Source organism: Bacillus thermozeamaize (assembly GCA_002159075.1).
GTDB lineage: Bacteria > Bacillota > Bacilli > ZCTH02-B2 > ZCTH02-B2 > Bacillus_BB > Bacillus_BB thermozeamaize.
Window position 1 is genome coordinate 57,071 of the sequence record LZRT01000062.1, and the last position, 45,715, is coordinate 102,785.

Annotated in this window: 45 protein-coding genes (1 of these 45 only partly in view); 44 read left to right on the forward strand and 1 reads right to left on the reverse strand. The window is 53.5% G+C overall.

Translation table 11 applies throughout. From position 1 onward, the window contains the following. The 38 genes from BAA01_08275 to BAA01_08460 form a co-directional block, all read left to right on the forward strand. Nucleotides 1–1,588, forward strand: the 3' portion of a protein-coding gene (locus tag BAA01_08275; GenBank protein OUM88358.1) for a flagellar biosynthesis protein FlhA. It extends 446 nt beyond the left edge of the window; only the last 1,588 of its 2,034 coding nucleotides appear in the window; its start codon lies beyond the left edge, outside the window; its stop codon occupies nt 1,586–1,588. Next, complete coding sequence (locus BAA01_08280; protein OUM88359.1) at nt 1,585–2,697, forward strand: flagellar biosynthesis protein FlhF; 1,113 nt, start codon at nt 1,585–1,587, stop codon at nt 2,695–2,697. The genes BAA01_08275 and BAA01_08280 overlap by 4 nt, the downstream gene beginning before the upstream one ends. Continuing rightward, on the forward strand, nt 2,690–3,724 hold the full coding sequence (locus BAA01_08285; GenBank protein OUM88360.1) for a hypothetical protein: 1,035 nt from the start codon (nt 2,690–2,692) through the stop codon (nt 3,722–3,724). The genes BAA01_08280 and BAA01_08285 overlap by 8 nt, the downstream gene beginning before the upstream one ends. Before the next feature lie 17 nt (nt 3,725–3,741). Next, nucleotides 3,742–5,736 (forward strand): hypothetical protein, encoded by a 1,995-nt coding sequence (locus BAA01_08290; GenBank protein ID OUM88406.1) that lies wholly within the window; start codon nt 3,742–3,744, stop codon nt 5,734–5,736. Nucleotides 5,737–5,836: 100 nt separating this feature from the next. Further along, nucleotides 5,837–6,334: a chemotaxis protein CheW gene (locus BAA01_08295; GenBank protein OUM88361.1), complete on the forward strand. Its 498-nt coding sequence runs from the start codon at nt 5,837–5,839 to the stop codon at nt 6,332–6,334. Next, nucleotides 6,331–6,936: a hypothetical protein gene (locus tag BAA01_08300; protein OUM88362.1), complete on the forward strand. Its 606-nt coding sequence runs from the start codon at nt 6,331–6,333 to the stop codon at nt 6,934–6,936. Before BAA01_08295 ends, BAA01_08300 begins: the two co-directional genes overlap by 4 nt. A 2-nt stretch (nt 6,937–6,938) precedes the next feature. Further along, nucleotides 6,939–7,427, forward strand: a complete 489-nt coding sequence (locus BAA01_08305; GenBank protein ID OUM88363.1) for a hypothetical protein — start codon at nt 6,939–6,941, stop codon at nt 7,425–7,427. Beyond that, the gene (locus BAA01_08310) at nt 7,424–7,732 is read left to right on the forward strand and encodes a hypothetical protein (GenBank protein ID OUM88364.1); all 309 of its coding nucleotides are present in this window, start codon (nt 7,424–7,426) and stop codon (nt 7,730–7,732) included. Before BAA01_08305 ends, BAA01_08310 begins: the two co-directional genes overlap by 4 nt. Before the next feature lie 93 nt (nt 7,733–7,825). After that, nucleotides 7,826–8,509, forward strand: coding sequence for a hypothetical protein (locus BAA01_08315; protein ID OUM88365.1), 684 nt, complete (start codon nt 7,826–7,828; stop codon nt 8,507–8,509). A gap of 52 nt (nt 8,510–8,561) precedes the next feature. Then, nucleotides 8,562–9,005: a hypothetical protein gene (locus BAA01_08320; GenBank protein ID OUM88366.1), complete on the forward strand. Its 444-nt coding sequence runs from the start codon at nt 8,562–8,564 to the stop codon at nt 9,003–9,005. Nucleotides 9,006–9,185: 180 nt separating this feature from the next. After that, complete coding sequence (locus BAA01_08325) at nt 9,186–9,890, forward strand: 30S ribosomal protein S2 (protein OUM88367.1); 705 nt, start codon at nt 9,186–9,188, stop codon at nt 9,888–9,890. Between the two features lie 137 nt (nt 9,891–10,027). Continuing rightward, nucleotides 10,028–10,681 carry an elongation factor Ts gene (gene tsf / locus BAA01_08330; protein OUM88368.1) on the forward strand — a complete coding sequence of 218 codons (654 nt, stop codon included), beginning with the start codon at nt 10,028–10,030 and terminating at the stop codon, nt 10,679–10,681. Between the two features lie 142 nt (nt 10,682–10,823). After that, nucleotides 10,824–11,549 (forward strand): UMP kinase, encoded by a 726-nt coding sequence (locus tag BAA01_08335; protein OUM88369.1) that lies wholly within the window; start codon nt 10,824–10,826, stop codon nt 11,547–11,549. Next, complete coding sequence (locus BAA01_08340; protein ID OUM88370.1) at nt 11,549–12,094, forward strand: ribosome recycling factor; 546 nt, start codon at nt 11,549–11,551, stop codon at nt 12,092–12,094. Before BAA01_08335 ends, BAA01_08340 begins: the two co-directional genes overlap by 1 nt. Nucleotides 12,095–12,177: 83 nt before the next feature. Beyond that, on the forward strand, nt 12,178–12,900 hold the full coding sequence (locus BAA01_08345) for an isoprenyl transferase (protein OUM88407.1): 723 nt from the start codon (nt 12,178–12,180) through the stop codon (nt 12,898–12,900). Nucleotides 12,901–12,903: 3 nt separating this feature from the next. Further along, on the forward strand, nt 12,904–13,677 hold the full coding sequence (locus BAA01_08350; GenBank protein ID OUM88371.1) for a hypothetical protein: 774 nt from the start codon (nt 12,904–12,906) through the stop codon (nt 13,675–13,677). Nucleotides 13,678–13,711: 34 nt separating this feature from the next. Further along, nucleotides 13,712–14,872: a 1-deoxy-D-xylulose-5-phosphate reductoisomerase gene (locus BAA01_08355; GenBank protein ID OUM88372.1), complete on the forward strand. Its 1,161-nt coding sequence runs from the start codon at nt 13,712–13,714 to the stop codon at nt 14,870–14,872. Between the two features lie 32 nt (nt 14,873–14,904). After that, complete coding sequence (locus tag BAA01_08360) at nt 14,905–16,143, forward strand: RIP metalloprotease RseP (GenBank protein ID OUM88373.1); 1,239 nt, start codon at nt 14,905–14,907, stop codon at nt 16,141–16,143. A 28-nt stretch (nt 16,144–16,171) separates the two neighbouring features. Then, a complete protein-coding gene (locus tag BAA01_08365; protein ID OUM88374.1) occupies nt 16,172–17,245 on the forward strand; it encodes a 4-hydroxy-3-methylbut-2-en-1-yl diphosphate synthase in 1,074 nt (357 codons plus the stop codon). Between the two features lie 29 nt (nt 17,246–17,274). Then, complete coding sequence (locus BAA01_08370) at nt 17,275–18,990, forward strand: proline--tRNA ligase (GenBank protein OUM88375.1); 1,716 nt, start codon at nt 17,275–17,277, stop codon at nt 18,988–18,990. Between the two features lie 43 nt (nt 18,991–19,033). Next, complete coding sequence (gene polC, locus BAA01_08375; GenBank protein OUM88376.1) at nt 19,034–23,302, forward strand: PolC-type DNA polymerase III; 4,269 nt, start codon at nt 19,034–19,036, stop codon at nt 23,300–23,302. A gap of 173 nt (nt 23,303–23,475) precedes the next feature. After that, nucleotides 23,476–23,946 (forward strand): ribosome maturation factor RimP, encoded by a 471-nt coding sequence (locus tag BAA01_08380; GenBank protein ID OUM88377.1) that lies wholly within the window; start codon nt 23,476–23,478, stop codon nt 23,944–23,946. Nucleotides 23,947–24,004: 58 nt separating this feature from the next. After that, entirely contained in the window at nt 24,005–25,111 is a 1,107-nt protein-coding gene (gene nusA / locus BAA01_08385; GenBank protein ID OUM88378.1) for a transcription termination/antitermination protein NusA, read from the forward strand. 10 nt (nt 25,112–25,121) lie between these two features. Then, complete coding sequence (locus BAA01_08390; protein ID OUM88379.1) at nt 25,122–25,403, forward strand: hypothetical protein; 282 nt, start codon at nt 25,122–25,124, stop codon at nt 25,401–25,403. Continuing rightward, the gene (locus tag BAA01_08395; protein ID OUM88380.1) at nt 25,393–25,716 is read left to right on the forward strand and encodes a hypothetical protein; all 324 of its coding nucleotides are present in this window, start codon (nt 25,393–25,395) and stop codon (nt 25,714–25,716) included. Before BAA01_08390 ends, BAA01_08395 begins: the two co-directional genes overlap by 11 nt. Then, nucleotides 25,709–28,066, forward strand: a complete 2,358-nt coding sequence (locus BAA01_08400) for a translation initiation factor IF-2 (protein ID OUM88381.1) — start codon at nt 25,709–25,711, stop codon at nt 28,064–28,066. Before BAA01_08395 ends, BAA01_08400 begins: the two co-directional genes overlap by 8 nt. A 48-nt stretch (nt 28,067–28,114) precedes the next feature. Further along, nucleotides 28,115–28,468, forward strand: a complete 354-nt coding sequence (locus BAA01_08405; protein OUM88382.1) for a ribosome-binding factor A — start codon at nt 28,115–28,117, stop codon at nt 28,466–28,468. Continuing rightward, complete coding sequence (locus BAA01_08410) at nt 28,452–29,450, forward strand: hypothetical protein (protein OUM88383.1); 999 nt, start codon at nt 28,452–28,454, stop codon at nt 29,448–29,450. The genes BAA01_08405 and BAA01_08410 overlap by 17 nt, the downstream gene beginning before the upstream one ends. Before the next feature lie 68 nt (nt 29,451–29,518). Beyond that, entirely contained in the window at nt 29,519–30,451 is a 933-nt protein-coding gene (locus BAA01_08415; GenBank protein ID OUM88408.1) for a tRNA pseudouridine(55) synthase TruB, read from the forward strand. A 22-nt stretch (nt 30,452–30,473) separates the two neighbouring features. After that, a complete protein-coding gene (locus tag BAA01_08420) occupies nt 30,474–31,442 on the forward strand; it encodes a riboflavin biosynthesis protein RibF (protein OUM88409.1) in 969 nt (322 codons plus the stop codon). Between the two features lie 175 nt (nt 31,443–31,617). Next, the gene (locus BAA01_08425; protein OUM88384.1) at nt 31,618–31,887 is read left to right on the forward strand and encodes a 30S ribosomal protein S15; all 270 of its coding nucleotides are present in this window, start codon (nt 31,618–31,620) and stop codon (nt 31,885–31,887) included. A gap of 118 nt (nt 31,888–32,005) precedes the next feature. Next, nucleotides 32,006–34,105, forward strand: a complete 2,100-nt coding sequence (locus BAA01_08430; GenBank protein OUM88385.1) for a polyribonucleotide nucleotidyltransferase — start codon at nt 32,006–32,008, stop codon at nt 34,103–34,105. 121 nt (nt 34,106–34,226) lie between these two features. Beyond that, nucleotides 34,227–35,213, forward strand: coding sequence for a hypothetical protein (locus BAA01_08435; GenBank protein ID OUM88386.1), 987 nt, complete (start codon nt 34,227–34,229; stop codon nt 35,211–35,213). Nucleotides 35,214–35,265: 52 nt separating this feature from the next. Further along, the gene (locus BAA01_08440) at nt 35,266–36,516 is read left to right on the forward strand and encodes a zinc protease (GenBank protein ID OUM88387.1); all 1,251 of its coding nucleotides are present in this window, start codon (nt 35,266–35,268) and stop codon (nt 36,514–36,516) included. Between the two features lie 73 nt (nt 36,517–36,589). After that, entirely contained in the window at nt 36,590–37,033 is a 444-nt protein-coding gene (locus tag BAA01_08445) for a deoxyuridine 5'-triphosphate nucleotidohydrolase (protein OUM88388.1), read from the forward strand. Between the two features lie 2 nt (nt 37,034–37,035). After that, nucleotides 37,036–37,248 carry a hypothetical protein gene (locus tag BAA01_08450; protein OUM88389.1) on the forward strand — a complete coding sequence of 71 codons (213 nt, stop codon included), beginning with the start codon at nt 37,036–37,038 and terminating at the stop codon, nt 37,246–37,248. 160 nt (nt 37,249–37,408) lie between these two features. Next, on the forward strand, nt 37,409–38,653 hold the full coding sequence (locus BAA01_08455) for an MFS transporter (GenBank protein ID OUM88390.1): 1,245 nt from the start codon (nt 37,409–37,411) through the stop codon (nt 38,651–38,653). 19 nt (nt 38,654–38,672) lie between these two features. Beyond that, nucleotides 38,673–39,176, forward strand: a complete 504-nt coding sequence (locus BAA01_08460) for a hypothetical protein (GenBank protein ID OUM88391.1) — start codon at nt 38,673–38,675, stop codon at nt 39,174–39,176. A gap of 179 nt (nt 39,177–39,355) precedes the next feature. On the opposite strand, the gene BAA01_08465 is transcribed toward BAA01_08460, so the two are convergent. Continuing rightward, nucleotides 39,356–40,258 (reverse strand): hypothetical protein, encoded by a 903-nt coding sequence (locus BAA01_08465; GenBank protein ID OUM88392.1) that lies wholly within the window; start codon nt 40,256–40,258, stop codon nt 39,356–39,358. Nucleotides 40,259–40,417: 159 nt separating this feature from the next. Between BAA01_08465 and BAA01_08470 the strand changes: the two genes are divergently transcribed. The 6 genes from BAA01_08470 (at nt 40,418) to BAA01_08495 (ending at nt 45,577) form a co-directional block, all read left to right on the forward strand. Further along, the gene (locus BAA01_08470; GenBank protein ID OUM88393.1) at nt 40,418–40,726 is read left to right on the forward strand and encodes a hypothetical protein; all 309 of its coding nucleotides are present in this window, start codon (nt 40,418–40,420) and stop codon (nt 40,724–40,726) included. A gap of 90 nt (nt 40,727–40,816) precedes the next feature. Further along, nucleotides 40,817–41,710 (forward strand): dipicolinic acid synthetase subunit A, encoded by an 894-nt coding sequence (locus BAA01_08475; GenBank protein OUM88394.1) that lies wholly within the window; start codon nt 40,817–40,819, stop codon nt 41,708–41,710. A 4-nt stretch (nt 41,711–41,714) separates the two neighbouring features. Next, entirely contained in the window at nt 41,715–42,311 is a 597-nt protein-coding gene (locus BAA01_08480) for a dipicolinate synthase subunit B (protein OUM88395.1), read from the forward strand. Nucleotides 42,312–42,325: 14 nt separating this feature from the next. Continuing rightward, nucleotides 42,326–43,363, forward strand: coding sequence for an aspartate-semialdehyde dehydrogenase (locus BAA01_08485; GenBank protein ID OUM88396.1), 1,038 nt, complete (start codon nt 42,326–42,328; stop codon nt 43,361–43,363). Between the two features lie 85 nt (nt 43,364–43,448). Further along, nucleotides 43,449–44,696, forward strand: a complete 1,248-nt coding sequence (locus BAA01_08490; GenBank protein OUM88397.1) for an aspartate kinase — start codon at nt 43,449–43,451, stop codon at nt 44,694–44,696. Further along, a complete protein-coding gene (locus tag BAA01_08495; GenBank protein ID OUM88398.1) occupies nt 44,693–45,577 on the forward strand; it encodes a 4-hydroxy-tetrahydrodipicolinate synthase in 885 nt (294 codons plus the stop codon). The genes BAA01_08490 and BAA01_08495 overlap by 4 nt, the downstream gene beginning before the upstream one ends. The last annotated feature ends 138 nt before the right edge of the window (nt 45,578–45,715 follow it).

Consider the following 45,715-nt stretch of genomic DNA (forward strand, 5'->3'; position numbering starts at 1 on the left):
TCTGAATGCCGGCTTGATCACGGAAGCCGAGGCCAGGCAGCGGCGGAAGCAGATTGAAGCTGAGGCTGATTTTTACGGCGCGATGGACGGCGCCAGCAAGTTTGTCAAAGGGGACGCCATTGCCGGGATGATCATCGTGGCGGTGAACATTGTCGGCGGTTTTGTGATCGGGATGCTGATGATGGGTTTGAGCTTTGGCGAATCGCTGCACCGGTTTACCTTGTTATCGGTTGGTGACGGTCTGGTTGCGCAGATTCCGGCCCTCCTCATCTCGACGGCAACGGGCATTGTGGTGACGCGGGCCAGTTCAGAATCCAACCTGGGGGAGGAGATCACATCCCAGCTCACTGCCTATCCGCGGTCCCTGTACATTGTGGCAGGCGTGATTGCCCTGCTGGGTCTCTTGACGCCGATCGGCATCCATAGTACCTGGCCGGTGGCGGCCCTGGTGGCGTTTGCCGCCTGGAGGATGCAGCAGAGCAAAGCGCCCGATGCGCCTTCCACAGAAGAGTCAGCCGTGGAAGAGGGGGCACAGGAGCTCCGGCGTACCGAAAACGTGTATCAGTTGCTTTACACCGATCCAGTTGAATTTGAATTTGGTTACGGCTTGATACCGCTGGCCGACAGCAAACAGGGGGGCGACTTGTTGGACCGGGTGGTCATGATCCGCAGGCAATTGGCGGCGGAGATGGGTTTTGTCCTGCCGGTGGTGCGGATCCGGGACAATATCCAGCTCCACCCGAATGAATATCAGGTGAAAATCAGGGGCACGCGGGTGGCTTCCGGCGAGGTGATGCTGGATCATTATCTGGTGATGGGTCCGGAAGAACAGCTTCAGCAAATTCCTGGCACGGAAACGAAGGATCCGGCTTTTGGCATCCCGGCGCGCTGGGTGCCGCAAGCCCAGCGGGAAGAGGCAGAGCTGGCAGGACTGACGGTGGTGGATCCGCCTTCTGTGATTGCGACCCATCTGACAGAGGTATTCAAGAAACATGCGCACGAACTGCTGAGCCGCCAGGAGACGCAGGCGTTGATCGATCACCTGAAGGAACAACAACCGGCTTTGGTCGAGGAATTGGTTCCCAAGCACCTGAGTGTGGGTGGTGTGCAAAAAGTTCTGGCCAACCTGCTGCGGGAGAAGGTGTCCATTCGCAACCTGGCCTTGATCTTTGAGGCCTTGGCCGACCACGCCAGCTACACGCAGGATCCGGATTTGCTGACGGAATTTGTCCGTCAGGCCCTCTCCCGCCAGATCACGCAACAGTACTGCCCGGATGATGGCATTCTCCGCGTCCTCACTTTTTCGCCTACTCTGGAAAAGAGGCTGGCTGACAGTATCCACCGCAAAGAATCCGGCACGCAATTGGTGCTGGATCCAGCCACCTCGCAGCAATTGTTGCAGCGCCTTTCGGAGCAGATTGCGCGGTTGGCGCAAGGGGGATGGCAGCCGCTGCTTCTGACTTCGCCTGCCTTGCGTCCATATGTGCGGCGTTACCTGGAGAAGTGGTTGCCGGATGTGCCTGTCCTGTCCTATAACGAACTGGAGCCGGATGTGCAAGTCCAAAGTGTGGGAGTGGTTCAACTGTGATCGTCAAAAAATATGTGGCCGATTCGGTCGCGGAAGCGATGAAACAGATTCGCAGCGAGCTGGGGCGCGATGCGGTGATTCTGGATTCCAAGCCGGTCAAGGTGGGCGGCTGGATGGGCCTGTTTGCCAAAAAGAAGGTGGAAGTCATGGCGGCCGTGGATTCACCGGCACCCTCCCAATCATCCCAGGAGCGGATGATGCCGTCTGCTTCCGCCGGCCAACAGCCGTCTGCCGAGCCTGCCCTTCACCGGCAGGTGCTGGCAGAGCTGCGGGAGATGAAGCAGGCTTTTGCGCAGTACGCGCTGCACCATCAGCCGCATTGGCCCGCCGCCCACCGGAAATTGGCCGATTTCCTGATGAGCCAGGACATTCATCCCACACTGGTCTACGATTGGCTGGAACAGGTTCAGTCCCACGTCGCCGGAGACGCCCCATGGGCAGCCGTCCGTCAGTGCGGGGCGGAGACGATCACAAAGTGGCTGAGCGGACACATCGGGCCACCCATCCAGGACGAGACACGAATTGTCCACTTTGTCGGGCCGACAGGCGTCGGGAAAACCACCACCATTGCCAAAATTGCCGCCGATTACGTTTTAAACCGCAGGGTTGCCGTCGGCTTGATCACCATCGACACGTACCGGATAGCGGCCGTCGAGCAATTGCGGACGTATGCCAATATCCTGGACATTCCCATTGAGGTGGTTTTTTCCCCGCAGGAATTCAGGCAGGCGATCCGGCGCCTGGAAAGATGTTCCCTCATCCTCATGGATACGGCGGGCCGCAATTACCTCAATCCCATGCACCTGTCGGAGCTGAAACCTTACCTGCAACACGGCATGCCCAGTGAAACGTATGTCGTCCTGAGCGCTGTCGCCAAAAGCGACGATTTGCTGGCGCTGGCAAAACAGTTTGCCTCGCTGCCGAACCGGAAACTCATTCTCACCAAACTGGATGAGACGTGCAAGTTCGGAAATCTGTTCAACCTGCTGCACCAATGTTCGATGCCGCTGGCCTATTTGACCAATGGGCAGTCGGTCCCCGACGACCTGGCGGTGGCAGAGGCGGAGGCGCTGACCAAGTGGTTGTTGGGGGGATTAGAGGATGACTGATCAGGCGGAGCGGCTGCGGGAGTTGGTTCGGCAGCTGAAGCAGGGCGAGCAGCAGGCATCCTCAGATGCGCGTTTTCAAGGCAGACGGGAAGGCAGTCCGGAAGACGGCCATGCTGCGGTTGCCCGCAGTGGCCCCGAAGCGGCGGCCAAACCAGAGGCTGGCGCCCGGCAAGAGACGAGGGTGGTTGCCATCACAAGCGGCAAGGGGGGAGTCGGAAAAACCAATTTTATCCTGAACTTTGCGCTGGCGTTGCAGCATTTCGGCCGTCGAGTGGTGATCTGGGATGCGGATTTTGGCTTTGCCAATCTGCACGTTCTGATGGGAAAAACGCCCCAAGTCACCCTGCTTTCGCTTCTCCAGGGCGAGGGGGACATCTGGCAAGCCATCTCTCCGGGCATAGGGGGACTGCAATATATTTCGGGCGGTCATGGGATGAAAGAGATGTTTCGCCTGACCGGAGCAAAGCTGGAGCGTTTCATGGCCCAGTTCATGCAATTGCGGGGTTTTGCCGACTACCTGTTGATCGACCTTGGGGCCGGTCTGAGTACGCATAGCCTGAACCTATTGCTTGCGGCCGACGAGATCATCCTGATCGCCACCCCGGAACCGACCTCTTTGACGGATGCCTATGCGGTGTTGAAAATGCTGAACCTGGAGGAAAAAGCATTGCGCGTCCATTTGCTGATCAACCGCGCCAAAAGCGAGAGAGAGGGGGCGTTGGCGCACAAAAAGATGGAAGCCGTCGCCGAACGATTTCTGTCTCTTTCCCTGCATCGCTTCGGTATCTTGCCGGATGATCCGCATGTGGTCAAGGCGGTCTATCAGCAGACCCCTTACCTGATCGCGTACCCGAACAGTCCCATCTCCCGCAGGACCGTGGCTTTGGCGGAGCGCTTCATCCAGTTCAATCCATTTGCCGCTGATTCGGGACAGCCTGCCGATGCTGCCAGATCAAGGCCCAGCTTTTGGAGCCGTTTTCGCCAATTGTTCCATTCCGCACCGTCGATACCACAGGGAAAGAGGTGAGTGTTGTGGATCAGTATATGGAAATGTTTCTCAACGAATCGTATGAGCACTTGGATACCCTGAACCAACTGTTGCTCCAGCTGGAACAGCATCCGGAAGAGGTGGAAGTGGTTCACGAAATGTTCCGTGCCGCTCACACCTTGAAAGGGATGGCGGCAACCATGGGATTTGATCGCTTGGCGGAGTTGACCCACCAAATGGAAAACGTCATGGATCAGCTCCGCAATCATCAATTGGCCGTCACGACGCCGATTTTGGACACCCTGTTTGCGTGCGCCACGGCGCTTGAGACGATGTTGCAGTCGATTGAATCAGGGGCGGGGGATCAGCTGGACACGGCTGATTTGGTGGCCCAGCTGAAAGCCATTGTCTCAGGCGAGACGCCGCCTTCCGGGCAAGCAGAAAAGACCGGGAATGCCCTTGTCGTGCCGGAACCGGAAGCGGCTGCAATCGCCGTCATCAGGGAGGCCCTGGAGCAGGGATTGTTCGCTTACGAGGTTTTGGTCCGCCTGAACGAGCAAACCGCGTTGAAATCGGTGCGCGCCTACATGGTATTCCGGAATCTGGAGGAAATGGGGACCATTGTGGGCAGTTACCCTTCAGCTGATGAGATTGAAAAGGAAAAGTTTGACGATTGGTTCGCCATCTGGCTCATCACCAAGCAGAGCGAAGAGGAGATCAGGGAAGAGATCCTGGAAATCCTGGATGTGACCGACGTCCAGGTGAAGCCTTATCACCCCATGGATGAACAAACGGAATCCCGCACACAAGTGGCCGCGGCGAACGCCGCGGAAACGGCAGCCAGTGCCGCGCGTCAAGAGACTGGCCCTGCTGCGCCTGCGGCTGCGAGAGGAAAATCACAAACCAGGAATCAGACGCTGCGGGTGGATCTGGGCCGGATTGACCGGTTGATGAACCTGATCAGCGAAGTGGTCATCGACCGGAGCCGACTTTCACTGATCTCTTCCCGGCTGAATGATCCGGAACTCGGCGAAACGGTGGATCATTTGCACCGTCTGGTCGGCGAATTGCAGGATGTGGTCTTGAAGCTGCGGATGGTGCCGATTGAAAACATGTTCAACCGTTTCCCGCGGATGATCCGGGATTTGACCCGGGAGTTGAACAAGCAGGTGGAGCTGGAGATGCGTGGCTGGGAGACGGAGCTGGACCGGACGATTATGGATGAAATTTCCGATCTGATGGTCCATTTGATTCGAAATTCTTTAGACCACGGGATTGAGCCGCCGGAGGTTCGCAGGCAACTGGGCAAACCGGAGACAGGAAAGCTGCTGATCGCCGCCTACCAGCGGGGCAACTCGGTGGTAATTGAAGTGGCCGATGATGGCAGGGGAATACAACGCGAAGCAGTGTTGAACAAGGCGATCGAAAAGGGCTTGATCACACCGGAGGAAGGGAAGAGCCTCACCGATTTTCAGGTCTACCAATTTCTCTTCATGGCGGGATTCAGCACGGCCAAGCAAGTGTCGGACATCTCCGGGCGGGGTGTCGGGCTGGACGCGGTGAAGACAAAAATTGAATCATTGGGCGGCAGCGTGTACGTCCACTCCACGCCGGGACAAGGAACCACGTTCAGCCTTGAACTGCCCCTGACGATGTCGATCATTCAAGCGCTGCTGGTCAAGGTTCGGGATGAGACCTACGCGTTGCCCTTGTCCAACGTGATCGAGATTGCCAAGATACCGGCGGCCAAGGTCAAGCAGGTCCATCATGTGGAAATGGTCCCATTTCGCGGGGACTGGATCCCGTTGTTCCGGCTTCATCATTTCCTGGAATTGGAAGTTCCTCCCCATGAGGAGGTCATCTATATCGTCATTCAACAGAGCAAGTCGTATCTTGCTTTGCAAGTGGATGAAACCCTGGGCGAGGAGGAGATTGTGGTCAAGTCGCTGGGAAATTATCTGGGCGCCAGGTTTGGGTTTGCAGGCGCCACCATCATGGGAGACGGCAATGTGGCCCTGATTCTGGACGGGGCGCAGTTTGTGCAGGCGTAGGGCAGTTTGAGCACACGCAAGGACAAAGATCAGCGCGATTTGATGGTTTTCAGGAGAAAGCTCGATTCCGGAAAGTGTTTGATGTGAGGAGGGTATGACGATGCCAGCGGAGGATAAGGTCACTCAGGAACAACAATATGTACTCTTTGAACTGGCTGGCCAGGAATACGGCGTCAATGTGCATCAGGTCTTGTCGATTGAGCGGATCCCAGAAATCACCCGGGTTCCCCGCACGCCTAAATTTGTCATGGGGGTCATGAACCTGCGGGGCGAGGTGCTGCCGGTGATCGATTTGCGCAAGCGGTTCGCGCTCGAGTCGTTTGAAGGAAAAGAGGCACAGCGGGAGCAGCAGCGGATTATCGTGGTCAAGTTGGAGGAGATCACGGTCGGCATGGTGGTGGATATGGTCCGGGATGTGCTCAGCATCTCTGCCGAGCAAATTGAACCGCCTCCTTCTCTTGTCGGGGGCATCCAGGCAGATTATCTGGATGGCATGGCCAAGGTCGGGGAACGCGTGATGGTGCTGTTGAACCTGGAGAAAACCCTGAATCAGAAGGAGTTGACGGAACTGGAAGATTTCAGGGGGTCTATTGGATGAATCCCCCCGAGAGACAAGATTTCCGCTTGGATGTGCTGAGAGAGCTGGGAAATATCGGTTCCGGCCGGGCAGCCACTGCGCTTTCCCAGTTGCTCAACCGCCGGATCCAGATGAAGGTTCCGCAAGTGCAGGTGATGACGTTTTCGGAACTGCTGGATGCGCGCGGTGGAGCTGACATGCCGGTGGCCACTGTCGTCATTGATATACAAGGAGATGTGGAAGGCAGAATGTTTTTCATGCAGGACATCCGTTCCGTGGAGCGGGTGATTGAAGTGGTGCTCGGGGAGCGTGACGGAATCGAGAAGCTGTCAGAAATGGCTTACTCCCTGCTCTTTGAGATGGGGAACATTCTGGTCTCATCTTATTTTTCCGCCCTGTCAGATTTGACAGGTTTGCGCATGTCGGTTACGGTTCCTCGCGTGTCGATTGACATGCTCGGAGCCATTTTGGGTGAAGGGCTGGCGGAGATGGAACAACTGGAAAACAAAGCGATTGTGATTGACGCAGAAATCATTGAAGGGCAGGGTCGGTTCGAAGGGGCATTCTGTTTCATACCGATACCGTCATCAATGGATGTGCTGTTTGGTGCACTGGGAGTGTAGGCATGGAGGAAGTACGATTAATACGGATGGCGGATATGGCTGTCGGGGATAACAGCTGTATCCTTCGCACGATCGGTCTGGGTTCTTGTGTCGGGGTGGTTCTCTTCAACGAGCAATTGAAGGCCGCCGGGATGGCCCATATCATGCTGCCAAGCACGGAGCTGCCGGTATCGCCGGAGATGAAGGCCAAGTACGCGACCACGGCCATTCCAGAGCTCATCAACATGCTGGAGCAAAAAGGAGTCCCCCTCTTGCGCCTCCGCGCCAAGTTAATCGGCGGCGCCCAAATGTTCCGGACACTTGGCGAGCGTCCGGATGCGCTCAATATTGGCCAGCGGAACGTGGAAACCTGCCGGGAATTGCTGAAACAATACCGGATTCCAATCGTCGCTGAGGACGTGGGAGGCAACTATGGACGGACGGTCGAGCATTATTGCGAGACAGGCAGGACGTTTGTCAAAACGGTATTTAAGGGTGAAAGCTGGATATGAGCCAGGGGCGCACTACAAAATCGATCTTGGTGACAGCAGTCTTCGTCAGTGTGATGGTTTTTGTCTTGAATCTCCTGGTCAATCCATGGTGGATCGCGCTATGGCGATGTGTTCAGGCGGCCATTCTTTTTACCCTGATCTTTTTTGCCGTGGATAAATGGCTTCTTCCCTGGATGAAATCAAAAGGTCTGTTGCCGGCAGGCGGAAAAGTGCAGGAGGAAGAAGGGCGGGAGACGCGCGCCGGGCAATTTGTGGATGTGCTTGCCGGCGAAGACCGACAGGAGGAACAGGACTCAAAGCCATAGGCTGACGGGGTGAGGGCTGTGGAGCAAGAACAGTGGCTACAACTATGGGGGCGCTGGAAAGAGACGAATGACCCTAAGGTACGGGAAGAACTCGTGAAAGCATGTGCTCCATTGGTGCAACGTCAAGTCAGAGCCTTTTTTACCACGCCGGTGCTGGATGAGGAAGACTTGTTCAGCATCGGCATGATCGGGGTATGGGACGCGTTGGAAAAATATGATCCTGCGCGCGGGGTGCGTTTTGAGACCTTTGCAACCTGGCGGATTCGCGGCGCCATTTTGGATGAGTTACGGAAGCTGGACTGGCTGCCGCGGGGAAAACGCGAGCGAACCCGGCAGTTGACACAGGCATATGAAGAGCTGGAGCAGGCGAAGATGCGCCACGTGAGGGACGAAGAGGTGGCCGAATACCTCGGGATTCAGCTGGAGGAATTGCACCGGCAACTGCTCCGGAGCCAACAGTCCCAGTGGCAGTCACTGGAAGCTGCAGAAGAGGAATTTTCGATGCTGGAAAGGCTGAAGGACGAAAACCTGCCTGAGCTGTCGCAGCTCGTCCACCAACAGGAGGTGCAAGAACTTCTGGCCCAATGCATCCAGCGGCTTCCGGAAAAGGAGCGCCTCGTGCTGACCTTGTATTATTATGAGGAGTTAACCCCTCAGGAGATTGCCCGCGTGATGAATCTGTCGGCCGCCAGAATTTCGCAGCTTCATAAGAAGGCGATCTTCCGCCTGCGGGGGATGTTGGGGAAGAAAAAGTCGTATATTTACGGGCATGGGTAAACGGATTGCAGGAAGAGTGTAGGAAGAGAGCCGATGGAAGAGGTGGGACATGATGGAACAATTGACGCTGATTTTCTCTTTACTGGCCCTCCTCATCAGTGTGGCAGCCTATTTTAGGGTCCAAAAGGAATTCAAGGTCCATGAGCAGAAAGTGGCGGCTTCGTTGGAAACGGTGCTGGATGAGCTGGAAGCTGAAAACAGGCGGTTCATCCAGGCGCTTCAAAACCTTCATCAGGAGACCCTTCGGCAGCAGGAAGAAACGCAAGATGCCCCCCCTCCCTCCCATCTGAGCCAATACCAGGAAACGGCTGGACAACAAGAAACGATAACAGAACAGGGCACGGCCTCCACATTTCAGCATTTGCTGAAAGAGGTACTGGCGATGAAACAGCAAGGCAAAAGTGACGCGGAAATTGCCCGGCAAATGAACCGCGGTGTCGGCGAAATCCAATTCATCTTGCAGTCGGCAGCCTATCAGCAGAGAAAGCGAACGTGACATTTTTTTGATACCTTTGCACGCGGCGGCATGATGATTGCTTACAGCTTTCCTTTGTGCTATGATGAAGCGTGTGAAAAACACACGTAGCGGATTCTTCCAGTGGTGCTTTCTATTTATTAAAGTTCTGGAAGAAGAGGAAGCTGCGGAGGAGACAACCATGTTTGAGGGAGGAACAAGATGTCGATCATTTCAATGAAACAATTGTTGGAGGCAGGTGTCCATTTCGGTCACCAAACGCGCCGTTGGAACCCAAAAATGGCAAAGTACATTTTTGCGGAACGGAACGGCATTTACATCATTGACCTGCAGAAAACGGTCAAGATGCTGGAAGAAGCTTACCAGTTTGTCCGCAGCCTGGTTGCCGACGGTGGGAAGATCCTTTTTGTCGGAACGAAAAAGCAGGCGCAGGATTCGATTCGGGATGAGGCCGAGCGTTGCGGGATGTATTACATCAATCACCGCTGGCTTGGCGGGACCCTGACCAACTTTGCCACCATTAAAAAGCGGATTGAGAGGCTGCACCAGTTGGAGGAAATGGAGACGGACGGCACGTTTGACGTATTGCCGAAAAAGGAAGTCATCCTGCTTCGCAAGGAAAAGGAACGCCTGACCAAGTTTTTGGGTGGCATCAAGGAGATGAAGCAACTTCCGGATGCCGTTTACATTGTCGACCCGAGAAAAGAACGGATTGCCATTGCAGAGGCGAGGAAACTGGAAATCCCAATCATTGCCATTGTGGATACCAACTGCGATCCGGATGAAGTGGATTACGTCATTCCGGGGAACGATGACGCCATTCGGGCTGTCAAGCTGATCACATCCAAGATGGCGGATGCTGTGCTCGAAGGAAAGCACGGAGAGGAAACCACCACTGCATCTTGAACACACCAAAAGCGTGAGCGTGTGAGAAAGCGATGCAGCAAGCCATGTAAAAAAAGGGTGGCACAGGATGGGGACGGCCATTCTTTGCCACCTTTTTGATGTTGCATATACTATGTGAGAAGGGGCGTGTCAATCCGATGCAGATCACGGCAGGAATGGTGAAAGAGCTGCGCGAGAAGACGGGTGCCGGGATGATGGATTGCAAAAAGGCACTGACCGAAGCAGGCGGAGACATGGAGCGGGCAGTTGAAATCCTGCGTGAAAAAGGTTTGGCGGCAGCGGCCAAAAAAGCCGGCCGCATTGCGACAGAGGGCCTTGTCGAATCCTACATACACGCCGGAGGGCGGATTGGCGTCCTGGTCGAGGTGAACTGCGAGACCGATTTCGTCGCCAAAACAGAAGAGTTTAAAAGCTTTGTAAAAGATATTGCGATGCAAATCGCTGCTGCCAAACCTTCCTACATCCGCAAGGATGAGGTGCCTGCCGAGGAAGTGGAAAAAGAACGGAGCATTTTGCGGGCGCAAGCATTAAATGAAGGAAAGCCTGAACATATCGTGGAAAAGATGGTGGAAGGACGGCTGGAAAAATACTTTAAAGAGATCTGCCTGCTGGAGCAGCCGTTCATCAAAGATCCGGACAAGTCGATTGATCAGTTGTTAAAGGAAACCATCGCCAAAATCGGAGAGAACATTTCGATTCGCCGCTTTGCCCGTTTTGAGTTGGGAGAGGGCCTGGAGAAAAAACAGGAAAATTTTGCTGAAGAAGTGATGGCCCAGATCAAATCAAACTGATTCGATGATGATTTTTTAATGATGATGCCGATGATTTAATGATGATTCGTTTGAAAACATACGAATTCAGGGAGAAAGGAGGCACAGGCGTGTCTCCTTTTCCGCAGATCCTGTGATAAGCCTAGCACGGGGGGAAGATAACGTGGCGCAACCTGTATATCGTCGTGTCGTATTGAAATTAAGCGGGGAGGCGTTGGCCGGCAAACAGGAATTTGGGATAGACCCCGGCATGATTCAGGCAATTGCCACGAAAATTCAGGAAATCGTGGAAATGGGAGTTCAGGTGGCGATTGTCGTCGGGGGAGGAAACATCTGGAGAGGCGTTTCCGGCAGTGCACAGGGAATGGATCGGGCGACCGCCGATTACATGGGAATGCTGGCCACGGTGATCAATGCCTTGGCTTTGCAAGATGCCCTTGAACAACATGGCGTGCCTACCCGGGTGCAAACCTCGATCGAGATGCGGCAGGTCGCAGAGCCGTACATACGTCGCAGGGCGATTCGCCATCTGGAAAAAGGCCGTGTCGTCATTTTTGCAGCAGGAACGGGAAATCCTTATTTTTCGACGGATACCACAGCGGCCTTGCGGGCCGCCGAGATTGAGGCGGAAGTCATCCTCATGGCCAAGAACAAGGTGGATGGGATTTACTCCGCTGACCCGAAGACGGTGGCCCATGCCAAGAAATACGACGTGTTGACCTTTTTGGATGTCCTCAACCAGGGGCTTGGCGTCATGGATTCGACAGCCTCCTCCCTCTGCATGGACAACAACATTCCCCTCGTGGTATTCTCTATAGAAGATGTGGGAAATATTAAACGCGTGATTCTCGGTGAAAAAATCGGCACGATGGTGAGGGGGAGTTTTTGATGTCATTGCCGATTAAAGAGAAAATGGAGAAGACGATCGAAACGTTAAAAAGAGAATTGATCAGTGTTCGGGCGGGCCGGGCGACCCCGGCGTTGCTGGATCGGGTGAGTGTCGATTATTATGGCACGCCTACGCCGGTGAACCAGCTCGCCAACATCACAGTGCCAGAACCGCGTCTGTTGGTGATTCAACCCTGGGATAAGGGGATCATCCAGGAGATTGAAAAAGCGATTCAAAAGTCCGATCTTGGATTGAACCCGATGAACGACGGTTCTGTGATTCGGATTGTCATTCCCCCGATGACAGAGGAACGACGGCTCGAGCTGGTGAAACTGGTTCGCAAAATGGGCGAGGACGCCAAGGTTGCCATCCGGAATCTGCGGCGTGATGCCAACGATGAGATCAGAAAGCAGGAAAAGGCCGGCGAACTGTCGACCGATGAATCTCGCCGCAAGCAGGATGAAGTGCAGAAGCTCACGGATCAGTACATTCAAGAAGTGGATAAATTAGTGCGCGACAAGGAACAGGAGATTATGGAGGTATAAAGGCCTGCTTCCGGGGCGTATGGATATAGAACAGGGATATTGAAACGGTAAATGGGGGACAGGCAATGGGACACCCGCCGAAGATGGAGTTTTCCGTCATTCCGCAGCACGTTGCGATCATCATGGATGGGAACGGACGCTGGGCAAAAAAAAGAGGCCTTCCCCGTGTGGCTGGACACCGTGCCGGGATGCAAAGGGTCAAAGAGATCACCAAAGCCTGCGATGAACTCGGAATCGGTTATCTGACATTATATGCATTCTCTACGGAAAACTGGAAACGCCCGCAAGAAGAAGTCAATTTTCTGATGCGATTGCCCGAGGAATTCTTGCGCCGGGAACTGGGGGAACTGGTGAAAAAGAATGTCAGGTTGCAATTGTTGGGTGATGAGCGGGCGCTTCCCGAACACACCCGCAGGGCCATTCAGGAAGGAATTGACGCCACCCGGGACAATACCGGTCTTGTGCTGAGTTTTGCGTTGAATTACGGTGGGCGCGCCGAATTGCTGCAGGCAGTGTTCCAGATGATGCAAGAGGTGAAGGCGGGAACCTTTGATGCCTCAACGTTGACGGAGGAAGACATTCGCTGCCGATTGTACACGGCCCTTTTGCCAGATCCAGATTTGCTCATTCGAACCAGCGGTGAATTACGGATCAGCAACTTTTTGTTATGGCAGATAGCCTACACGGAATTGTATTTTACGGAGGTATGTTGGCCGGATTTTACCAAAGAACACCTGCTTGAAGCGATCGCGTCCTACCAGAGTCGCGTTCGGCGGTATGGGATGGTCAGAGAGAATGAGGTGTGAGGTTTGAGAAAGCGAATTTGGACAGGGCTGATCGGCGGCACAGCGTTATTGGCTTTCCTGTATCTGGGCGGGATTTGGTATGCCGTTGTGATCTTCGGCCTGGCGGTTTTTGCGTATGATGAATGGAACCGCTTGCGCCGCATCCCCCGCCTGGGTGGCCTGTACTTGATCGGAGCCTTTTTTTTGTTTCTTTTCTTCATTTGGGCTAGCGGACTTCTACATTACCATCCGGTTTTTCTGAGCCTGCTCGTTTTGCTCTTCATGTCGCTGCCCGTATTCACAAAAAACCGGACGGATGTGACGGACATTGCCCATGTCCTGCTTGGCCTTTTCTATATCGGCTTGGGATTTTCGGCGATGCTGGCCACACGTCTCCTGGAGAGCGGCCTGACCTTGAGCCTGTTGCTTTTACTGGGAACCTGGGCGAACGACACCATGGCTTATTTGATAGGCAAGCGCTGGGGAAAGAACAAGTTATGGCCGTCCATCAGTCCGAATAAAACAGTGGAGGGCTCGCTGGCCGGTGTGATTGCCTCACTGTTGGTCAGCCTGCTTTTTTCTCCCTTTGTGCCGATATCCACGCTGGAGCTGCTTGTGGTGGGTCTGTTGATCGGCGTGGCAGGGCAGTTCGGCGATTTAATGGAATCTGCCACGAAACGTTCCTTTCAGGTAAAGGATACGGGATGGATCCTTCCTGGGCATGGGGGCGTGCTGGATCGTTTTGACAGTTTGCTGGTTGTTTTTCCGCTCGTCTACTACATTCTTTGGTACAGTTAGATGCGCTTCATTTTTGTAACGGAGGATACTTGGGATGAAAAATGTGGCGATTTTGGGATCGACCGGATCGATCGGGCGCCAAACGCTGGAAGTGATTGCCCACTATCCAGATCGGTTTCGCGTTGTGGCATTAGCCGCCGGCCGCCAGGTGGATCAATTGGTGGCTCAGGCCCGCCAGTTTCAGCCGCGGTTGGTTTCTGTGGCGACGCGTGAGTTGGCGGAGGAGGTACGCCTCCGGTTGCCGTCACACATTCGCGTCTGTTATGGAGAAGAGGGGTTATTGGAAGTGGCAACTCATCCTGAGTGCCATTTTTTATTAAGCGGGATTCTGGGCAGCATAGGACTCAAGCCGACTTTGGCGGCCATACAGGCGGGCATTCCGATCGGCCTGGCCAACAAAGAAACCTTGGTGAGTGCAGGTCACCTGGTGATGCGGGAGGCGAAAAAGCGGGGCGTTCCCATCCTGCCGGTGGACAGTGAACATTCGGCGATTTTCCAAGCGCTGCAGGGGCAGTCCAGGGAAGGAGTGCGTCAGCTGATTTTGACCGCATCGGGCGGGTCACTTCGCCATCTGACCCGGCAAGAATTGCGCACGGTGACGATCCGGGAGGTGTTGCAACACCCCAATTGGTCCATGGGGGCGAAGATTACGGTAGATTCGGCGACCATGATGAACAAGGGGCTGGAAGTGATTGAGGCTCACTGGTTGTTCGGGGTGCCATTTGATAAAATAAAGGTGTTGATTCACCCGGAAAGCGTCATCCATTCGATGGTGGAGTTTGTCGATGGGGCCATTTTGGCGCAGCTCGGCCTGCCGGACATGCGCACGCCGATTCAGTACGCCTTGAGCTATCCGGAACGGCTTCCCCATATCCAGGCCGAATATCTCTCCTTGGATCATTTGAGGGCCCTGCATCTGGAGAAGGTGGATGAAGCTCGTTATCCGGCCCTTTCGATCGCCTATCGGGCTGGGCGAGCCGGCGGATTGTATCCGACCGTCATGAACGCAGCCAATGAAGAAGCGGTGCACGCTTTTCTGGAAGGGAGACTGCCCTTTGATCGCATCGAACAAGTGGTTGAACATGTCCTGAATCGGTGCCAGGGAGGGAAGGATCCTTCGCTGGAAGAAGTGCTGGAGGCTGACAGCTGGGCTAGACGGGCAGCCAGAGAGCAGATCACGGCGTTGACCCATTAAGTCTTTTATATGGAAAGGATGTGCGGCAAACTTTGCAAACGGCCATAACCATTGTCCTGGTTCTCTCAGTCCTGATCTTTTTTCACGAATTGGGCCACCTGTTGATGGCAAAACGGGCAGGCATCTTATGTCGCGAATTTGCCATCGGGTTTGGACCCAAGCTGTTTTCGTTTAAAATCGGGGAGACCAGGTACTCCATTCGCCTGTTTCCGCTCGGCGGGTATGTGCGGATGGCCGGAGAGGACCCTGAAGTGATTGAGATCCAGCGTGGCCAACGAATCGGCTTGCAGTTAAACGACAATCAGGCAGTAACCCGGCTCTTCGTGAACCCTCCCGATTCCCAGCCGTCGCTTGTGGGGACTGTCCGGGAAATTGACCTGGAAAAAGAACTTTTTGTGGTCGTGGAGGATGATGAACGGCAGGAGTTGCGTTTTCCAGTTGAGCCCCGCGCTGTCATCCATCATGGTCATGAAGAGGTGCAAATTGCGCCGATCGATCGGCAATTCACAGGAAAGACGATTGGACAGCGGTTTTTGACCATCTTTGCCGGGCCGGCGATGAACTTTTTGTTGGCGATTTTCTTTTTTATTCTTGCTGCATGGCTTTATGGTGTGCCCTCCGATGAGCCGGTGGTCGGGGGGATCGAGCCGGGAACGCCCGCTGAAGTTTACGGCTTGAAAGAAGGAGATCGGATTGTCGCGATTGACGGCGAGCCGGTTTCCGACTGGGAGGCTTTGGTGAACAAGGTTTCTTCCTCGCCGGGCATGCCGCTGCGCTTGACGATTGAACGCCAGGGATCTCCGCTGACGCTTGATGTTACCCCTGCGCAAGACAATGGCCGCGGAAAGCTGGGCATTTACCCTACCACGGAACGGACGCCTGACAAGGTGATCCCTTATGGCTTTGCCCAGTCCTGGTTTTTCACCAAGGCCACCTTTCAAGGATTTGGCATGTTGATCACTGGGGCCGCATCCTTCAACGACTTGGCCGGTCCAGTCGGGATTTTCAAGATGACAGGAGACATGGCAGCCCAGGGGCTGGGCACGTTGCTCATTTGGACCGGATTGCTGAGCATCAACTTGGCTGTATTCAATATCTTGCCGATTCCTGCTTTGGATGGCGGACGGCTGATTTTCCTCGCCATTGAGGCCCTGCGCGGGAAACCCATCGACCCGCACAAGGAGAGCATGGTGCACCTGATCGGATTTGCCCTGTTAATGTTGTTGATGATTGCGGTCACTTACAATGATGTGATGAGATTTTTCGGTTAAGCAGTTTCCATGAAGTGGGGGATGGGGTGTGTATACGCGAGAGCAGACCAGGCCCGTCTATGTGGGCGGGGTCCGGATTGGCGGGCAAAACCAGGTGGTCATCCAGTCGATGACCACCACGGATACGCGGGACACGAAGGCCACGTTGGCGCAAATCGAGCGGCTGGCAGAAGCTGGCTGCCAGATCGTCCGCCTGTCGGTCCTCAATGAAGGACAGGCGGAAGCCTTGAAGGAGATCAAAAAGCATTCGCCGTTGCCCCTGGTGGCCGATATCCATTTTGATTATCGCCTGGCCTTGAAGTCGCTGGAAAGCGGCGTGGACAAAATCCGGATCAATCCGGGGAATATCGGTTCCCGGGAACGGGTCAAGATGGTGGTGGAGGCCTGCCGGGAGCGAGGCGTGCCCATTCGCATCGGTGTCAATTCAGGTTCGGTTGAGCGGCCGCTGCTTGAGAAATACGGGTATCCCACAGCAGAGGCAATGGTGGAGAGCGCCCTGAAACATGTCGAGATTTTGGAAGACCTGGACTTTACCGATATCGTCATATCCTTGAAATCCTCCAATGTGCGGACCATGCTGGAAACCTATGAACAAATGGCGAAGCTCCGCCCTTATCCGTTGCATGTGGGGGTGACGGAAGCGGGAACCGCTTTTGCCGGCGGAATCAAGTCGGCCGTGGGGATTGGCGCCGTGCTGGCGAAGGGAATTGGCGATACGATCCGCGTCAGTCTCAGCGCAGATCCTGTGGAAGAGATCAAGGTGGCGAAAGAGATCCTCAAAAGCCTCGAATTGAAGACCGATGAGCCGCAGGTCATCGCCTGTCCTTCGTGCGGGCGCTGCCGGATTGATCTGGTTGGATTGGCTACGCGTGTGGAAGAGGCTGTCAAGGGATTGAAGATCCCGTTGAAGATCGCAGTGATGGGGTGCGCCGTCAATGGTCCGGGAGAGGCTCGTGAAGCGGATGTAGGCGTAGCCGGCGGAGATGGGGAAGGCTTGATCTTTCGGGACGGGAAGATCGTGCGTAAAGTGAAGGAGTCAGAGCTGTTTGATGAACTGATGCAGGAAATCGAGGCGATTGTAGAATCCGGTGGAAAACAGTGAAAATCTAGAATGGTCGGAGGCGGAAAACGATGAGGCAAACTGATCTGCTCATCCCGACACTGCGGGAAGTGCCGGCTGAGGCGGAAATGATCAGCCACCGCCTCATGTTGCGGGCGGGTTTGATACGGATGTTGGTTTCGGGCGTGTATACTTTTTTGCCCTTGGGCTTGCGCGTGCTGCACAAGGTGGAACGCATCGTCCGGGAGGAAATGGACCGGGCAGGAGCACAGGAGGTTTTGCTGCCGGCGTTGCAGCCAGGGGAACTGTGGCAGAAAAGCGGCCGTTGGGATACCTATGGCCCGGAGCTGGTCCGGCTGGAAGACCGGCATGGCAGGCAGATGGTGCTGGGTCCGACGCACGAAGAGGTGATTACGGCGCTGCTGGCAGCCGAGGTCAATTCCTATCGCAAGCTGCCCCAGATCCTCTACCAGATCCAGACCAAGTTTCGCGATGAACGCCGTCCCCGTTCCGGATTGTTGCGGGCGCGGGAGTTCATCATGAAGGATGCCTATTCCTTTGATGTGGATGAGGCAGGACTGGCGCGCAGTTATCAGGCGATGTACGAGGCGTACAACCGCATTTTTGCCCGGATGGGTCTTGACTTTCGTGCGGTCGAGGCGGATGCGGGTGCCATTGGCGGCACCGGTACGCATGAATTCATCGTCCTCTCTGATGCAGGGGAAGATACGATTGTCTCTTGCACGCGCTGTGAATATGCCGCCAATATTGAAAAAGCGGAGGTGGCTGCCGCGGCTGGCAGGCGGCAGCAGGTGGAAGAGGCGCGAAAGCAGGCCGCCGCGCTTGAAAAGGTACATACACCTGGCATGAAGACGATGGAAGAGGTCAGCCAGTATTTGGCCCTGCCGCCCTCGCAGATGATCAAGACGCTGCTCTATCAAGCGGATGATCGGGTTGTGGCGGCGTTGGTCCGGGGCGATCATGAATTGAATGAAATCAAGCTGAAAGCGCATCTTGGCGTGGACAAGCTGGAACTGGCCAATCAGGAAACGGTGCAACAGTTGACCTCGGCTGATGTCGGCTTTGCGGGGCCGGTGGGCCTGTCAGTGGATATCTATGCCGATTATGCGGTTGCCGAGATGACGGAAGCAGTGATTGGTGCCAACCAGACCGATTATCATTACCTGCATGCGGTGCCGGAACGGGATTTTCAGGTAAAGGCCTACTTGGACCTGCGCGTGATTCAAGAAGGGGATGACTGTCCGCGCTGTGGCGGCGCGATCCATTTTTCCCGCGGCATTGAAGTGGGCCACATTTTTCAGCTGGGAACCCGTTATTCGGAAAAACTGGGCGCCTATTACTTGGACGAAAACGGACAACGCAAGCCCATGATCATGGGATGTTACGGTATCGGCGTGAGCCGGCTGATCCCAGCCGTCATCGAACAATCGCATGATGAATATGGAATCATCTGGCCGCAGAGCATCGCGCCCTTCCAGGTCCACTTGATTCCCGTCAACCTTCAGGACGAAGCACAGCGCAAGCTGACGGAGGAGCTATATCAGTGGCTGCGGGATCAAGCGATTGAAGTATTGCTGGATGATCGTCCGGAGCGGGTGGGTGTGAAGCTGAACGATGCCGATCTGATTGGCATTCCCTGGCGTATCCTGGTTGGCAAGAAGGCCGTTGAAGGACGGGTTGAACTGAAAAATCGAAAGACCGGCGAGGTTCAGGAGTGGGAGCTCACCTCCCTGAAGGAACAGCTTATAACATTGTTGGAACAGTAAGTTTTACAGTCTGCATGAGCGCGCGTAATGGGGGAGTGAGAGTATGGCAGCCGGGGGAATCGCCAAGCCGTTGGCCGTGCTTTTCGAGCAGACCGTCATTCCGGAATCGCAATGGGCGTATTTTTCAAAGGCGCAGGTTGAAAAGGTGGAGGTATATCCCGAACAACGGGAGTGGGTGATTCAATTACGATTGCCGGAGATGGTTCCGGCAGTTGTTTTTGAGCAGGTGACAACGCAGATAGCCCGTAAGCTGAGCGGCATGGTGCGGGTGACTTTCCGATGCCGTCACGATCGGCTCGATCTGGATCATTTTCTCCGTGAATACTGGACATACCTCATTGCGCGGCTGTCTCTGCCAGCTCATGTGCACCAATGGCTTCGGGAAGCGACGTGGCGGCTTGAGGAACAGCGGTTATGCCTGCAGGTTACGCAGCCGTTGATGTATGAACTGTTGGAGAAGAAAAACCTCCTGCAGATGCTGCGTCAGCTGATACTGGACATGACAGGCATACCCTTGCAAGTGAAAGTGGAGTATCAGGATGATCTTCAGCGGCGCCAGCAGCTGGAGGAACAAAGGCGAACCGAGGAACAGATGCTCATTCAGCAGGCCCAGCAGGCATTGGCGGAGGCGCGCGCCCAGTCGGAACCTGAGACGGGTCCTGGCGAGCTCCTGTATGGATCCAGGATAAGCAGTCCTCCGACTCCCTTGCATGAGGTTCGCGAAGAAGAGCAGAACCTGACGATTCAGGGAGAGGTCTTCGCTACGGAATGGCGGGAATTGAAAAACGGCAAGAAACTGCTTCTTCTGTCGGTTACCGATTACACCGATTCGATCCAGGTGAAGGTGTTTGTCCGGGATAAAGAAGATGAAGCCCTGTTGAATCGGATCGAGAAGGGAACCTGGCTGAAAATCCGCGGCCATGCGCAGGTTGATTTCTATTCACGCGAGTTGACCCTGGTCGCTTCCGATCTTCACGGCATTCCGCCACAGGTTCGTCAGGATCTGGCAGAGGAGAAGCGGGTTGAGCTGCATGCCCATACCTCGATGAGCGCGATGGACGGCGTGGTGGATGTTGCAAATCTTGTAAAGCAGGCCGCAGAATGGGGCCATCCCGCGATCGCGATTACCGACCATGGAGTGGTGCAGAGTTTTCCCGATGCCTATGAGGCGGGAAAGAAATACGGCGTCAAAATTTTATACGGCATGGAAGCCTATGTGGTGGATGACGGGGTGCCCATCGTCTGGCAACCCGAAGACAGACAGCTGGCAGAAGCCACCTATGTGATTTTCGACACAGAGACCACCGGCCTGTCGGCCAATTATCATGAATTGATCGAGATTGGCGCCGTGAAAATGAAAAACGGCCAGGTCATTGATCGGTATGAAACCTTCGTCAAACCGAACGAACCGATTTCGCCAGCGATTACGCGCTTGACCGGCATTACCAATGAAATGGTCAGTGATGCTCCCGATCTCAAAACGGCGCTCAGCGGTTTTCGCGATTTCTGCAAAGGAGCCATCCTTGCGGCACATAACGCCCGATTTGACCTTGGATTTATCAATGCGGCCTATAAGAAACTGGGCTGGCCCGCCATTTCGGAACCGGTTGTGGATACGTTGGAATTGGCCCGCTTTTTATATCCGCGGCTGAAAAATCACCGGCTGAACACGCTTTGTGAGACGTTCCAGATTCCGCTGTCCCATCACCACCGGGCCTACCACGACGCCGAAGCGACCGGACAACTGTTGTGGCGGATGATTCAGGATCTGTTGCAGAAGGGGATCCTCTCGCTGGCGCAACTGAACCATCAAGGAAATGGCACGGAATGGAAAAAAAGCCGTCCATTTCATGTCAGCTTGTTGGTCCAGAATCAGACCGGTTTAAAAAACCTGTATCGACTGGTTTCGCTGTCCCACCTGGAATACTTTCACCGCGTTCCGCGGATTCCCAAGCGGTTGTTGATGCAAATGCGGGAAGGCCTTCTGGTAGGCAGCGCCTGTCAACGGGGAGAGTTGTTCGAAACCCTTTTGCAAAAATCCCTGGAAGAAGCGGAAGAGGTGGCCCAGTTTTATGATTATCTGGAAATCCAACCCTTGGATCAGCTGATCCCCCTGATCGAACGGGGTGTGGTTCAGGATGAAGAAAACCTGCGGGATCTGCACCGGAAAATCGTGGCAATTGGCGAAAAACTGGGGAAGCCTGTGGTGGCCACTGGGGATCTGCATTACCTGCATCCGCATGATGCCATTTTTCGCAAGATCTTGACCGCCGGAAAGGTTTCTGCCGATGAACTGACGCCCGCCTACTTTCGTACGACAGAGGAAATGATGGAGTGTTTTTCCCATCTGGGCGCAGACAAGGCCAAAGAGGTGGTTGTTGAGTGGCCGAAACAAGTGGCGGCGATGATTGAGCCGCTCAAGCCATTTCCCGATGACCTGCATACGCCGGTGATTGAGGGGGCGGATCAGGCCATTCGCCAAATGAGTTATGAGAAAGCGCGGCAAATCTACGGAGACCCCTTGCCGGAAATCGTGCAGCAGCGGCTGGAGAAGGAACTGGAAAGCATTATCGGCAACGGCTTTGCCGTCATCTATTACATCGCCCACAAACTGGTGGCGCACTCCCTGAAAAACGGGTACCTGGTCGGGTCAAGGGGTTCCGTCGGATCTTCCCTTGTTGCCACGATGACCGAGATCACGGAAGTAAACCCCCTGCCCCCCCATTACGTCTGCCTGTCCTGCCATTATCATCAATTTTTTACCGATGGCTCGGTCGGTTCGGGGTTTGACCTGCCGGATGCCGATTGTCCTCGGTGCGGCAAGAAATTGCACAAAGACGGGCATGATATTCCTTTTGAGACGTTTATGGGTTTTGAAGGAGATAAGGTGCCGGACATCGATCTGAACTTTTCCGGTGAATACCAGCCACGGGCGCATAAATACACAGAGGAACTGTTCGGCAAGGATTACGTTTTCCGTGCCGGGACCATTTCTACCGTGGCCGAAAAAACGGCCTACGGGTTTGTCCGCAAGTATCTGGAGGAAAACAATCTGCAGCTTCGGAGCGTTGAGGTGGAAAGGCTGGTGGCCGGTTGTACGGGAATCAAGCGGACAACGGGGCAGCATCCGGGGGGGCTGATGGTGATCCCGCAGTACATGGAGGTGTATGATTTTACGCCTCTCCAGCGGCCGGCGGATGATGTGGCTTCCGATACCGTGACGACGCACTTTGACTACCATGCCATCAGCGGCAGGTTGCTCAAGCTGGATATTCTTGGCCACGACGATCCGACCGTGATCCGGATGTTGCAGGATTTGACCGGTGTCGATCCGAAAAAAATCCCGGTGGATGATCCCAAAGTGCTTTCATTGTTTTACAGCACCGAGGCACTCGGCGTCACACCGGAACAGATTCGCTCAAACACGGGGACCCTGGGGATTCCGGAGTTTGGCACCCGGTTTGTCAGGCAGATGCTGGAGGAGACCAGGCCGACCACTTTTGCGGAATTGGTCCGCATCTCCGGCCTGTCGCACGGAACCGATGTGTGGATCAACAACGCGCAGGAAGTGATTCGCTCCGGGAAGGCGGTCCTTGCGGAAGTGATCTCCACCCGCGATGACATTATGGTGTATCTGATCCACCGCGGCCTTAACCCCTCGCAGGCCTTTAAAATCATGGAGCGCGTGCGCAAGGGAAAGGGATTGACGGACGAGGACATCCAGGTCATGAAGGAACATCACGTGCCCGATTGGTATATCGAATCCTGCCAGAAGATCAAATACATGTTTCCCAAGGCCCACGCAGTGGCCTATGTCTTGATGGCGCTGCGGATTGCCTGGTTTAAGGTCTACCGGCCGATCGAGTTCTATGCCACTTACTTCACGGTGCGGGCCGATGATTTTGACATGCAACTGGCGCTCCAGGGACCTGATGCCATCATGTTGAAAATGGATGAAATCCAGGAAAAAGGCAATCAGGCTTCGCCGAAGGAAAAATCGCTCCTGGTCGTGATGGAACTGGCGCTGGAAATGCTCCAACGGGGTTTTCGCTTTCAAAAGGTGGATTTGCAACGTTCTGATGCCGTGCGCTTTCTCATCGACGGCAATACGCTGATTCCACCTTTCCGGGCACTTTCGGGGATTGGCGAAAGCGCGGCCCGGAGCATTGTTCGTGCGCGGGAAGAGCAGCCTTTCTTGTCCGTAGAAGATTTTCAGGAACGCACCCGGGTTTCCAGAACCGTGACGGAGCAGCTGGCGGAGATGGGCTGTTTTGACGAGCTGCCGGAATCCAACCAGTTGTCGCTGTTTTGATGGCGTTGCCCTCTATCTTTCGTTATGTTATAATTCTCCGTGGTAATACTGAGGATACGGACGATTGAAGAGTGGGGCTTCCCCACTCTTTGCGTTTAATACAGAAAGTTTATCTCTTGCTGTTACGTTCCTCGGCGGATGGAACTGTCATATTTTAAATCAAGGAGGAAGCCATGAAAGAGAAAGTGGCGCAAGTAACGGAAGAGCTGGTCACGCCGATTTTGGAGCGGGAAGGGTTGGAGCTGGTCGACATTGAGTATGTCAGGGAAGGAAGCAATTGGTTCCTGCGCGTCTTGATCGACAAAGAAGGGGGCGTCGATCTGGATGCCTGCGGAAGGGTGAGCGAACAACTGAGCAAGTTGCTGGATCGGCGGGATCCGATACCCGGCCCGTATATTCTCGAAGTGTCTTCTCCAGGTGCGGAACGGCCGCTCAAAACGGATCGGGACCTGGAGCGTTCGCTTGGCAAGCCCGTTATGGTCACCCTGTACGAACCCTTTGCAGGGAGCAAAAAACATACCGGCCGGCTGGATGCCTTTGACAAGCATGTGTTGACACTGGCCCTTGAAACGGGGGAGCGCCTCGAAATTCCGCGGGAAAAAGTGGCGCAGACCCGCCTGACCGTCGATTGGACGGGTTTGTGAGAAGAATTTCCGGACAGAAAGAACCAACATGTCAAGTGTACAAGAGGGGGTAAGGATTTTGAACAAAGAGTTTATCAGTGCACTTGAACAACTGGCTACAGAGAAAGGCATCAGCCAGGAAGTGCTGCTCGAGGCCATTGAGGCCGCACTCATTTCGGCTTATAAAAGGAATTTTAATACGGCTCAGAATGTCCGGGTGGATATCAACCGGGAAACGGGAGCTGTCAAAGTTTATGCGCGCAAGACGGTTGTAGAGGAGGTTCTCGATCCGCGATTGGAGATCAGTTTGGATGCGGCCCGCCAGATGAACTCCCTCTATCAGTTGGGTGATGTGGTGGAACTGGAAGTGACGCCAAAGGATTTTGGACGGATTGCCGCCCAAACGGCCAAGCAGGTGGTCACACAGCGGATCAGGGAGGCTGAGCGCGGCGTCATCTATGAGTTGTTTGTCGACCGTGAGGAAGATATCGTGACCGGACTGGTGCAGCGCCAGGATCATCGTTTTATTTATGTGGACTTGGGCAAGACGGAGGCCCTGTTGCCTGTTCAGGAAGTGATGCCCACAGAACGGCTGCAGCAAGGGGAACGGATCAAGGCGTTTATTACCAAGGTGGAAAAGACGACCAAGGGTCCGCAGATTTTTCTTTCCAGAACCCACCCGGGGTTATTGAAGCGGCTCTTTGAACTGGAAGTGCCAGAGATTTATGATGGCGTGGTCGAAATCAAATCGGTGGCTCGTGAAGCAGGAACCCGTTCCAAAATTGCCGTCCATTCCAACCTGCCTGAGGTGGATCCGGTCGGTGCCTGTGTCGGCCAAAAAGGGGTACGCGTACAAAATGTGGTCAATGAGCTAAAAGGAGAGAAGATTGACATCGTGCGCTGGTCGGAAGACCCGCAAGTGTATGTGGCCAACGCACTCAGTCCTTCAAAAGTGATCTCGGTGACCCTATACCAGGAGGAGCGAATGGCCCGGGTCGTGGTTCCGGATTATCAGTTGTCGCTGGCGATTGGCAAGGAAGGCCAAAATGCGCGTCTGGCCGCCAAATTGACGGGTTGGAAGATTGATATCAAGTCGGAAACGCAGGCGGAAGAACTGGCCAGACAGTCTCAGGAGAATGAGGGGACCCCTTTAGCCTCCACTTCGGATGAAGTTCAGGAAGTGTAGGTGAGCGAAGGTGAAGCAAAAAAAGATCCCGATGCGAAAATGTGTCGCTTGTCAACAGATGCAACCGAAGAAAACGTTGATTCGCGTTGTCCGGACGCCGGAACGGGAATTATTGATCGATCCGACGGGAAAAAAATCAGGCCGCGGCGCCTACCTGTGTCCGGTACGGGAATGTGTGGAGCTGGCAGCAAAAAAACGCGCCCTGGAACACGCCCTGGATGTGAAAGTGCCCGCTGAATTCTACCAGCAAATCCTCCATCATGTCCAAGGTGCAGCGCAGGATGAATCGTGAGTTTTTGCAGCATTTGGGATTATGCTATCGGGCCGGAAAACTGCTGGACGGCGAGGCGAGGGTTTTATCGGCATTGCGAAAGGGAAAAGTCAGAATGGTTCTGCTTTCTTCGGATGCCTCGGAAAACACGAAAAAGCGTCTGATGGACAAATGCGCTCATTGCGGGATTCCCTGCCTCGTCACGTATGAACGGACAAGTCTGGGAAAAGCCATCGGTAAAAATGAGCGAGTCGTTTTGGGGATCGCCGATCAAGGGTTTGCCGACCTGCTGATGCGTGATTGGAAAAAGCCCGGAGGTGAAGTGAATGAGTAAAATACGTGTCTATGAGTACGCCAAGAAACTGAATATGTCGAGCAAGGAGATTCTCTCGATACTAAAAAAGATGGATGTGAGTGTAAATAACCATATGAGCATGATCGGAGAGGAAGAAATCCAAAAGATCCAGAACTATTTTGAGAGCGTCAAGAAGCGGGCGGCTGGAGATGTGGAGTCTACTGCCATTGCCAAACCGGCCAGGGAAGGCAAGCCCACGCCCTTGCGTCCCGACAAAGCCGGTTCCCGGACGCAAGATCGGAATCGTCCGTTCAAGAATCACAAAGAGAACAAAGAGGGACAGAAAAACAGGCAGCGGCCGCAGGGCCAGCGCCAGAGGACCGACGGGCAAAAACCCGTCATGGAACCGGCATCTCCCGGAAATAAAGATACGCGCAAGGAACGTCCGGCAAGGCCCGCACCTGCCAGTGTCAATATCAGCGACAAACCTTCGCGCGAACGCAAAACCCACCGGGATCACGAGCGGGAAAATGAACCATATGCCACGCAAGAAGGGGAAAGCCGTTTTTATTCCCGTCGCAAAAGCAAACGAAACAAGCGACAGGAACAGGCGAAGCAGGCAGAGGCACAGACGCCCAAGGTCATTACCTACACCGGTTCCATGACCGTTGGCGAATTGGCCAAGGCTTTGAACAAAGAGGCTTCGGAAATCATTAAAAAGTTGATGTTCCTCGGCATCATGGCCACGATCAACCAGGAACTCGACAAGGACGCGATTGAATTGATCGCTGCCGAGTACGACGTGACCGTCGAGGAAAAAATTGAGATTGACGAGGATCAGTTTGAATTGTATCCGGAAGAGGAAGATGAAGCAGCCCTCACCGAACGGCCGCCTGTCGTCACCATCATGGGTCATGTGGACCACGGAAAAACCACGTTGCTGGACGCGATCCGTCAATCCAAGGTGACGGAACAGGAAGCAGGCGGCATTACCCAGCATATCGGGGCCTACCAGGTGTCGATCAATGGCAAGAAGATCACCTTTCTCGATACGCCTGGCCACGAGGCATTTACCATGATGCGTGCCCGCGGCGCGCAGGTGACGGATATCACCGTGCTTGTGGTGGCCGCCGATGATGGCGTCATGCCCCAGACCGTAGAGGCGATCAACCATGCCAGGGCCGCCGGCGTGCCGATTATCGTCGCTGTAAACAAAATGGACAAACCAGAGAGCAACCCCGACCGGGTGAAACAGGAGTTGGCTGAACACAACCTGATTCCTGAAGAATGGGGCGGCGACACTGTCTTTGTCTACATCTCAGCGTTGAAGAAACAGGGGATTGACGAACTCCTGGAAATGATCCTGCTGGTCGCGGAAATGCAAGAATTGAAGGCCAATCCCAACCGGCCAGCCAAAGGCGTGGTCATCGAAGCGAAATTGGATAAAGGAAGAGGCCCGATTGCTACCGTCCTGGTGCAACAGGGAACGCTCCGGGTCGGCGACGCGATGGTCGTCGGAAGCATTTTTGGGCGTGTGCGCGCGATGACCAATGATATGGGAAGGCGGATTAAAGAGGCAGGCCCCTCCACGCCGGTTGAAATTACCGGACTGGCTGAAGTGCCGAACGCCGGCGATCCATTTCTGGTTTTTGAAGATGAAAAGAAGGCCAGACAGATTGCAGAAAGCCGCGCCAGCAAACAACGACAGGAGGAGTTGTCCTCAACCAGCAAAGTGACCCTGGATGACCTCTATAAGCAGCTGCAAGAAGGCGAGGTCAAGGAACTGAATGTGATCATCAAAGCGGATGTCCAGGGCAGTGTGGAAGCACTTCGAGGAGCGCTGGAAAAAATCAACGTCGAAGGCGCACGCGTTCGGATCATCCATACCGGTGTCGGCGCGATTACCGAAACCGACGTCAATTTGGCGATGGCCTCCAATGCGATCATCATCGGCTTTAATGTGCGCCCGCAACCGCAGGCTCGCACCAGGGCGGAGCAGGAAAAGGTGGAGATCCGTCTGCATCGGGTGATCTATGAGTGCATCGAGGAAATTGAAGCGGCGATGAAGGGTCTGCTTGAGCCTGTGTATCAAGAGACGGTGACTGGCGTCGCCGAAGTTCGCCAGCTCTTTAAAGTGTCCCGGGTGGGCACGATTGCCGGCTGTTATGTGCTGGAAGGAAAGATTTCCCGCGACGCGGGCGTGCGGGTGATTCGCGACGGCGTCGTCATTTATGAAGGAAAGATCAGCTCGCTGAAACGATACAAAGATGATGTCAGAGAGGTCAGCCAAGGGTATGAATGCGGCTTGATGATCGAAAACTTTAATGACATCAAAGAGGGCGATCACCTGGAGTGTTACGTCATGGAGCAAGTGCCGCAAAATCGATGAGAATCAAGCGCGGGAAAATAGCGGTTTGAGCGTGAAGAAGGTGATAACATGGGTCGACTGCGTGCCAATCGTGTGGCGGAACAAATCAAAAAGGAACTGGGAGAAATTTTTCAGAAACAGTTAAAAGATCCACGGATTGGCTTTGCCACAGTGACTGACGTGGAAGTGACCGGCGATTTGCAACAGGCCACGGTTTATGTCAGCATTCTCGGCAACGAGGAGCAAAAACGGGAAACCATGGTCGGTCTTGAAAAAGCAAAGGGCTTTATTCGCACCGAGATTGGCAAGAGACTTTCGCTGCGCCATACCCCGGAGGTGATTTTCAAGCTCGATGAATCGATTGAACGTGGCACAAGGATTGCCCAGATCCTCAAACAACTCCACAATGAAGACCAATCCTGATATGATGCAGCTGTTCCGGGAGGCGGCGCGGTTTATCTCGGAGCATGACCAGTTTCTGGTCATCTCCCACCTCAGTCCGGATGGGGACGCGATCGGTTCGACACTGGCGATGGTGGGGATTCTTAAGGCGCTGAAGAAACGGTACTGTGTCGTCAATCCGGACCGCCTGCCCAAAAAGTACGGAATACTGCCCTGGGCGGACGAGATTCTTTCCAGTGAAGAAAGAGGCACGGAAGGCCCTTATCACCATGTCATTGCCCTGGATTGCGCCGATGAGAAAAGGATGGAACCATTTCCTTCCCGCTTTGCCGCCGGGGCCCGAATCCTCAATATCGACCATCACCCCACCAATACCCGGTACGGCACGGTAAATCTGGTCTTGCCGGAAGCGGCTGCCACAGCGCAGTTGGTCTACTATCTGGCTGAGACCTTGCAGGTGCCGTTGGAGGAACCCCTTGCCACCTGCCTTTACACGGGGATTTTGACTGACACGGGAGGGTTTCGCTATTCCAATACGAAAGCGGAAGTGATGCGGATTGCCAGCCGGCTTCTGGATGCGGGCGTGAACCCCGGTAAACTGGCGGAACAATTCCTGGAACGGATCAGTGAAGCGCACCTGCATGTGTTGCAAAAGGCGCTGTCCCGTCTGCAGCGGGAGATGGATGGGCGCCTGGCATGGATGTATGTGACCCAGGAGGATCTCCGTGAGGCGGGAGCGACGGAAGCGGATATGGATGGGCTGGTGCAATATCCTTTGCGTATTGAGGGAGTGGAGGTGGGGCTTTTGTTCCGGGAAATGTCACCTGCATCCTGCAAAGTCAGTTTGCGTTCGCGAGAGCGGGTCGATGTAGCCAAGATTGCGGGCCTGTTTGGAGGCGGTGGCCATGCCCGGGCCGCAGGCTGTACAGTAGAAGGACCTTTGCTTGCCGTGATGGAACAGGTGCGGGCAAGCGTGCAAAAAGAGCTGTTGGGCGGCGCATGATAAAGGGGGCCATGGCGTAATTGTCTGGAGGTTCATGGATGCGGGATGGCGGATTGGGTGATGGTTCGATGATGAACGGAATCCTTCCACTGCGGAAACCGCCTGGTTGCACCTCGCATGATCTGGTGGTCTGGGCCAGGAGACTGCTCGGTGTCAAAAAAATTGGTCACGCAGGCACCTTGGATCCGGCTGTCAGCGGCGTTTTGCCGCTGTGTATCGGGAAAGCCACCCGATTGATCGAGTACCTTCACCAACTGCCGAAGGCTTACGTTGGAGAGATGATCCTGGGAAAGTCGACTGACACACTGGATGGTGACGGTCAAGTGCTGGAAGAGGTCCCTGTGGCACAAGTGGACCGGGACCGTATCGAGCAGGCGTTCCAAAGGTTTACGGGGGAAATCGAACAGGAGCCGCCCCTTTACTCGGCGATCAAAGTCGAAGGAAAAAAACTGTACCAATATGCGAGGGAAAAAATCCCGGTTGAGGTTCCCAAACGGAAGGTGCACGTGCATGAATTGCGTTTATTGCATTTGTCCCGACAGGGAAAAGAGGTGTCCATTCAGTTCAAGGTGACTTGTTCAACAGGGACATACATACGCAGTTTGTGCCGGGATATCGGCCTTTGGTTGGGTTATCCGGCCTATATGAGCCGGCTGGTTCGGATTCAAAGCGGCCCTTTTGCCCTTGAGGATTGTGTCGAGCAAAAAGAGGTGGAGGCGGCCGCTGCCGCCGGTACGGTTGATCAGCTCCTGCGACCATTGGATGCGGCTTTGCCCCATTTACCTGCGTTAGACCTGGAGCATTCACTGGCGGCCCGGTTGAGCCGGGGGCAGGCGGTGCGCCTTGAGGCTTTCGCCTTGCCAACCGAGCAGTACCCGGAAGACACCTATCGCGTCTATGGTTTGTCGCAGGGGAAAAGACATTTTGTCGCCACGGCGAAGCTTCGTCGTGAGGAGCAATTCGTGCTGATCACTCCTGAAAAAGTGTTTCTGCCCGTTTGAAAGGAGGTGTTCGGAAGTGGCCATGACGGTGCATTATCTGGCTCACCCCCTGGAAGAGTCGAACTATCCTGAACAGGTTCTGGCCATCGGCTATTTTGACGGGGTTCACATCGGCCACCAAAGCGTGATCGGAAGCGCGATCGCATTGGCAGAAAAGCTCAGCCTTCCGGCTGGCGTGATGACCTTCCATCCCCATCCCCGGGCAGTGCTTGGAAAAGAAGGATATACCTCTTATTTGACGCCCCTCGCGGAAAAACTTAGGCAACTGGAACGGCTTGGCGTGAATCATGTCTATGTGGTCTCTTTTACGCGGGATTTTGCGGCCGTGATGCCTGAGGAATTTATCGAATCTTTTTTAATGCGTTTGCGGCCGAAAGGAGTGGTGGTCGGATTCGACTATACGTTTGGTCATCGTGCCATGGGCACGGTCAATACGCTGCGTGATCACTGCCGGGACCGTTACATTCTGCAGGTCGTAAACCCGGTTACCCTGGAAGGGGAAAAGGTAAGCAGCACCCTTGTACGGGAAATGCTTCACGAAGGGAATACCGGCCGCGCCTGCCGGCTTTTGGGCCGCCCTTACAGGATACAGGGCGAGGTGGTTCATGGAGAACACCGGGGGCGTACGATCGGGTTTCCGACGGCAAACCTGAACATGACGGAGCCTTACTTTTTGCCGAAAACAGGTGTGTATGTGGTACGCGCGGAATGCAGAGGACAGTCTTTCTATGGCGTCGCCAATCTGGGTGTCAAGCCGACATTTCATCAAGACGGCGTGGAACCTTCGATTGAGGTGCATCTGATGGATTTTTCCGGCGATCTGTATGGAGAAGCAATGGGCCTCGAGTTTTGTCACTATTTGCGGCCGGAAAGAAAGTTTCCTGACGCAGAAGCCCTGGTCCGACAGATCAAGGAGGATGTCAAGCAGGCTGAACAGTGGATTCAGTCACAAGCGCCAGCACCCGCCTGTTGCTTCAGAGGAGGGAAATAACCGGCTGTCCATCTTCCTTTTGCGTTGAATTTCCAGCTGTGATATACTTTCTTTAGCCCTCCGGCTGGAATCTTGCAGTGAAAGATTGGCTGGACGGAAGGATTCGCCTTGGCGTGGAAGACGAGTCACCGACGTCTTCTGGGCTGATGGTGTGAAGAGACAAGGAGGTGAAACCATGGCGCTGACACAAGAACGAAAGCAGGAGATCATCCAACGATTCCGGTGTCATGAAAGTGATACCGGCTCTCCGGAAGTACAGGTGGCCATTTTGACAGAGCGGATTAACGAATTGAACGAGCACCTGCGGGTCCATAAAAAGGATCATCATTCCCGCCGTGGTCTGTTGAAAATGGTTGGCCAACGCCGACGTTTGCTGAATTACTTGCGCGAGAAGGATGTTCAGCGTTACCGGAAGTTGATTGAAGAGCTTGGCTTACGTAAATAAGTCGCAAAAGGCTTCCTTCGTGGAAGCCTTTTTCAAAAGGATACATAACCTTTAACCCTCGAATTCTTCCATAAGTGGTTTGTTTCCATAGATGAAGGTTATGAAGGGAGGACACCTTTTGGAGAAAACATATCAGATGGATCTGGCAGGGCGTCCGCTCATCCTGGAAACAGGAAAACTGGCGAAACAAGCCGATGGGGCTGTTCTGGTTCGCTATGGCGAGACGGTCGTATTGGCTACGGTGACTGTATCCAAAGAACCGCGGGAACTTGATTTTTTTCCGCTGACGGTCAATTATGAGGAACGGCTATACGCGGTTGGCCGAATTCCGGGAGGATTCATCAAAAGGGAAGGCCGTCCAAGTGAAAAGGCGATCCTTTCCGGACGCCTGATTGATCGTCCCATTCGGCCTCTCTTTCCAGAAGGGTTTCGCCACGAAGTCCAAGTGGTGACAACCATTCTTTCCGTCGATCAGAACTGTTCCCCGGAAATTGCGGCCATGATCGGAACATCTGCCGCGCTGTCCATTTCCCGGATTCCCTTCAGGGGCCCTATCGGCGGCGTGATTGTCGGCCGGGTTGACGGTGAACTGGTTATCAATCCGACCGTGGAACAAGAGGAGAAAAGCGATCTTCACCTGACCGTGGCAGGGACGAAAGATGCCATCATGATGGTCGAAGCAGGTGCCGACGAGGTGCCGGAAGAGGTGATGCTGCAGGCCATCCTGTTTGGGCATCAGGCGATCAAAGGGATCATTGCGTTGATTGAAGAAATGGTACGGGAAGTTGGGCAACCCAAGCTTGAGGTGCAGGTGACCGAACCTGAACCCGAATTGGTTGAAGCTGTGGAAACATTCGCCACGGAAAAGCTGTCTGCGGCTCTCCAGATTCCCGACAAGCAGGAAAGACAGGACGCGATCGATGGCGTCATCGAAGAGACGCTTTCACACTTTGCCGAGCAATGGACGGAAGAAGAGGAACGGCTTGCCCAGGTGCGGCAGGTGGCAGATCGGCTCGTCAAGCGCAAGGTGCGAGAAATGATTTTGGAAGGCAGGCGCCCGGATGGACGAGCACCTGATGAAATTCGTCCCATTTCCTGTGAGGTGGGCATTCTGCCGCGAACGCATGGTTCTGGTCTTTTTACCCGCGGCCAGACGCAAACCCTGAGCGTATGCACCTTGGGGGCGCTCGGCGATGTACAGATCCTGGATGGCTTGGGCCTGGAAGAAAGCAAGCGATTCATGCATCATTATAACTTCCCTCCATACAGTGTTGGCGAAGCCCGGCCGATTCGCGGGCCAGGACGGCGCGAGATCGGACATGGAGCGTTGGGAGAAAGGGCACTGTTGCCTGTCATTCCGCCAGAAAGTGAGTTTCCGTACACGATTCGCCTCGTCTCTGAAGTGCTGGAGTCCAATGGTTCCACATCCCAAGCCAGCATCTGCGGTAGCACACTGGCGCTGATGGATGCAGGCGTGCCGATCAAGGCTCCGGTGGCCGGAATCGCCATGGGATTGGTCAAGGAAGGCGATCAGGTCGTCATCTTGTCTGACATCCAGGGGATGGAAGATCACCTGGGGGATATGGATTTTAAAGTGGCCGGCACAGCCAAAGGAGTTACGGCGCTCCAGATGGATATCAAGATTGACGGCATTGACGAGTCGATTCTCAAACGAGCCTTGGAACAGGCGCGACGCGGACGGCTCTATATTTTGGATAAGATGCTTGAAGTGATTTCCGAGCCGCGCAAACAATTGTCCCGATATGCACCCAAAATCATCACCTTGCAGATCCATCCTGATAAGATCAGGGACGTGATTGGACCGAGCGGGCGCGTGATCAACCAAATCATCAGCGAAACCGGGGTTAAAATCGACATCGAACAAGACGGGCGCATCTACATCGCATCGCCGGATGAAGAAATGAATGAAAAAGCGAAGAAGAAAATCGAAGATATTGTCCGGGATGTGGTCGTAGGGGATGTCTATCAAGGAAAGGTGAAACGCATCGAAAAATTTGGCGCGTTCGTCGAAATCCTTCCCGGAAAAGAAGGTCTGGTCCACATCTCCCAGCTGGCCAATGAGCGGGTGGACAAGGTGGAGAGCGTGGTACATATTGGTGACACGATTTTGGTCAAGGTGACGGAAATTGACAGCCAAGGCCGGATAAACCTCTCCCGCAAGGCTCTCCTGAAGAAGGAAAAGCCGCAAAAAGCCTGAGTGCGTCCCAACACTCGGGGAAAAAAGAGTCAGAGCTGTTCTGTCTCTTTTTTTATTTTTGCGACATAGCCCGTCTCATCGCCGCATAGGATGGAGATGAACGGGAGGGTGCACGGTGAGGATGAACCGATCGTTGTGGGCAGCCTTTTTATTTGCGGGATTGCTGCTCCTTTTTGTCATTCCTTTTCTGAAGCCGGTTCATGTCTATTTGCAGTCGATGAAAGCAACCGCTCTGTCCGGGGAACACAACCATGCCGAGTGGAAAAACGACCCGTTATGGGTGCAGATTCAATCGCTGGCGGAGCGGGTGGATCAGCCGGCGGAAAATGCGCGCATCGATCCGGTTTGGAAAGCGATCCCAGGGTACAATGGTCTTGTGGTGGATCGCGAAGTCACTTATCAACTGGCCAAGAGCCGATCAAGTCAGCCGATTCAGCTCATTTATCAAGAGTTGCCGCCGCAAATTGATCTGAAGCAATTGCCGCCTGCACCGATTTATCGGGGAAATCCGCAGAAGCCCATGGTTGGCCTGATGATCAATGTCGCCTGGGGGGAGGAACACCTTCCGGCAATGCTGGAGATTCTGCGGGAAGAACAGGTGAAAGCCACCTTTTTTCTGGATGGATCCTGGGCAAAGAAAAATCCGGAATGGGTAAAGGCGATTGACCAACAGGGCCATGAAATCGGAAATCATGCCTATTCGCATCCAGCGATGAGCAAATTAAACGAATCAGAGATGGAGCGGCAAATCAGTCAGACCAATCAGGTCATTGAACAGGTGATTGGAAACAAGCCGCGATATTTTGCGCCTCCTTCCGGAGATTTCAATCAACAAGTGGTTGAAGTGGCCCATCGGCAAGGGATGCTGACCATCCTCTGGACCCTGGATACCGTGGATTGGAAGAAACCTGCACCGGAACTCATATTAAAACGGATTGTTCCTGAGGTTTCCAATGGAAATCTTATCCTGATGCATCCTACCTCACCGACGGTGCAGGCGCTCAAGCCGATGATCCGCCAGATTCGGTCCAAAAAACTCTTGCTCGGTACTGTTTCAGACGTTTTGTCTCCAGCACGGGTGGATGTTGTGAGACTGCCGGAATTCTGATATAGTGATACCGTGGATTCGCCGTGTTTATCGAAGAATGGGAGGATGCCTGATGATTTATCGGCATGTCCTGAAAAATGGCCTGCGGGTGGTGATTGAGGAGCTGGCCTCAGTCCGATCCGTCTCCATTGGTGTATGGGTAGGTGCTGGTTCCCGTTACGAGTCGATCGAAATTAATGGCATTTCTCATTTGATTGAACATATGTTGTTTAAAGGCACAAAGCACCATACGGCGCGGCAGCTTGCGGAAAAATTTGACAGTATCGGCGGGCAGGTCAACGCCTTTACCTCGAAAGAATATACCTGTTATTACGCCAAGGTGCTGGACGAACATTTTCCGTATGCGCTTGAACTGCTTGCGGACATGTATTTTCATTCACTCTTTGAACCGCAAGAACTTGAGAAAGAAAAAAAGGTCATTCTCGAAGAGATTAAAATGTACGAAGATACCCCGGATGAGTTGGTCCATGAACTTCTGGCGAAGGCGGCCTTTGCGGAACACCCGCTCGGCGCTTCAGTGGCCGGAACCAAAGAGGCTTTGGGGGGACTGACGAGGGATGACCTCCTGCAGTACATGCGTCAAGCCTATACGCCGGACAACACGGTGATTGCGATTGCCGGCCATGTGCGGCCTGACGCCCTTGAGCTGGTGGAACAAGCTTTTTCCCAATTCACCTCAACGATACATACGCTGCCCGATCAGAAAGCAGACTTTCACCACAGGTCGATCTTTTACCCGAAGGAAACGGAGCAGGTTCATCTTTGCCTTGGTTTTCCCGGATTGTCATTTAAGGATGAGCGCCTCTATTCGCTCGTTGCCCTAAACAACATTCTCGGAGGAAGCATGAGTTCGCGGTTGTTTCAACAGATCCGCGAAGATTGCGGCCTCGCTTATTCTGTTTACTCCTATCATTCCTCTTTTAAACAGGAAGGAATTTTTGCCATTTACACCGGGACGGCGCCAGAACACGTCGAGACGGTGCTCAAATTGACATTAGACATCATCCAGCAGATACGCAGCAACGGAATCACGGAAGAGGAGTTGAGAAAAGCGCGCGAGCAGATAAAGGGCAGCCTGATGCTCAGCCTCGAAAGCACCAATAGCCGGATGAGCCGTCTGGGGAGAAATGAATTGCTTTTGGGGAAACACTGGTCATTGGATGAACTGCTGGCGCAACTCAACCGCGTCACCCTTGAGGAAGTACATGAGGTGGCACAGGCCATTTTTTGCGACCCGCCTGCCGTAGCGACTGTCGGCGAAGATGAACAATTGGCAAAGTTGAGGCGGGCTTTAGGAACGTAAGAACAGCCGAAAAGCCTCATGAGTTGCCTCGAGGCGCTCACGTCTAGCAGAACAACAATGGAGGGGACATTACTTGATCGAGATACGGGTTCAACGTCTTCCTGGCAGCGAAGATTTGCCGCTTCCAACAAAAATGTCTGCTGAAGCCAGCGGATATGATCTTCACGCCGCTGTCCAAGAACCAGTGACGCTGATGCCTGGACAGCGTACCCTGATACCGACGGGATTGAAAATCGAGTTGCCCAAAGGATATGAGGCGCAAATCCGCCCGCGAAGCGGCCTTGCTCTTCGGCACGGGTTGACCGTTTTGAATGCGCCCGGGACCATTGATGCGGATTATCGGGGTGAAATCGGCGTGATTCTCATCAATCTCGGGCAGGAACCGGTTGTCATCAGGCGTGGGGACAGGATTGCCCAAATGGTCATTCAACAGGTAACAGATGCCAGCTGGCGGGTGGTCGAAGAATTGGCGACGACGGAACGCGGAAGCGGTGGCTTTGGACATTCAGGAGTTTGAGGATGGCGTGCATGAGCGATAATCATCAACCTACACAAGAACCGTTGTCGGGCAAACAATTGCTGCAAGAAATCGAACGCCTTCGGATCCGGCTGTACAAGCAAGTTGACCAAGACCCTTCCGCATTTTCCGATCCCCAGATTCTCAAGCTCAGCCAGCGTCTGGATGAATTGATCACCCTTTATGTCCAAAATCAATCGCGCAACCGCCGCTAAGCAAGATACCCTGACAAACCGTTTGTCAGGCTGTTTTTTTGTCGAGTACGGCAGCGCATGAGGCATCTTTTCGCGCTCCCATTTCAGTAGACGGGGCGGTTCCTGATGCATTATCCTAGAGAAAGTGCGAAGTCAGAGCAAAAAGGGGAAATGATCAAACGTGTCCGCAGCAAAGGTATCCAACACCGGATTGTTCCGCAACCGCTTCGTGCAGGTGATCTTGTTGTCTGCTCTGTTATTGCAAATCGGCATATGGGTGCGCAATTTTGCGGTTTTGCTTTATGTGATGGAAATGACTGGCGAAGACCCGTTCGCCGTTTCGATGATATCGGTCGCGGAATTCGCGCCGATCTTCCTTTTTTCATTTATTGGCGGAACATTTGCCGACCGGTGGCGACCGAAGCGGACGATGATCGGATGCGATCTGTTGAGCGCTGTTTCCGTCTTTGCAGTGCTTGCCGCGCTCGTGTTGGCCTCTTGGAAAGCGGTCTTTTTGGCCATGCTCGTTTCGTCGATTTTGTCGCAGTTCTCCCAACCGTCCGGGATGAAGCTGTTTAAGATGCATGTGCCGGCCGAGCTGATTCCGTTGGGCATGTCCATTTACCAGACGATGTTTGCCGTGTTTATGATCCTCGGTCCGGTTATGGGGACGTTTGTTTATCAGACGTATGGCATTCAGATTGCCATCGCCATCATGGGAGTTGCTTTTTTGCTGTCGGCCGGTGTGCTGATGTTCCTTCCGCCGGACAAAGCGGAAGAGGCGACCAAAAAGCCACAGGCCTTGCGCGAAGACATCGTCCAAGGATTCCGCTATGTGATGGGGCATAAAGTGTTCGTGACGCTCGGCGCTTGCTTTTTGATCGTCGGATTTGCGATCGGCATGATCCATCCGCTGGGCATTTTTATTGTCACCGAGCGGCTTGGGATGGACAAAGAAATGCTGCAGTGGCTCATAGCCGCCAACGGCATGGCGATGATCCTCGGGGGTGGATTAACGATGGTCCTTTCCAAGAAAGCGTCCCCCCAATTCCTGTTGCTGGTTGGCTGCCTTCTGAGCGCGGCCGGAGTACTGATTGTCGGTTTGTCCACCCAGCTCTGGCTGACATTGGCGGGCCAGTTCATTTCCGGATTGGCGATACCTGCCATTCATATCGGTATCAATGCACTTATTTTGACACATGCGGCAACGTCGTTCGTCGGCCGTGTCAACGGCATTTTAAATCCGCTGTTTATCGGCGCGATGGTCGTTACCATGAGTCTTGCAGGATTGCTGAAAAAAGTGTGGTCGCTCGTCGTAGTCTATGAATTGGCTGCCGTATTGTTGATCGTCGGGGCAGTTGTCATTCTGCCGCTGCTCCGGTTTCCGGAAACCCGCAACGAAGAATCGAAACCAGCGGCACTGTAGCTTGCGAGGAGGTGGGTTCGTGGGGTTATCCCTGAAAAGGCTGGCTGCGTATTGGATAGATTTTATGCTTGTAGCTTCTATCCTTATTGCTTTTCAGCTGTTGATTTATTTCATTACCTCAGGCATTCCTTTTAAGTATTTGGACAGAGGATATGAAATCGAAATCTGGGTCCTGTTGACGATGTCTTTGCCGACATGGCTGTATTTTATATTGTTCGAGCGCTTTTCACAGAAAACGATCGGAAAGCGTTTATTGAGACTGAAGGTCAAGAATGAAGAAGGAACAGCCATCCATTTCAAACAAGCACTATTAAGAACATGTATAAAGCTGTTGCCTTGGGAATTGACGCATCTGATGATACTTGTTCCGGATCCATGGTGGAGTATAGAGAAACCTGGAAATGTGTTTTTAATATATATACCGAATCTAATCATGTTCCTATATATCCTTGTCTTGTTTCTGAATGGAGGAGTGAAGGGAGTTCATGATTATCTCGCCCGAACACAAGTATCGCGACTATAAACCTATTACTTTCTTAATGTTCATTTTAATTTTAATAGTCAATCCATCGATTGTGGACGGATATATTGCAATTGAAATTAAATGAAACCACATGTTATGGACAACTTGTGCAACTTCATTATGTGGCCGAAAAATAAGAAAACATGAAAGGCAAAAAACGATGGTTAAGTCATAAACCTTTAAGACAGATTTCTTTCTTGTTTGTCTTTCAATCGCTTTTCTAATATGTGAATCATGAAGAGGAAATGTTCGGCCTCACGTACCACGTGGTCTGCCAGCAGCGGGTTAATCACATTTCGTATTTGACAGGTTTTTATCAGTTCAAGTCCAGCTTTCTTGAAATCTCTTAATTCCTCGGTTGCATTTTTACTATCTTGGTTCATTTTTCTGATGATAGGATAGGTTGATTTTTTATGATACAACATGGATTCAACATCTCGCGCCTGGTTGAGGAGGATCTCGAAGTCATCACCAAACTTTCGTGCAGTCGCGATCAGATTTCTTTCAGACGGGTCCAACAATGCGGAAATGAATCGAGAATGTTCCATCATGACACGAAGCCAGAACACGTTTTCATGAATAATTGCATCTTGGATGGGTTCCAGAATTCCTAGATTGAATTTGTGGAGGGTGTTCATAAAATATTCGGCTTCACGCGCGATATGATCAACCAATAGTGGAAAATTGAATCCACGAATCTTGCAGTTGATAATAAGTATCAAAAGGTTTCTTTTGAAATTTCTGAACCCATATACAAGTTGAATGCTGTCCTCATTCAATTTTCTTACAGCCCCGACAGATGGCGGGGTTTGATGTGCCCGTTTTTCTTGCTGCTCAAAATAGTGATAAAAGCGGTTGGTTTGTTGGATCAAATTTTTATCATTGCGATCCATTCCTTCACCGAGAAACAGTGCATGTTCTTTCATGATGCGAAGCCAAAACCGATTTTCTGCAAGGGATCGTTCAATAAACATTTTTTCTGAGAGCGGTTCTGGCAAGTCAGCAAATTGTTCTGGCGGGTAAAGCATCGATAGGCTTGAATCCCCGGCAAAATGTCCCGGTAGATGGGGTTGAGTCCACATATCGTTTCTCCTTTCAATTGGAATAGGCTAATGGATCATATGTAGGATGTATGCAACTGGTGCATTACTCGTAAAAGAAGAACAATAGGAATAGTACAGGCCGTGCCGGAATAGCTAAGAAATGAGAAGAAACCTGTCTTACTTTTGGGAGGGTTTGCGATGCGTTTAAGCCAATTGTTGAACAAGGACCTGGTGGCCATCGATCAGGGCAAACGGATCGGATCGATGAGCGGTATGGAAATGTACTTTGACCCGGAGACGGGCGAAATTGATTCCTTTGTGATCAGCAATCGCGGCCCTATTCCTTTTTTTCAAAGGAAGAAAGCGGAGGAATGGCATATACCGTGGAAAGCAATCAAAAAAATCGGACCCGATATGATTCTCTTTGAAATCCATACTCAAACCAAACATCAAGCGGATGATCTTGAAACGGTGAACAGATGCACCTTCACCCAAGTAGATGAATAGGTTAAGTTAGCACAACGATTCCCGGGGAACGGAGAAGTCGCTTTGCATTTTTCTAGAATTCTAGTAGAATGGTTTGAAAGGGGTAGCCTGATGCTGACAGGAGTTCATATCGCCTTTATTGGCGGTGATGCCCGTCAACTCGAAGTGATACAAGCATGCACAGAGCTGGATGCTACCATCACGTTAATCGGTTTTGAAAATTTGCAAAGCGAATTTCCCGGTGCCCATAAGCAACCTTTTCTCCCTGAGACCTTGAATTCGGTGGATGCGGTTGTTTTGCCCATCGTCAGCTGTGATGAACAGGGCAGGGTGGAGAGCATCTTTACGCACCGGACATTGGTCATTACAGATGCGCACATGCAAGCACTTTCCAAAAAGGCAAAAATATACACAGGAATTGCGAAGCCTTATTTACGCCAATTGTGCGAAAAATATTCGGTGCCTTTGGAAGAGTTGTTGAATCGGGATGAAGTGGCCATCTACAACTCCATTCCGACGGCTGAAGGCGCCTTGATGATGGCGATGCAAAATACAGATTTTACGATTCATGGAGCGAAAACAGCCGTGTTGGGGTTTGGACGTACAGGGATGACCTTGGCACGAGTGTTGAAAGGGATCGGCGCGGCCGTCAGGGTGGGGGTGCATCGCCCAGATCATTTTGCGCGTGCCTTTGAACAGGGACTTGATCCTTTTTACACCGAACATCTCAAAGAATTGGCACCAGGCTTTGAGCTGGTATTCAATACGGTTCCGCAATTGATTCTGACCCCATCTGTACTGGCCAATTTCCCCTCGGGAGCTGTGATCATCGACCTTGCCTCTGCTCCAGGAGGGACCGATTTTCGCTTTGCTGAAAAGAGAGGGTTAAAAGCTCTACTGGCTCCTAGTTTGCCCGGAATCGTTGCGCCAAAGACGGCCGGCCGGATTATCGCCAGGACATTGATACGGCTGGTGGTCGAACAGACGGGAAAACAGGAGGATTGAGCAGATGGAATTGACGGGGAAGACCGTCGGCATCGGTTTGTCAGCTTCCCATTGCACGTACAATGAGGTGTTTCCACAGATAGAACGTTTGGTTCAAGAGGGGGTTTCTGTCGTTCCGATCGTATCCTATTCGATGCAGACGACAGATACCAAGTTTGGCCGGGCGGAAGACTGGCTGAATCGCCTGCGTCAAATCACAGGAAATGAGTTGATTACCAATGTGGTGGAAGCAGAGCCGTTAGGTCCGGGCAAGACATTGGATGTGATGGTTATTGCCCCGTGCACCGGCAACACGTTGAGCAAATTGGCCAATGCGATCACGGATAGTCCTGTGTTGATGGCCGCGAAGGCCACGCTTCGCAACCGCCGGCCCGTGGTCGTCGCCATTTCGACCAATGACGCGCTTGGCCTGAACGCACATAATCTGGCTAAACTCCTCACGGCCAAACACATCTACTTCGTCCCGTTTGGGCAGGATTCCCCGGAGCAAAAACCCACCTCCCTTGTTGCCAGGATGGACTTGATCAAGGCCACTTGTGAAGCAGCCTTGGATGGCAGACAATTGCAACCCATGTTGATTGAACGTTTTCGTGATACGTAGAAAGGAGCAGCAGCATGCGTCAATATCGAGTCGCAGTTGTGGGCGCAACCGGCGCAGTAGGAACCAAAATCGTGGAGTTGTTGGAGGACAGCCCGCTTCAAGTATCGGAATTAAGGCTCCTGGCTTCAAAGCGCAGTGTTGGACAAAGACGTGCTTTCCGCGGCCAGGAGATTGAGGTCCGGGAGGCTGTTCCCGAACAGTTTGAGGGTGTGGATATTGCCTTTTTCAGTGCGGGTGGTTCTGTAAGCAAGGTGTTGGTGCCAGAAGCTGTAAAGCGAGGGGCAGTCGTCATTGACAACACGAGCGCGTTTCGGATGGAAGAAGAGGTTCCTCTGGTCGTCCCCGAGGTGAACATGGCCGACACATACCAACACAAAGGAATCATCGCCAATCCGAACTGTTCCACCATTCAAATGGTAACTGCCCTGAAGCCCCTGTATGACCGTTATGGGATTGAAAAAATCATCGTTTCCACGTATCAGGCAGTCTCCGGGGCTGGACAACAGGCGATCAACGAGCTTCACGAGCAGAGCGCACAGGTGTTGAAGGGCGAGGCCGTCGAACCGCGCGTTTTGCCGGTGAAGTCCCTGGCCAGGCATCACCAGATCGCCTTTAACGCGATTCCGCAGATTGACGTGTTTCAGGACAACGGGTTTACGATGGAAGAAATGAAGATGGTTCGGGAGACGCAGAAGATTTTCCATGCGCCCGATTTGGCGGTGACGGCCACATGTGTCCGGGTTCCGGTGTTCAACGGCCATTCGGAGTCGGTATATGTGGAATTGGGGGCCGATTTTACAATCGAGGAGGTCCGGCAGCTCCTTTCACAGGCTTCAGGCGTCGTGGTTGTGGATGAACCGGAGAACCAAGCTTATCCGATGGCGGTTATGGCCAGCGGGAGAAAAGAAGTGTTTGTCGGACGGATACGCAAAGACCTTTACCATCCGCGCGGCCTCAATTTGTGGATCGTCTCAGACAACCTGTTAAAAGGCGCGGCTTGGAATGCGGTACAAATTGCGGAACAACTTTTTGCGAACCATCGTTCATCCTGACAGATGCTGCAAATGCCGGTAAAGTGCCGATGGCACCGTTGACGGCAGGAAAGACGGATGGGAGTATCTCGATGGGAGTATTTCAATGAAAATTGTTGTCAAAAAGTTTGGCGGCTCATCCCTCTCTACCCAGGGCCAGCGGTTGAAAGCCGTTCAGCATGTCGAGTTTCAACTGGCGCAGGGGTACAGCGTGGTGGTTGTCGTCTCGGCGATGGGGCGAAAAGGTGATCCCTATGCGACGGACTCACTGCTGGCGCTGGTTGATGAAAACGGCAGAAATCTGGGGGCCCGGGAGAAGGATTTGCTCTTGTCATGCGGGGAAATCATTTCGGCTGCTGTCATGGCCTCCCTGTTGACCTCCCGCGGACATCAGGTCACTGTTTTGACAGGCGGGCAAGCCGGCATCTATACCGATCAGCAGTTTGGAGACGCGCAGATCATCCGCGTCGAACCGGCCCGGGTTCTCCATGCGCTCGAAGAAGGAAAGCTGGTGATTGTTCCCGGTTTCCAGGGAAGGAGTTTGGATGGCGAGATCACCACATTGGGCAGGGGCGGCAGTGACACCTCCGCTGTTGCGCTTGGCGCTGCCTTGCATGCGGAATGGGTGGATATTTACACCGATGTGGAAGGAATCATGACAGCCGATCCGAGACTCGTCGCTGAAGCCCGACTGTTGGATCACGTGACCTATGCGGAAATGGCCAATCTGGCCTACCAGGGAGCCAAGGTGATCCATCCGCGGGCGGTGGAGATTGCGAGGCAGGCAGGATTGCCCGTTCGTGTCAAGGCCAACGGCTCGGACCATCCGGGGACCCTGATCTCCCATCTTCCTGCCAATGCTCCCCGGGCGATTCGCGATCAGCCCGTTATGGGGATTGCCCATGTTCCGGCATTGACCCAAATCAAAGTGAATGCAGACCGTTATTCGTACCAGCAACAATACGATCTGCAATTAAAGGTCTTCCAAGCCATGGCAGAACATCGGATTAGCGTTGATTTCATCAATGTGAGCCCGAATCAGATCGCCTATACGGTTTCTGATCGGCAAGCTCAGGAGGCCGTCGATCTGATACGCCAAATGGGTTATGATTTGGATGTGACCTCTCATTGCGCCAAAGTGTCAGCGGTCGGCGCCGGCATGGCGGGACGGCCTGGTGTGATGGCGGCGATTGTTGAAGCGCTCACATCAGAAGGGATACAAATTCTCCAATCCGCCGATTCCCATGCGACCATTTGGATCTTGGTGAAGGAAAAGGACATGATCCGTGCGGTTCGGGCGCTGCACCGGAAGTTCGGGCTGGACGCAAACGCCAAGGAGGAGAAGAGAAGATGAAGTTTGGCCGAGTCATCACAGCGATGATCACACCTTTTGACGAGCGAGGGCAGGTAGATTGGGAGGCTTGCGGAGCACTCATCGATCACTTGGTCAACCATGGGACGGATGATCTTGTGGTGGCGGGCACCACAGGAGAATCTCCCACATTGACGGATGAAGAAAAACTGGAGTTGTTTCGCTTTGCCGTTCAAAAGATGCGTGGACGGGGCCAGGTGATTGCAGGCGTTGGGGGAAACAACACGGAAAAGACGATCTGGCTCAGCCGGGAAGCCCAAAAGTGTGGCGTGCATGCACTGATGCTGGTTCTGCCCTATTACAACCGGCCGTCACAGGAAGGGCTGTATCAACATTTCAAGGCGATCGCCGGCAAGGTGGATCTGCCGATCATGTTGTACAATATTCCCGGCCGCACTGCCGTCAACCTGACGCCTGAGACGCTGAAACGCCTGGCAGAAATCGACAATATCGTGGCAATTAAGGAAGCCAGCGGCGATCTGACGCAAATGACGCGGATGATCGCGGTGACGCATGGCGATATCGCGTTGTACAGCGGAGATGACAAATTGACCTTGCCTGTCCTTTCCATCGGCGGCAAAGGAGTGGTCAGCGTGGCAAGCCATGTCGTGGGCAGGCAGATGCAACAGATGATCGACCATTTTGCGGCAGGCAGAGTTTCGGAAGCGGCACGGCTTCACCAACATCTGTTGGAGCTGTTTGAAGTGCTGTTTATCACAAACAGTCCTGCGCCACTGAAGTTTCTTCTGAATCATTTGGGGATCAAGGCAGGGCCGGTTCGCCTGCCCTTGGCGGAGGTTTCCCAGTCGGAGGCCGAAACGATATTGCGCGTCTATCAGGCCACTGTCAATAACGAAGCTTAAAACCGCTCCTGTCAGGGGCGGTTTTTTTGTGGTGCGCCCGGCATGGGTGTGGTCTATAGGGTGAAAGTCCCGAGCGGGGGCTGGCGAGCGCCTACCGTTAGCCGAGAGCAAGGGTGTCCATCGCGAGGTGGAATCTGA

Coding starts and splice junctions, on each gene's coding strand:
- BAA01_08495 (OUM88398.1), top strand. CDS start 44,693: ATGAAGTTTGGCCGAGTCATCACAGCGATGATCACACCTTTTGACGAG.
- BAA01_08405 (OUM88382.1), top strand. CDS start 28,115: ATGGGTCGACTGCGTGCCAATCGTGTGGCGGAACAAATCAAAAAGGAA.
- BAA01_08470 (OUM88393.1), top strand. CDS start 40,418: ATGCGTTTAAGCCAATTGTTGAACAAGGACCTGGTGGCCATCGATCAG.
- BAA01_08295 (OUM88361.1), top strand. CDS start 5,837: ATGCCAGCGGAGGATAAGGTCACTCAGGAACAACAATATGTACTCTTT.
- BAA01_08340 (OUM88370.1), top strand. CDS start 11,549: ATGTCATTGCCGATTAAAGAGAAAATGGAGAAGACGATCGAAACGTTA.
- polC (OUM88376.1), top strand. CDS start 19,034: ATGGCAGCCGGGGGAATCGCCAAGCCGTTGGCCGTGCTTTTCGAGCAG.
- BAA01_08410 (OUM88383.1), top strand. CDS start 28,452: ATGAAGACCAATCCTGATATGATGCAGCTGTTCCGGGAGGCGGCGCGG.
- BAA01_08425 (OUM88384.1), top strand. CDS start 31,618: ATGGCGCTGACACAAGAACGAAAGCAGGAGATCATCCAACGATTCCGG.
- BAA01_08435 (OUM88386.1), top strand. CDS start 34,227: ATGAACCGATCGTTGTGGGCAGCCTTTTTATTTGCGGGATTGCTGCTC.
- BAA01_08415 (OUM88408.1), top strand. CDS start 29,519: ATGATGAACGGAATCCTTCCACTGCGGAAACCGCCTGGTTGCACCTCG.
- BAA01_08420 (OUM88409.1), top strand. CDS start 30,474: ATGACGGTGCATTATCTGGCTCACCCCCTGGAAGAGTCGAACTATCCT.
- BAA01_08485 (OUM88396.1), top strand. CDS start 42,326: ATGCGTCAATATCGAGTCGCAGTTGTGGGCGCAACCGGCGCAGTAGGA.
- BAA01_08380 (OUM88377.1), top strand. CDS start 23,476: ATGAAAGAGAAAGTGGCGCAAGTAACGGAAGAGCTGGTCACGCCGATT.
- BAA01_08345 (OUM88407.1), top strand. CDS start 12,178: ATGGAGTTTTCCGTCATTCCGCAGCACGTTGCGATCATCATGGATGGG.
- BAA01_08395 (OUM88380.1), top strand. CDS start 25,393: ATGAATCGTGAGTTTTTGCAGCATTTGGGATTATGCTATCGGGCCGGA.
- BAA01_08305 (OUM88363.1), top strand. CDS start 6,939: ATGGAGGAAGTACGATTAATACGGATGGCGGATATGGCTGTCGGGGAT.
- BAA01_08450 (OUM88389.1), top strand. CDS start 37,036: ATGGCGTGCATGAGCGATAATCATCAACCTACACAAGAACCGTTGTCG.
- BAA01_08300 (OUM88362.1), top strand. CDS start 6,331: ATGAATCCCCCCGAGAGACAAGATTTCCGCTTGGATGTGCTGAGAGAG.
- BAA01_08320 (OUM88366.1), top strand. CDS start 8,562: ATGGAACAATTGACGCTGATTTTCTCTTTACTGGCCCTCCTCATCAGT.
- BAA01_08465 (OUM88392.1), bottom strand. CDS start 40,258: ATGTGGACTCAACCCCATCTACCGGGACATTTTGCCGGGGATTCAAGC.
- BAA01_08480 (OUM88395.1), top strand. CDS start 41,715: ATGGAATTGACGGGGAAGACCGTCGGCATCGGTTTGTCAGCTTCCCAT.
- BAA01_08290 (OUM88406.1), top strand. CDS start 3,742: ATGGAAATGTTTCTCAACGAATCGTATGAGCACTTGGATACCCTGAAC.
- BAA01_08440 (OUM88387.1), top strand. CDS start 35,266: ATGATTTATCGGCATGTCCTGAAAAATGGCCTGCGGGTGGTGATTGAG.
- BAA01_08325 (OUM88367.1), top strand. CDS start 9,186: ATGTCGATCATTTCAATGAAACAATTGTTGGAGGCAGGTGTCCATTTC.
- BAA01_08490 (OUM88397.1), top strand. CDS start 43,449: ATGAAAATTGTTGTCAAAAAGTTTGGCGGCTCATCCCTCTCTACCCAG.
- BAA01_08400 (OUM88381.1), top strand. CDS start 25,709: ATGAGTAAAATACGTGTCTATGAGTACGCCAAGAAACTGAATATGTCG.
- BAA01_08355 (OUM88372.1), top strand. CDS start 13,712: ATGAAAAATGTGGCGATTTTGGGATCGACCGGATCGATCGGGCGCCAA.
- BAA01_08285 (OUM88360.1), top strand. CDS start 2,690: ATGACTGATCAGGCGGAGCGGCTGCGGGAGTTGGTTCGGCAGCTGAAG.
- BAA01_08310 (OUM88364.1), top strand. CDS start 7,424: ATGAGCCAGGGGCGCACTACAAAATCGATCTTGGTGACAGCAGTCTTC.
- BAA01_08475 (OUM88394.1), top strand. CDS start 40,817: ATGCTGACAGGAGTTCATATCGCCTTTATTGGCGGTGATGCCCGTCAA.
- tsf (OUM88368.1), top strand. CDS start 10,028: ATGCAGATCACGGCAGGAATGGTGAAAGAGCTGCGCGAGAAGACGGGT.
- BAA01_08370 (OUM88375.1), top strand. CDS start 17,275: ATGAGGCAAACTGATCTGCTCATCCCGACACTGCGGGAAGTGCCGGCT.